This is a genomic window from Paracoccus hibiscisoli (assembly GCF_005048265.1).
GTDB lineage: Bacteria > Pseudomonadota > Alphaproteobacteria > Rhodobacterales > Rhodobacteraceae > Paracoccus > Paracoccus hibiscisoli.
On sequence record NZ_SUNH01000022.1, the window covers coordinates 1 to 56,758 of the forward strand.

The following is a 56,758-nucleotide window of genomic DNA, read 5'->3' on the forward strand; positions in this document are numbered from 1 at the left end:
ATCCATATCCGCGTCGCGCTCATGAACCGCTTCAACGCCCTCGGCACCGCCGAGATCGTCCGCGTGGCCTGACGATGAAGGGGGAAGGGGCAGTCACGCATCAGGCCGCCTTTCTGCAACAACGCCCCGCATCTTCCAAATCAGTCTGGGGGGACGCAAGGGGGGATAAAATACTGCTCTCAAGGAAAGATAAATGAAATCAGCGCCATACAAGGATGCGTGGCGGAGAGGGTGGGATTCGAACCCACGGAACCCTTGCAGGCTCAACGGTTTTCGAGACCGCCCCGTTCGACCACTCCGGCACCTCTCCGCGCTTTTCTGGTGTGGTGTCGCGGAATTAGAGGGGCAGGGGTTGAAGCGCAAGGGGGTTTCAACGAAAAAATCGGAAGCCGACGAATTTTCCATGAGAGGGACGGGACATGCTGACCATTCTGGGCCTGATGGCCGCCTGCGCCATGCCCCCGACGCCGCTGCCCGCGCAGGCTCCTGCGACGCCTGTCCAGATGGTCGCGCCCGTGCCCGACCGTGCGGATCGGCTGTGGGAGGTGCTGCAGCTGGCCGATCTCATGCCGCTTCTGCAGCAGGAGGCGGTCAGCGAGGCCGCGCGGATGGAGGCCGAGGGGCTGATCGCGGGGGGCGGGCTGCCTTGGGCGCGCGTCGTCGAACGCATCCACCAGCCCGACCGCATGGAGGCGCTGTTCCGGGAGGGGCTTGGCGAGGCCATGGCGCGGGCCGAACCTGCGACCATCGACCGGGGGCTGGCCTTTCACGCTTCGGGTGTGGGGCGGCGGGTGGTTGGGCTGGAGATATCGGCCCGCCGCGCGCTGCAGGAGGACGGGGTCGAGGATCAGGCCCGCGCGGCCTTTGCCCAAGGCTACGCGGCGGATCAGCCGCGCGCCGAGGCGATCGCGCGGATGATCGACGAGGCCGACATGGTCGCGCCCAACGTGGCGGGCGGGCTGAATGCTGCCATCGCCTTTTCGCGCGGCTATGCGGCGGCGGGCGGCTTTGACATGCCCCCCGATGACCGCCAGATGATGAGCGATGCCTGGGCGCAGCGCGATCAGATCGAGGCCGAGGCGACTGCCTGGCTGCAGGGGTTCCTGATGCTGGCCTATGGCCCGCTGGAGGATGCGGCGCTGTCGGACTATGCGCGCCATGTCGCCTCACCCGAGGGGCAGGCGCTGTCGCAGCTGTTGTTCGCGGGGTTCGACCGGGTCTTTGCCCAGACCTCGTATGACATGGGGGTCGCGGCGGCCCTGCGCGGGCAGGGGCAGCAATTGTGATCGTGCTGCTGGGCGTGCTGGCACAGCCGCCGATGCTGGAGGTGCTGTCGCTGGACGGGACGCCGGTGACGATCGGCGGCGCGCTGCGGGGCGGGACAGGCGCCGGCATCACGCGCGACGGCTGGCCCGCGCTGGTCGCCTCCGCGGGCGCGGTCACGGGGGTCGCGGTGACGATGAATGATGCGCTGGCCCGCTATGCGGCGGTGATGGGGCTGACCGCGCGGGATTGGCACGGGCAGGCGGTTCTGGGCGTCGCCGCGGAGGGCACCGGGCAGGACGGCGCGGCGCCGCCCGACCACGTCGCGCTGGCCGCCGAGATCGCGCGCCAGATCCTTGCGGCTGGCCCCGATGTCGACCCGGCGCTGCTGGCCTGGCGGCTGCCCATGACGGGCATCTGGGCCTCCAGCCGCATCCGGGCGCAGGCCATGGCGCCGTCGGGGCAGGGGGTCGTGCCCCTCCGCCCGGCGCAGGCCATCCGCACCCTGGCGCGCAGCCAGCCCTTTACCGGCTATTTCGGCGTCGAGCGGCGCGATCTGACCCATGAGCTGCATCTGGGCGGCCAGACCGCAAGCATGACCCGCGAGGCGTTCCTGATGGGCGATGCGGCGGTTCTGCTGCCTTGGGACCCGGTGCGCGACCGGGTTCTGGTCATCGAACAGTTCCGCTTTGCCCCGGCGCTGCGCGGCGATCCGCAGCCCTGGCTGCTGGAGCCGGTCGCCGGTCGCATCGACGCCGGAGAGACCCCCGAGGCCGCGATCCTGCGCGAGGCGCAGGAGGAGGCCGACATCACGGTCACGCGGCTGTTCCCGGCCTTTCACGCCTATCCCAGCCCCGGCGCGGTCTGCGAGTTCCTGTATCAATACGTGGGCATCGCCGATCTGCCGGACGGGTCCGCGGGCATCCACGGCCTGGACGGCGAGGCCGAGGATATCCGCGGCCACCTGATGGACCGCGCGCGGCTGTCCCAGTTGGTGGACGCGGGCCAGATCAGCAACGGGCCGCTTGCCACGCTGTCGCTGTGGCTGGACGCGCGGGTGGACCGGCTGCGGGGGCAGCTGGGGTTGCCCCTCCAAGCCGGGGGCGTATAGGTAAACGGAACGTTGAACCCATCCGGAAAGAAGGTCGATCGCCATGCGAATCTGTTCTGATCTGGCCGACGCGATCGGCAACACCCCGCTGATCCGCCTCAAGCGCGCCAGCGAGGAGACCGGCTGCGAGATCCTGGGCAAGGCCGAGTTCATGAACCCCGGCCAGTCCGTCAAGGACCGCGCGGCGCTGTACATCATCAAGGACGCGGTGGCGCGCGGCGCCCTGCGCCCCGGTGGCACCATCGTCGAGGGCACGGCCGGCAATACCGGCATCGGTCTGGCGCTGGTGGGCGCGTCCATGGGCTTCAAGTCGGTGATCGTGATCCCCGAGACCCAGAGCCAGGAGAAAAAGGACATGCTGCGCCTGGCCGGTGCGACACTGGTCGAGGTGCCCGCCGCGCCCTATCGCAACCCCAACAACTATGTCCGTTATTCCGGCCGCCTGGCCGAGGCGCTGGCCCGGACCGAACCCAATGGCGCGATCTGGGCCAACCAGTTCGACAACGTCGCCAACCGCCGCGCGCATGTCGAGACGACCGGCCCCGAGATCTGGGAACAGACCGGCGGCAAGGTCGACGGCTTCATCTGCGCGGTGGGGTCGGGGGGCACGCTGGCGGGCGTGGCCGACGCGCTGCAGCACAAGGGCGTCAGGATCGGCTTGGCCGACCCCGAGGGCGCCGCGCTGCATTCTTTTTACACCACCGGCGAATTCGACAGCCCCGGCAGTTCCATCACCGAAGGCATCGGGCAGGGGCGCATCACCGCGAACCTGGAGGGATTCACCCCCGATCACAGCTGGCGCATCTCTGATGCCGAGGCGCTGCCCATCGTCTTTGACCTGCTGAAGGACGAGGGGCTGTGCCTGGGCGGATCGTCCGGCATCAACATCGCGGGCGCCATCCGCATGGCGCGCGAAATGGGGTCGGGCCATACCATCGTCACCATCCTGTGCGATTACGGAACCCGCTATCAGACAAAGCTGTTCAACCCCGACTTCCTGCGGGCCAAGGGGTTGCCGGTGCCCGACTGGCTGACCCGCCCCACGCCCGATCTTCCGCAGGTCTACGAAGACTGAAAGGTTTCATGCGACATCTGATTGCACCATTGCTTGTGGCGCTGCTGACCCTGACGGCGGCGCCCGCTTTCGCCCAGAGCCCGAATTACCAGATCTGGGAGCAGGTCGCCGAACGCGCCGAGGCGCTGACCGCAAACCCCCAGGCCACGAACGAGGAACTGGCCCGCACCCGAACCCGGATCATCGACTGGCGCGACCAGTTGCAGGCCGGGCAGACCGTCAACGGCGACCGCATCGCCACCCTGCGCAATCAGATCGACGCGCTTGGCCCCGCCCCCGCAGAGGGCGAGACCGAGGATGAGGAGCTGGCCAACCGCCGGGCTGAGCTGAACCGCCAGCTGTCGACCGCGCAGGCCCCCCGCCTGGCCGCGACCGAGGCGACCAGCCGCGCCAATTCCATCATCAGCCAGATCGACGAGATCGCCCGCCAACGCCAGGCGCTGGAGCTGTCCAAGCAGACGGCCTCACCCCTGCTGCCGCAATCCTGGGGGGCCGCGGCCGGTGACGGCCTGGCCCTGGCGCAGGGCATCGGCGCAGAGGTGACGGGCCGCGATGCCACGCCTCAGGCCTGGGCCGATCTGCGCCCCCGCCTGCCGCAGGTGGCGGCCTATCTGATCGCGGCGCTGGTGATCCTGACCTGGGGACGGGCCTGGATCGTGGCGCTGCCGTCGCGTCTGTCATCGCGCGCCACGGAACATTCGCGGGCCGTGCTGGCCTTTGTCGTCTCTCTGGGCCAGATCGCCATTCCCATGGCGGGCGTCTATCTGGGCATCAGCGCGATCCAGGCCACGGGCCTGCCCGGTCCCTGGACCACGCCGATCCTGAACGCGCTGCCGGTTGCGGCGGTGATCCTGTTCGGCGGCATCTGGATGGCGCGCGCGCTGTTTCCGCGCACCGCCATCGCCTATACCTCCCTGCAGATGAGCGAGGGGGCGCGCGTCTCCGCAGGCCGGGTCGTGACGCTTCTGGCGCTGCTGATGGCGATCCATCACATCCTGTCGCGGGCGGTGCTGCCGCTGTCGGGCCTTTATGAGCAGGGCGAGGCGCAGGTCGGGCGCGTCCCCGTGCAGTTCTCCGAAGCCGCAGCCGGGGTCTGGCATCTGGCGCTGATCGTGCTGGCCGCGCTGGCGATGTTCCGGCTTGGCAACATCCTGCGCCGCCTGACGCGCGAGGCCGTGACCCAGGATCTGTCCTATCGCCACTGGATCGTGGCCTGGGCCGGGCAGCTGACGCGCATTCTGGCGCCTATCGCGGTGGTCGTGACGGCGGCGGGCTATATCAACATGGGCAACCTGATGGTCTGGCCCTGGCTGTTTTCGCTGGCATTGGTCGGTCTGCTGATCCTGCTGCAGGATTTCGTGGCCGATCTGTTCAACATGCTGCAGCGCGGGGCCGAGGGCGCGCGCGAGGGGCTGGCGCCGCTGCTGTCCGGGTTCGCCTTGGTGCTGGCCTCGGTGCCGCTGTTCCTGGTCATCTGGGGCGCCACCCCACAAGAGCTGTCGGAATATTGGATCCGCTTTCGCCAGGGGTTCAGCCTGGGCGGCGTGACCCTGTCGCCGGGCGCGATCCTGACCTTCCTGATCATCTTCGCCGTGGGCTATGCCCTGACGCGCGGGGTGCAGGGGATGCTGCGCAACTCGATCCTGCCCAAGACGCGCCTGGATGCGGGCGGTCAGAACGCGCTGGTGGCGGGCCTGGGCTATGTCGGGATCTTTCTGGCCGCGCTGATGGCGATCACCTCGGCCGGGATTGACCTGTCGTCCTTTGCCATCGTCGCGGGTGCGCTGTCGGTCGGCATCGGCTTCGGCCTGCAGAACATCGTGTCGAACTTTGTCAGCGGCATCATCCTGCTGATCGAACGTCCCGTCAGCGTGGGCGATTGGGTCAGCGCAGGCGGTCAGCAGGGCATCGTCAAGAAGATCTCGGTCCGCTCGACCATGGTCGAGACCTTCGACAAGACCGAGGTGATCGTCCCCAACAGCGACTTCATCAGCCAGCCGGTCACCAACTGGACGCGCCACAACAAGATCGGGCGGATCATCATCCCGATCGGTGTCGGCTATCGCAGCGACACCCGCCAGGTCGAGCGTATCCTTCGCGAGATCACCGAGGATCACCCGCTGGTCGCCATCGACCCGGCCCCGGCAATCCTGTTCCGGGGCCTGGGCGCGGATTCGCTGAACTTCGAGATCCGGGCGATCCTGGCGGATGTGGGGACGGGTCTGGGCGTGACCTCCGACCTGCTGCACAGCGTCGTTGCGCGCTTTGCCGAAGAAGGGATCGAGATCCCCTTCGCCCAACGCGACATCTGGCTGCGCAACCCCGAGGCGCTGCCCGGTCACGCCCCGCGGATCGAGCCCGCAACACCGGCGGCTGCACCCGCCCCGGCCGCGCTGAACCAGCCCGACCCGATGCTGATCCGTGACGATATCGCAGACGCCGAGGGCATGCCCGATGATGGGGGCCCTGACGGGCGCTGACGGCCTCCGGGTTCAGGGCGCGGGTTCAGGCGGCAGCGCGGTCCTGCGCGCTGTCGCCTGCGCCGTCATCGGGCAGCCCTTCGCGCGACAGCATCACCGCGACGCCCCGCAGCCAGGGAATATGGGCGCAGATGATCATCAGCGCCACCATGATCGGCACCGCCAGGAACATTCCCGGCACGCCCCAGATCGCCCCCCAGAAGGCCAGCGACAGGATGATGCCAAAGCTGGACAGGCGCAGCGTCTGACCCAGCAGCATCGGGTCAATCACGTTGCCGATCAGGAACTGGGTGCTGCTGCACAACAGGCCCACGATCAGCGTGACGGTCGTGTCGCCCGACAGCACGAAGGCCAGCAGCGCCGCGATGATCGTCGCCACGATCGACCCGACCGACGGAATGAAGTTCAGGATGAAGGTCAGGAGCGCCATCGCCGTCGCTAGCTCCAGCTCCATCACGGTGAAGATGCCCCAGACGATGGCGGCGGTGACTGCGCTGACGCCGGTCTTGACCACCAGATACCGGTTCACCCGGTGCATGATCGACGCGATGATCTGGCGGATCTGGCGTGCCTGTTCGGGGTCGTCGGCCAGACGCTCGATCTTGACCGGGAACCAGACCTGCTCGGCGAACATGAAGCCCACGAACAGGATCACCAGCACGCTGCCCGACAGGATGCCGGAGGCCTGGCCCGCCAGCGACCGGATCCAGCCGGTGATGTTGAAATTGGTCAGCGCAGTGATGATCCGCTCCTGCGCCTCGGGACCAAGGCGTTCGGTCAGGGCGGGCAGGGCGGCCTGCGCCCGTTCGGCATAGGTGATGGCCAGGAACACGATCTCGTTTACCTGCGCCACGATGGTGGTCGAGATCCACAAAAGCCCCAGGGCGATGCCGATCAGCGCCAGTGTCGTCGCCAGCCAGTTCGGCACCCTGAGCCGGGTCGAGATCGCGTGGATCGCGTCCGAGGTCAGCGAGAACAGGATGATCGCGATGGCAAGCGAAATCAGGATGAACTTGGCCTGCACCAGCATGAACATCAGCAGCGAAAAGGCGATCACGCCCAGAAACCCCGTCTGAAGCCGTTCGCGCAGCACCGTTTCGTTCGATTGATCCACCATCACCCCCGCGCGTCGAAAAAACCCGACCCCACCTGTGCGGGATCGGGTCGCCTGTTATCAGTCCTGTCCGCCATCGGGGGCGTCGGGGTCGATGTCTTCGGCCTCGCCCTGTTCGGCGATGCGGGCGACCGACACCACGACCTCTCCGGGGGCGGTGTTGAACACCTTGACGCCCCCCGCGCTGCGCGAGCGGAAGCTGATCCCCTCGACCGGCACGCGGATCGACTGCCCGGTCGAGGTCGCCAGCATGATCTGGTCAAAGCTGTCGACCGGGAAGCTGGCGACCAGCGCGCCGCCGCGCATCGCGCGGTCCATCGCCATCACGCCCTGACCCCCGCGTCCGCGCACCGGATAGTCGTGGCTGCTGCTGATCTTGCCCGCGCCCTTGGCGGTGATGGTCAGGATCAGATCCTCGGCCGCCGACATCTCGATATAGCGTTCCTGGGTAACGGTGCCCTCGGGGGTGTCGTCATCCTCGTCGGCCTCGGCCCCGTCATCCAGCGCGCCGGCCACCGCGCGGCGCATCTTGAGATAGGCGACGCGTTCGGACGGATCGGCCTCGAAATGGCGGATGACGGACATGCTGACGACCGTGTCGCCCTCGGCCAGACGAATGCCGCGCACCCCGGTCGAATCGCGGCCCTTGAAGACCCGCACCGCAGTCGTCGGAAAGCGGATCGCGCGGCCTTGGGCGGTGACCAGCATCACGTCGTCCTGCTCCGTCGCCAGGCGCACACCGATCAGGCTGACGCCGTCGGGCATCTTCATGGCGATCTTGCCGTTGGCGCGGACATTGGTGAAATCCGACAGCGCGTTGCGGCGCACATCGCCCTCATCGGTGGCGAAGATGACCTGATAGCTCTCCCATTCCGTCTCGGGCGCGTCCATCGGCAGCAGGGCCGCGATGCTGACGCCCGGCTCGATCGGCAGGATGTTGACCATCGCCTTGCCGCGCGAGGTCCGGCCCGCCAGCGGCAGGCGCCAGGTCTTGAGACGATAGACCATGCCGTCGGTCGTGAAGAACAGCAGCTCGGTATGCGTGTTGGCGACGAACAGCGTGGTGACCACGTCGTCTTCCTTGGTGGCCATGCTGGACAGGCCCTTGCCGCCGCGCCGCTGCGCGCGGAACTCGGCCAGCGCGGTCCGCTTGATGTACCCGCCCGAGGTGATGGTGACGACCATGTCCTCGCGCTCGATCAGGTCCTCGTCCATCATGTCGCCGGACCAGTCGACGATCTCGGTGCGGCGCGGGACGGCGAACAGGTCGCGGACCTCGCGCAGCTCGTCCGCGATGATCTGCATGATCCGCTCACGCGAGGCCAGGATCGCCAGATAGTCGCGGATGCTGTCGGCCAGCACCTGCAGCTCGTCGGTGACCTCCTTGACGCCCAGCTGGGTCAGGCGCTGCAGGCGCAGCTCCAGGATGGCGCGGGCCTGGACCTCGGACAGGTTGTAGGTGCCGTCCTCGTTCACCGGGTGCAGCGGATCGTCGATCAGGCGCAGATATTCGACGATATCATGGGCGGGCCAGCGACGCTCCATCAGACGGGTCCGGGCCTCGGCGGCGTCGGCGCTGCTGCGGATGGTGGCCACGACCTCGTCGACATTGCTGACCGCGACGGCCAGACCGCACAGCACGTGGCTGCGCTCGCGCGCCTTGCGCAGCTCGAACGCGGTGCGGCGGGCGACGACCTCCTCGCGGAAGCTGATGAAGTAGGTCAGGAAATCGCGCAGCGCCAGCTGTTCAGGCTTGCCGCCGTTCAGCGCCAGCATGTTGCATCCGAATGTCGTCTGCAGCTGCGTGAACCGGAACAGCTGGTTCAGCACCACGTCGGGGGTCGCGTCACGCTTCAGCTCGACCACGACGCGCACGCCTTGGCGGTCGGATTCGTCCTGGACGGTGGCGATGCCCTCGACCTTCTTTTCCTTGGCCAGTTCGGCGATGCGCTCGATCAGGGTGGACTTGTTCACCTGATAGGGAATCTCGTCTATGACGATGGCAAAGCGGTCCTTGCGCGGTTCCTCGATATGGGTCTTGGCGCGGATGATGACGCTGCCGCGCCCCTCCAGATAGGCCTTACGCGCCCCGGACCGGCCCAGGATGGTCGCGCCGGTCGGAAAGTCGGGGCCGGGAATGATCTCCAGCAGACGCTCGGTCGGCAGGTCGGGGTCGGCGATCAGCTCCAGCGTGGCGTCGATCACCTCACCCAGGTTGTGGGGCGGAATGTTCGTGGCCATGCCGACGGCGATGCCGCCCGCGCCGTTGACCAGCATGTTAGGGAAACGGGCCGGCAGGACGGTCGGTTCGCGATCCTTGCCGTCATAGTTGTCCTGGAAATCGACGGTGTCCTTGTCGATGTCCATCAGCAGATAGTTGGCGGCCTTGTCCATGCGCACTTCGGTATAGCGCATCGCGGCCGCCGGATCGCCGTCCATCGAGCCGAAGTTGCCCTGGCCGTCCAGCAAAGGGAGCGACATGGAGAACGTCTGCGCCATCCGCACCAGCGCGTCATAGATCGCGCTGTCGCCGTGGGGGTGATACTTGCCCATCACGTCGCCGACCGAGCGAGCCGATTTGCGATAGGATTTGTCGGCGGTATTGCCGGATTCGTCCATCGCATAGAGGATGCGGCGGTGAACCGGCTTCAGCCCGTCGCGCAGATCGGGGATCGCGCGGCTGACGATCACCGACATCGCATAGTCCAGATACGAGGTCCGCATCTCGGTCGAGATATCGATCACCGGGCCGTCGTGATGCATCACGACGCGGGGTTCGACGGCCTCTTCGGGGGTTTCGGGCAGATCGTCTTCTGGGGTGTCGGCCACGGGTATTCCTCAACATCTAGTTGGGGTTCGGTATAGCCGAGGCCGCTGCGGGGGGCAATCGCGCCCCGCAGTCCGGGTCAGGAAAACATGCCCCCTGGCGCCCTCAGGCGCCGCGCCGCGCCCCGATTGCCCAAAGCCCCGCCAGACCCGCCGACAGAAGGGCGTTCCAGGCGGCCATCGACAGGCCCAGAAAGCTCCAGGCGATCTCGTCGCAGCGCACGACCGGGGCCGATTGCAGGCGGGTCATCAGCTCGGCCGTGGACAGGCGCGTCAGATCGCCGACCCCGCCCGAACAATGCGCGGGCCCCGCCCACCAGGTCATCTCGACGCCGACATGATACAGCGCAAAGCCCATCGCGGCCCCTGCGGCGATCATGCCCAGCACGGCCAGCGCCCGGACCCGGCCGGTCAGCCAGACCAGCGCCGCGACGACCACCGCCGCGACATGGGGCCAGCGCTGCAGGATGCACAGCTCGCACGGCGCATAGCCCGCGGCCTGAAAGCCAAGCGCCGCGATCAGCAGAAAGGCCGACCCGGCCCCCGCCAGATAACAGATCTGTCTGCCGGTCACAGGTACCTCACTGCGGCAAAGCCGCCGATCAGTGCCGCCATGAACAGCACGAAGACCAGCCCAAGCCGACGCTCGATGAAATCACGGATCGGCGGGCCGAACCGCCACAGCAGCGCCGCCACGACAAAAAACCGCGCCGCACGCCCGATGATCGCGGTCACGATGAACAGCGGCAGCGACAGGCCCACCGCCCCGGAAAAGATGGTGATGACCTTGAACGGAAACGGCGTCAGCGCCGCGATCAGCACCGCCCAGCCCCCGTATTCCGCAAAGCGCAGTGCCAGGTCGTCGAACGCGCCCTGCTTGCCATAGGCGGTCAGCACCCATTGGCCGACCGAGCCCATCAGCACCGCGCCGATCCAATAGCCCAGCAGCGCGCCCAGGACCGAACCCGCGGTCGCGATGGCGGCAATCGCCCAGGCCCGCGCCCGCCGCGCCAGGATCATCGGGATCATCATGACATCCGGCGGGATCGGAAAGACCGAGCTTTCGATAAAGCTGACCGCGAACAGGGACGGCTCTGCATGGCGATGCGCCGCCAGCCCCATCGTCCAATCGTACAATCTGCGCAGCATCGCCATCCCTTCACGCTTTTGTCCGTCCATCCCTCTCCTGACCGCCCGCGTCAAGCGGCTTGCAGGCCCGTCGCGCCCCTGTGATAGGCCCGGGAACCGCGCCGCATGCCGCGCGTTCGGCGCGACAGCAGGCGAGGACATGTCATGCAATGGCGCGGAAGACGGGGCAGCCGGAACGTACAGGACCGGCGCGGCATGGGCACGGCAGGGGGATTGGGCATCGCGGGAACGCTGGTTGTGCTGGCCGTCGGCTATTTCTTCGGCATCGACGTCAGCCCGATCGTGCAGAACCAGGGCGGGGGATCCGGCGAACTGTCGCAGCGCGACGAGGACTGGGGCGAATTCGTCAGCGTCGTGCTGGCCGATACCGAGGAGATCTGGCAGCCGGTCCTGCGCGACCAGGCGGGCATCGCCTATCAGGACCCGACGTTGGTCCTGTTCCGCGGCGTGGTGCAATCGGCCTGCGGCGGGGCGTCCTCCGCGATGGGGCCGTTCTATTGCCCCGGCGATCAGCGCGTGTATCTGGACACCGATTTCTTTGACATGATGGCCGACCGGATGGGGGCAGGGGGCGATTTTGCCGCAGCCTATGTCATCGCGCATGAGGTCGGCCACCATGTCCAGAACCTGACCGGCACGCTTGGCGCCGCGCAGCAGCGGGGACTGTCCGAGACCGAGGCCAACCGCCTGTCGGTCGCGACCGAGCTGCAGGCCGACTGCTATGCCGGGATCTGGGCGCGTCACGCGCAGGAACGTTTCGGCACGCTGGACGTTGGCGACATGGACGAGGCGCTGCGCGCCGCCGAGGCGGTGGGTGATGACGTGATCCAAGAAAGCGCCGGACGCACGCCAATGCCCGACAGCTTTACCCACGGATCGGCGGCGCAGCGCCAGGAATGGCTGATGCGCGGCTTTGAGTCGGGCGACATGAGGCAATGTGACACGTTCGGTTCACGCGATCTGTGATTAGATCCTGACCGACAAGACCGGAGGATACCATGACCCTGATCCTGACCTTTGCTGGCCTGCTGACAGCCTTTGTCATCACCCTCAAGCTGGGCGCCCCCAAGGCGCGTCCCGTGCCGGTCACCGTCCACAAGGACTAGCGCGGGACACGGGGTGGGCGCGGGTCCAGCGTGGCCCAATCCGGCCACAGCCCCAGCTTTTCCAGCGCGACCAGGGCCAGCCCGGCGGCGATGATGCCAAGGACCAGCTTGACCGTGCTGGCACTGGGCGGCCGGCGCGCCCATTTCGCCGCACGCAGCAGCCAGATCATGTTCATAGCGGGCTCCGCCTGTTAAATCCTGTCGCGAATCGAACCAGATGCCGCGACGAACCACAAGAGCGATCCCGTGCCGAACCACCGCGACAGCCGCACCCTGCCTTACTCGGCCCGCCAGATGTACGATCTGGTGGCCGATGTCGAAAGCTATCCGCAGTTTCTGCCGTGGAACAGCGCCGCCCGCATCCGCGCGCGCGAGACGCGGGCCGACGGGTCGGAGGAGATCGCCGCCGATCTGGTGATCAGCTTCAAGGTGTTCCGCGAACGCTTTGGCAGCCGGGTCGTGCTGTGGCCTGCCGGTGAGGACGGCGTCTGGAAGATCGACACGGAATATCTGGACGGCCCGTTCAAGTACATGCGCAGCGGCTGGTCCTTCACCGACCGTCCCGAAGGCGGCTGCACGGTCGAGTTCTTTGTCGATTTCGAGTTCAAGAACGCGATCCTGCAGCGGCTGATCGGCGTCGTGTTCCACGAGGCCATGTCGCGCATTGTCCGCGCCTTCGAGGATCGGGCCAGAAAGCTTTACGGCTGAACGAAAATGGCCGCCCCGAGGGGCGGCCTTTCTGTTACGTCAGCGCGGCCTTCAGCGCCTCGGCCCGGTCGGTGCGCTCCCAGCTGAAGGCCGTCGCCCCGGCCAGGGCATAGGGCTCACGGCCGAAATGGCCATAGCTGGCGGTCGGCCGATAGATCGGGTGCAGCAGGTCCAGCTCGCGGATGATCGCGAAGGGGCGCAGGTCGAACACCGCACGCACCGCGGCCACGATGCGGTCCACCGGCACCGTCTCCGTCCCAAAGCAGTTCAGGCTGATCGAGGTCGGCTCGGCCACGCCGATGGCATAGCTGACCTGGATCTCGCAGCGTTTCGCCAGACCCGCCGCCACGATGTTCTTGGCGACCCAACGGCCCGCATAGGCGGCCGAACGGTCCACCTTGGACGGGTCCTTGCCCGAAAACGCGCCGCCGCCGTGACGCGCCATGCCGCCATAGCTGTCGACGATGATCTTGCGCCCGGTCAGGCCGCAATCGCCGACGGGGCCGCCGATGACGAACTTGCCCGTCGGGTTGATGAAGAACTTGGTGTCCGCGGACAGCCATTCGGCGGGCAGGACCGGCTTGATGATCTCCTCGATCACTGCTTCGCGCAGGTCCGACAGGGCGATCTCGGGGTTGTGCTGGGTGGACAGCACGACCGCATCGATCGCCTCGGGACGGCCATCCGCGCCATAGCGCATGGTCAGTTGCGACTTGGCATCCGGGCGCAGCCAGGACAGCGTGCCGTCGCGGCGGACCTTGGACTGACGCTCGACCAGGCGATGCGCATAGGTGATGGGCGCGGGCATCAGCACGTCGGTCTCGTCCGAGGCATAGCCGAACATCAGGCCCTGATCACCGGCCCCCTGCTCTTCGAGGCTTGCGCGGTCAACGCCCTGATTGATCTCGGGGGACTGCTTGCCGATGATGTTGATCACCGAACAGGTCGCCCCGTCGAACCCGACATCGGAGGAGTTGTATCCGATATCGGTGATCACGCCGCGCACGATGGATTCCAGATCCACCCATGCGCTGGTCGTGATCTCGCCCGAGATGATTGCCACGCCGGTCTTGACCATCGTCTCGCAGGCGACGCGGGCGCGCGGGTCCTCGGCCAGGATGGCGTCCAGGATCGCGTCGCTGATCTGGTCGGCGATCTTGTCGGGATGGCCCTCGGACACGGATTCCGAGGTGAAGGTCGTGTATTCGGTCATGCGTTCAATACCGGTAATGATCTGATTTGAAGGGGCCTTCGGGCGTAACGCCGATATAGGCCGCCTGTTCCGGCGACAGGCTGGACAGCTTGGCGCCGACCTTCTCCAGATGCAGGCGCGCGACCTTCTCGTCCAGATGCTTGGGCAGGATATAGACGCCGGGCTTGTACTCGTCGGCCTTGGTCCACAGCTCGATCTGGGCAAGAACCTGGTTGGTGAAGCTGGCCGACATCACGAAGGACGGATGCCCCGTGGCGTTCCCCAGGTTCAGCAGGCGGCCCTGGCTCAGCAGGATGATCCGGTTGCCCGAGGGCATCTCGATCATGTCCACCTGGTCCTTGATGTTGGTCCATTTGTGGTTGCGCAGCGACGCCACCTGAATCTCGTTGTCGAAATGGCCGATATTGCCGACGATGGCCATGTCCTTCATGGCGCGCATATGCTCCAGCCGGATCACGTCGCGGTTGCCGGTGGTGGTGATGAAGATGTCGGCGCTGTCGGCCACATCCTCCAGCGTCACGACCTCGAACCCGTCCATCGCGGCCTGCAGCGCGCAGATCGGATCGACCTCGGTCACCTTGACGCGGGCGCCGGCGCCCTGCAGCGACGCGGCAGAACCCTTGCCCACATCGCCATAGCCGCAGACGACGGCGACCTTGCCGGCCATCATCACGTCGGTGGCGCGGCGGATGCCGTCGACCAGCGATTCCTTGCAGCCGTACTTGTTGTCGAATTTCGACTTGGTCACGCTGTCGTTGACGTTGATCGCGGGGAAGGGCAGCTGGCCGTTCTTCATCAGATCATACAGGCGATGCACGCCGGTGGTCGTCTCCTCGGACACGCCGACGATCTGGTCGCGCATCCTGGTGAACCAGCCGGGCGACTGCTCCATCCGCTTGCGGATCTGCGCCTTGATGACGGTTTCCTCATCCGATTGCGGGACGGCGATGACATCCTCGCCCGCCTCGGCACGGGCGCCCAGCAGGACGTACAGCGTCGCGTCGCCGCCATCATCCAGGATCAGGTTCGGACCCTCGGGGAACTGGAAGGACCGGTCCAGGTAATCCCAATGCTCTTCCAGGCTCTGGCCCTTGATCGCAAAGACGGGAACGCCCGCCTTGGCGATGGCGGCGGCGGCGTGGTCCTGGGTCGAATAGATGTTGCACGAGGCCCACCGGACATCCGCGCCCAAATCGACCAGCGTCTCGATCAAGACGGCGGTCTGGATGGTCATGTGCAGGCTGCCGACGATGCGGGCGCCGGCCAGCGGTTTGGCCGCGCCGTATTCGGCACGCAGCGCCATCAGGCCAGGCATCTCAGTTTCGGCGATGTCCAGTTCCTTGCGGCCATACTCGGCCAAGGCGATGTCCTTGATGATGTAATCGGTCACGGCTGCTCTTTCGGATCATTCACGGGTTGCAACCGGGATACCGCATGCCCCTGCGGTCCGAAAGAGGCTAATCCGTCACATCCTCCGCAGTATCAGGCCGCCTCTGGCTGGGCGCTGCGGGCCATGCGGCGGATGAAATCGCGGGTCAGGCTCTTGGCCACGGTCAGCGGGTCTCCGCCGGGCGCCCATTCCTGCAGCCGCCCATCGACCATCATGCGCGCCACCCCGTTGGCATAGCAGCGCGACGACAGGACCAGCATGGCGATGTCCTCGCGTGGGTGAAGGCGTCCCGCATCACGGGCGCGGGTCAGCATCCGCACCATCAGCTCCGACAGGGACTCGGTATAGCGGCGCAGGATCGGCACCGTCAGCGCATCCACCAGACGACAATCCATCATCAGGCGGAACTGGTCGGGATTGCTGTGGGCCCAGTCCAGATAGGCGTCGCCCAGGCTGCCGAACTGCGCCACCGGGTCGTCGGGATCGACCTTGACCACTGCGCGGGTGCAGGTGTCGATCAGCAGGATCATGGCCTGTTCCAGGCTGGCGATCAGCACGCTGCGGTCATCGGGGAACAGGGTCCGCAACCGGCCCACGGGCTCGTCCAGCATCACGGCGATCTGGTCGACGGTGGGCGGGCAGGGGTCGCTGTCCTCCAGCAGTTGCATCGCGGCGCTGATAGCCCGTTCGTTCAGGCCGCGGTGGTCGGTGGAGGGGCGCAGGTGTTTCATGGCAGTGCTATCCGATCCGTTGCGGAGGAGGCAGAACGAAAAAGATTACGATGAAAAACGCCTATGGCCTGATCTGGCCCGGATAACGCAGCTGTATCAATAAGTTCTTCGGAATATTCCGGTACAAGTTTATCGAACTGGTCCGTTTGATTACGATACCACGAAATGTCGCTTAGGCGACATGCCAAAAAAGACAGGTCCGCCCACCCCGAAAAGGGTGGACGGACCTTCAGTCATGGCGATTCGGCCTCAGGCTTCGGCGCGGGAGGCGCGCTTGCGCTCGTGCGGGTCCAGGTGACGCTTGCGCAGACGGATGTTCTTGGGCGTGACCTCGACCAGTTCGTCGTCGTTGATATAGGCGATGGCCTCTTCCAGCGACTGGCGGACGGGGGGCGTCAGGCGGACGGCCTCGTCCGTGCCCGAGGCGCGGACGTTGGTCAGCTGCTTGCCCTTGAGCGGGTTCACCTCCAGGTCGTTGTCCCGGCTGTGCTCGCCGATGATCATGCCCTGGTACAGCTGCTCCTGCGCGCCGATGAAGAACTTGCCGCGATCCTCCAGCTTCCACAGGGCATAGGACACGGACACGCCGTTCTCCATGCTGATCAGGACGCCCTGGCGGCGGCCCTGGATGGCGCCCTTGTGCGGCGCCCAGCCGTGGAAGATGCGGTTCAGCACGCCGTTGCCGCGCGTGTCGGTCATGAACTCGCCCTGATAGCCGATCAGGCCGCGCGACGGCACATGGGCCAGGATCCGCGTCTTGCCGACACCGGCGGGGCGCATGTCGACCAACTCGCCCTTGCGCTCTCCGGTCAGCTTTTCGATGACCACGCCGGTATATTCGTCGTCGACGTCGATGATGACCTCTTCGATCGGCTCCAGGCGCTGGCCGTCCTCTTCCTTGTAGATCACGCGCGGACGGCTGATCGACAGCTCGAAGCCCTCGCGGCGCATGTTCTCGATCAGAACGCCCATCTGCAATTCGCCGCGTCCCGACACGACAAAGGCGTCGCCGCCCGGCGTGTCCTCGACCTTGATCGCGACGTTGATCTCGGCTTCCTTCATCAGACGCTCGCGGATCACGCGCGACTGGACCTTCTTGCCTTCCTGACCTGCCAGCGGGCTGTCATTGATGCCAAAGGTCACGCTGATGGTCGGCGGATCGATCGGCTGCGAGGGCAGGGCCTCCATCACTTCCGGATGGCACAGCGTGTCGGCCACGGTGGCCTTGGCCATGCCCGCGATGGTCACGATGTCGCCGGCCTCGGCCATCTCGATCGGGGTCTGGGTCAGGCCCCGGAAGGCCATGATCTTGCTGATGCGGAACTGTTCGATCCGCTCGCCGTCGCGGGTCATCGCCTTGAGCGTGTCGCCGGCGCGGGCGGTGCCGGCCTCGACGCGACCGGTCAGCAGGCGGCCCAGGAACGCGTCGGCGCCCAGGGTGGTCGCCAGCATCTGGAACGGCTCGTTGTTGCGGTTGATCTGCTTGGGCGGCTGGACGTGCTTGAGGATCAGGTCGAACAGCGCGTCCATGTTCTTGCGCTCGCCATCCAGCGTCGCGTCGGCCCATCCGCCGATGCCCGAGGCATAGACATGCGGAAAGTCCAGCTGCTCGTCGCTGGCGCCCAGGTTGGCGAACAGGTCGAACACGTCGTTCAGCGTCTCGTCGGGTTCGGCGGCGGGCTTGTCGACCTTGTTCAGCACGACGATGGGGCGCAGGCCCAGGGCCAGCGCCTTGGAGGTGACGAACTTGGTCTGCGGCATCGGGCCTTCGGCCGCGTCGACCAGCAGGCAGACGCCGTCGACCATCGACAGGATGCGCTCGACCTCGCCGCCGAAATCGGCGTGACCGGGCGTGTCGACGATGTTGATGCGCGTGCCCTTCCACTCGACCGAGGTGGCTTTCGCCAGAATGGTGATGCCCCGTTCGCGTTCGATGTCGTTGCTGTCCATCGCCCGTTCGGCGACGGCCTGATTGTCGCGGAACGACCCCGACTGACGCAGCAGCTGATCCACCAGGGTGGTCTTGCCGTGGTCGACGTGGGCGATGATGGCGATATTGCGGATATCCATGACGGCCTTAATCTTTAGGTTTCGCGGTTGCCCTAGCCGATCAGGCCCAAGAAAGCCAGCCCGCAATTGCGAAGGGCCCCCGGCATCGCTGCCGGGGGCCCCCGCTGTCATGGTTCCGTCACGTCGCGCGGGTCAGGCGCGGCGACGGGTCAGACCGGTCCAGACGCGACCTGCGTCGCGGTCGGTGCCGCCCCGGATGGCGCCCAGCCAAGCGGCCACACCGGCCACCAGCGACGACACCGCCAGGAACAGGGCCGACCAGACGGCGGCGCGACGGGCCGATTCCGCGGCCTCGATGGCGGCGTCTTGCGCCTCCTGCAGGCGCAGCTCGGCCTCGGCCTGCAGCTCCTGGGCGCGCTGTTCGGCGGTGGCCAGGGCCTCATCGGCCTGGGCACGGGCCTCTTCCAGACGGGCCTCGGCCTCGGCGCGCAGCTCCTGGGCCTGGGTCACGGCCTGCTCGACACGGGTGTCGATCTGGGCCGGGGTCAACTCCGTCCGCGCAGCCAGTGCGGCGCGCAGATAGTCCAGGTCATCCTCGGGGACCTCGCCGGTGCGCAGCACGGTGCCCAGGATGCCCAAGACCTCGCTGCGGATCGCCTCGTCCGAGAATTGCTGCGGGGCCGCAGCGTCGCTGCGCAGCAGACGGTCGGTGACATAGTCCAGCGGATTGCCGCCCATGTCGCCGCCCGCAGCCTCTCCCGCGCCGGTGATCGCACCGCCGGCCAGTTGGCCCACGCCGCTGATCGCGCCGCCCGCCAGCTGACCTGCGCCGCCGACGATGCCGCCGGCCAGCTGGCCGGTACCCTGCAGGGCGCCGCCGACAGCCGCGCCGGTCGCCTCGACCGCAGTGCTGGCCGCGTTGCCCGCCGCACGCACGCCGGTGGACAGCGCGCCTGCCGCCAGGATGCCGGTCAGGATCATGCCGATGGCCCAGACAGTCAGGCCATGGACGCCGTCACGGGCCTCGGTCTCGTCCTCGGTGGCCATGCCGCGACGACGCATGCGTCCCGCCACATACCCGCCCAGACCATAGACCGCGACCATCGACACAAAGGCGAACAACCCGACCAGGATCAGGGCGAATGTGCCCAGACCCTGACCGGGTTCCGCCGAAACCGACCCCAGCCCGATGGCTGCGGTAAAGCCGGTGAACACGACCGAGGCGCCCGCCGCAATCGCGGCTCCGGCCAGGATCGAGGCCCAGTCCACATGCCCGCGCGGGGCGGAACCGGCTGTTTCGAGGGGTTCGTTCATCACCGTAAGCTCAGCGCAGGCCGAGGAACGACAGGACGAACAGGACGACGACGATCAGGCCGACAATGTAGATGATCGAGTTCATGGCAATTTTCCCTTTGCTTTGGACGTCCGTCACCGCGTTTGTCGCGGCGAGGTGACGCATCTGCCAGCAAACGGGCCAATGCGCGCCCAAGTTCCCTTGGCGGCTGGAAAATTTCGGGCCGTTCAGGCGGGACGGGTGGCGGTCGCCCGCGCGCGGGCCAGCCAGCCAAGGCCGCCCTGCGTCGTGCGGGCCGGTGCATATTCAGCCGAAACCCAGCCGCGATAGCCCCAGTCGTCCAGCGCCTCGAACAAGGCCGGGTGGTCCAGATCGCCGTGGTCGGGCTCGTGCCGACCGGGGCTGCCCGCGATCTGGATGTGGCGCACCAGCGGCGCCACTTTGCGCCAGCAGGCCAGCATGTCGCCGGTGATCGCCTGCGCGTGATAGGTGTCCAGTTGCAACCCCAGATTGGGCGCGGCGATACGGTCGATGATGTCGATGGCCAGGTCGTAATCGGCCAGGAAATAGCCCGGCACGTCGGTGCGGTTGATCGGCTCGATCGTCAGGCTGGCATGGGGCGCGCGTTCGGTGGCCCAGGCCAGGTTCGCGACAAAGGTCGCATGCGCCTCGGCGCCCTCGGCGCGTCCGGCCATGATGTGGATGTGGCGCGCGCGCAGCACCTGCGCCACACGCAGACTGCGTTCGAAATCGCGGCGAAAGCGCTCCTCCAGGCCCGGCACGGCGGCGAAACCGCGCGGGCCCCCCGCCCAATTCGGCGGCGGCGCGTTGATCAGCACGATCTCCATCCCCGACGCGACCGAGGCGCGATACAGCTCGGGGGCGGCGATGTCATAGGGAAACAGGATCTCGACCCCCTCGAAGCCCGCCTCGGCAGCGGCGGCAAAGCGGTCCAGCATCGGCATCTCGGTGAAAAGCGTCGTCAGGTTGGCGGCAAATCGCGGCATCACGGCTCCAGCGCAAAGACCTGCCCGCCCGAACGGATGCCCGCCCGGCCATCCGGCCCGATTTCAGCGGCCGCGGCCAGCCGGTAGAACGTCTTGCGGTCGATCAGCGCCTCCAGGCCCCGGCGGATGTGGACATAGGGGCGCGGCGCATCGACCGTGCCGCGCACCGTGATCGCATGATCCGGCCCCGCCGTCACCCGGTCGCCGACCGTCGTGGTGAACGTGATGGCATCGGGCGCGATATCGGCATCGGTCGCCAGAAAGGGCGCGTCCTCGACCCGGATGCCGATCTTTTCCACCGGAGAGACCAGGAAGAACCGATCCCCCTCGCGTTTCAGGATGCCCGCGAACAGGCGGACCATCGCCGGGCGCCCGATGGGCGTGCCGTCATGGACCCAGGTCCCGTCGGCGCGGATCACCAGGTCCATCTCTCCGCAATAGGGCGGGTTCCACAGGTGGACCGGGGCCGGTCCGCCCTTGGCGGCACTGGCCGCGGCCTGGGCCAGACCTTCGGGGCTCACGCTTTTGTCACCGTTTTCCGCCATTCGATCTGGTCGCCTCTGGTTGGACTGCCTATGGTTGCCCTTAAACCAGCGCGGGGGCAATGTCATGACGTCGGACGAAATTCTGGTGCAAGAGGTTCAGGCCCTGGCCGCCCGCCTGTCGGATGCCCGCGCCAGCACCGAGCGCCGTTTCGTGGGCCAGCACGATGTCGTGGAACAGGTTCTGGCCGCCATCCTGGCTGGCGGGCATGCCCTGCTGATCGGCCAGCCGGGCCTGGGCAAGACGATGCTGGTCGACACGCTGTCGACCGTGCTGGGCCTGGACAGCGCTCGCATCCAGTTCACCCCCGACCTGATGCCCGCCGACATCCTGGGCTCGGAGGTGCTGGACGCGCTGCCCGATGGCAGCCGGGCGTTCCGCTTTATCGAGGGGCCGGTCTTCACCCAGCTGCTGATGGCCGATGAGATCAACCGCGCCAGCCCCCGCACCCAGTCCGCCCTGCTGCAGGCCATGCAGGAGCGCGAAGTCACCATCAGCGGTCAGCACCGCCCCCTGGGCCGCCCCTTTCACGTCCTAGCCACCCAGAACCCGATCGAGCAGGAGGGCACCTATCCGCTGCCCGAGGCGCAGCTGGACCGGTTCCTGCTGCAGATCGACGTCGATTACCCGGACCGCGACACCGAACGCCAGATCCTGATGGCGACGACGGGCCTTGAGGATGACACGCCCCACGCGGCCTTTACCCCCGACCAGCTGATCGCGGCGCAGCGCCTGATCCGCCAGATGCCGGTCGGAGAGGCCGTGGTCGAGACGATCCTGGACCTGGTCCGCGCCGCCCGCCCCGGCGCGCCCGAGGCCGCGCCTTACGTCACCGACGCGCTGACCTGGGGGCCGGGACCCCGCGCCGCGCAGGCGCTGATGCTGGTCACCCGCGCGCGCGCCGTGCTGAACGGGCGCTATGCGCCGACGCTGGACGATGTGGCCGCGATGGCCGCGCCCGTGCTGCGCCACCGGATGGCGCTGTCCTTTGCCGCACGCGCCCGCGGAGAGACGGTCGATGCCGTGATCGCCCGGTTGCTGGACGACCGCATCGGGACGCGTCGCGCCGCATGAGCGTCTCGCCCACCGATCTGCGGGGCCCCTCCGACCTTCGGGCGCGCGCTGAGGCCGCTGCCGGGCATCTGCCCGGCCTGATCCTGTCCGCGGAACGGCTGGCGGCGCTGGTCGCGCCCGGCGCGCACGGTTTACGCCGCGCCGGTCCCGGAGAGGATTTCTGGCAATACCGCCCGGCGGGCGTGGGCGACGGGGCGCGCAGCATCGACTGGCGCCGCTCGGGCCGGTCCGACACGCAATTCGTGCGCGACCGCGAAGCGCAGACGGCGCAATCCGCCGCGATCTGGCTGTCGCGGGGCGCGGGGATGGATTTCACCGGCGGGCCGGATCGCCCGACCAAGGCCGCGCGCGGTCAGGTCCTGGCGCTGGCCTTGGGCATGCTGATGCTGCGCGGGGGCGAAAAGGTGGGCCTTCTGGGTCAGCCCGCCCGCGCGGGCCGCATCCAGGCCGACCGCCTGGCCGAGGCGCTGGCAACGCCCGCGCCGGATGCGGGCGACGCGCCCGCGCCTGCGCTGCGTCCGAACCTGCGGGTGGTGATTCTCAGCGATTTCCTGACCGATCCGGCCTGGGTCGCCGCGCTGCTGGCGCAGGCGGCGGGGCTGGGTGTCACCGGGCTGATGATCCAGATCCTGGACCCGGACGAGGCGCATTTTCCCTATGACGGCGCGGTCGAGTTCCGCTCGGGCAGCCTGCGCCATGACAGCCGCGATGCGGGCGGGCTACGCGCCGCCTATCTGGCGCGGCTGGCCGAGCGGCAGGCCTGGCTGTCCGAACAGGCACAGCGGGCGGGCTGGGGCTTTGGCACGCACCTGACCGATGCGGACCCGGCGCAGGCGCTCAGCTGGGCGTGGCAGGCCCTGGGGCAGGGGGCGCGCTGATGCTGGTCCTGGGACCTCTGGGGTTCGCGGCGCCCTGGCTGCTGGCGGCGCTGATCGCGCTGCCGGTGCTGTGGGTGATCCTGCGGGCAATGCCGCCCGCGCCGCGGCGCATCGTCTTTCCTGGGGTCGCGCTGCTGGCCGGGCTGGCAGACCGCGCGCCGGTCGCCACGCGCACGCCCTGGTGGCTGCTGCTGATCCGGCTGGCGGCGGTGGCGGCGCTGATCCTGGCCTTTGCCGGGCCGGTCTGGCGCCCGGTGGTGCAGGCCCCAGCCGACGGCCCGCTGCTGGTGGTGATGGATGCGGGCTTTGCCGCCGCCCCCGATTGGGCCGCCCGCCAGAGCCGGGCCGAGGCCGCGCTGACCCAGGCCGCTGCGGCCGGGCGCCCCGCCGCGTTGCTGTTGGCCGATGGCCGTGACGGGCAGGGGGCGCTGGCCTTCCGCCCGGGCGATGCTTGGCTGTCGGGCCTGCGCGGGGCTCAGCCACAGCCCTGGGCCACGCGCCTGCCCGGTGATCCCGCCACCGCGCTGGCCGATGCGCCGCAGGGCGCGCTGTCCACGCTGTGGCTGACGGACGGGACCGATCATGCGAACCGCGCGGCCTGGCTTGCTGCGCTGAATGATCGTGGCCCGGTCACCGTGGTGCCGCCCGCGCGGCCCCTGCGCACGCTGAGCCTGGCGGGGGGCGAGACGCCGTCGCTGACGCTGCACGCGACCGATGACGCGGCGCCCGCGGTGCAGGCCATCGGCCCCGACCCGCAGGGCATCGAACGCGCGCTGGCCAGCCTGACGCCCGGCGATGCCGTGACCCGCGACGGGCTGCGCCTGCGCCCCGTGGCCATCGACCTGCCGCCCGAATTGCGCAACCGCATCACCCGCTTCCAGGTCGAGGCCGAGGCCCATGCCGGGGCGGTCGTGCTGGCCGATGACCGCGTGCGCCGCCGCAAGGTCGCCCTGGTCGGCGACCCCCTGGCCGAGGGGCAGCAGCTGTTGGCCCAGACCCACTACCTGCGCCAGGCCCTGGCCCCCACGACCGATCTGGTCGAGGGCACGCTTGGCGATGTGCTGGACACCGCGCCCGACGTGATCGTGCTGGCCGATCAGGTCCAGCTGGCCGAGACGGCCGAGCTGACCAATTGGGTGGCCCAAGGCGGCCTGCTGATCCGCTTTGCCGGGCCGCGCATGGCGGGATACGACCGCCTGTCCGACGAGCCACTGCTGCCCGTGGCGCTGCGCCAGGGCGGGCGCGACATCGGCGGCGCGCTGTCCTGGGGCGACCCGCGCGGGCTGGCGCCCTTCCCCGAGGACGGGCCCTTTGCCGGGCTGGCGATCCCCGACGACGTGACTGTGCGCGCCCAGCTGATGGCCCAGCCCGCCCCCGATCTGGCGGGCAAGACGCTGGCGGCGCTGTCGGACAACACGCCGCTGGTGACCCGCGACAGGCTGGGCCAGGGGCAGGTCGTGCTGATCCATGTGACCGCCAATGCGGAATGGTCCAGCCTGCCGCTGTCGGGCCTGTTCCTGCAGATGATGGAGCGGCTGGTCGCCACCGCCCGCCTGTCGCCCACCGATGCCGCGCCACAGGACCGCGCCCAGCCCTTCTGGACGCCCGAGATCGTGCTGGACGGCTTTGGCCGCCCGTCCGAGGCGCAGGGCCTGTCCCCCGTGCCCGCCGCCGATCTGGCGCAGGGCCCCGGCCCCGACCGCCCCGCCGGGATCTATGCCGCGGGCGAGCGGCGGCAGGCACTGAACGCGGGCGGGCCCTTTGTGCTGGCCGACTGGCCCGGTGCCACGGTCGAGGCCGCAAGCACGGCGCCCGGCCGCGACCTGCGCGGCGCGCTGCTGGCGGCGGCGGTGCTGCTGATGGCGCTGGATGCGGTGGGCTCGGCCTGGCTGGGCCGGGGCCGCGCGCGCGGGGCCGCGGCGGCGACGCTGATGGCGCTGATGCTGCTGCCCGGCCCCCGGGCGCAGGCGCAGGAGCTGGACCCGCAGCTGATGCAGGCGGCATCCGAGGTGGCGCTGGCCTATGTCGTGACGGGCGATGCGCGCATCGACAGCGCCTCCCAGCAGGGGCTGGCGGGGCTGTCGCAGGCCCTGCGCAGCCGCACCTCGGTCGAGCCGGGGGCGCCCATCGGCGTCGATCTGGACCGCGATGACCTGTCGCTGCTGACCTTTCTGTACTGGCCGATCACCGAGGCGCAACCCGCGCCCGGTCCGCGCGCCTATCTGCGGCTAAACGCCTTCCTGCGCTCGGGGGGGATGATCCTGTTCGACACCCGCGACGGCGATATCGCGGGCGTGGGCGGGCCGGACATGTCGCAGGCGCTGCGCCGTCTGGCCGCCCCCCTGGACATCCCGCCGCTGGCCCCGGTGCCCGACGATCACGTCCTGACCCGCACCTTCTATCTGCTGGAGGATTTCCCGGGCCGCTGGCAGGGCAACCCGGTCTGGGTCGAGGCCCCCACCACCACCGCCCAGGCCGAGGCGGGCGTTCCCTTTCGCCAGCTGAACGACGGGGTCAGCCCGGTCGTCATCGGCGGCAACAGCTGGTCCGAGGCCTGGGCGCTGGACGAAAACGGCTATGCCGCCTATCCCATCGGCCAGGGCTGGGAGGGTGACCGCCAGCGCGAGATGGCCGTCCGCTTTGGCGTGAACCTGATCATGTATGTGCTGACCGGGAACTACAAATCCGACCAGGTGCATGTGCCCGCCCTGCTGGACCGCCTGGCGACCGAAGAGAGGCTGGCCCCATGACGCAGATCCGTTTCGACCCGGCCCTGCCCTGGTGGGCCATCGCGGTGCTGGCGGGGCTGGCCGCGCTGGTCGCGGGCTTTGCGCTGTGGCGCGGGCTGCGGGGCTGGGCGTGGCGGGGGCTGGCGGCGCTGGCCGCCTGCGCGGCGCTGGCGGGGCCTGCGCTGGAACGCGGCACCCGTGCGGCGCTGTCCGATATCGTGGTGCTGCTGGACGACCGCTCCTCCAGCCAGCAATTGCCGGGCCGTCCCGCGCAGGTCGATCAGGCCGTGGCCGAGCTGTCGTCCCAAATCGCGGCCCTGCCGGGGACCGATCTGCGCCGCGTGACCCTGGGCGACGGAGAGGACGGCACCGCGCTGGCCACCGCCCTGTCGCGCGCCATCGCGGCCGAGCCCGAGGCGCGGCTGGCCGGGGTGATCGCGCTAACCGACGGCCGGCTGCATGATGCGCCCCAGCTGCCGCAGGGCCTGCCCGCGCCGCTGCATGTGCTGCTGACCGGCCAGCCCGATGACTGGGACCGCCGTCTGGTGATCGAGGAGGCCCCCGCCTTTGGCCTGATCGACCAGGAGGTCACCATCCGCCTGCGCGTCGAGGATCAGGGCACCGTCCCGGAGGCCAGCCGCACCGGCAGCGTGGCCCTGCGCCTGTCCGTCGATGGCGAGGACGAACAGACCTTTGCCGTGCCGATGAACACCAGCCTGACTTTGCCGGTGATCCTGGGCCATGCGGGCCAGAATGTCGTGCAGATCGCCCTGGACACCGCGCCCGGAGAGCTGACCGACCGCAACAACGCCGCCGCCGTCAGCATCAATGGCGTGCGCGACCGCCTGCGCGTGCTGCTGGTCTCCGGAGAGCCGCATGCGGGGGAACGCACCTGGCGCAACCTGCTGAAATCGGATGCGGCGGTCGATCTGATCCATTTCACCATTCTGCGCCCGCCCGACAAGTTCGACGGCGTCCCGGTCAGCGAGCTGTCGCTGATCGCCTTTCCCACGCGCGAGCTGTTCCTGGAGCGGATCGACGATTTCGACCTGATCATCTTTGACCGCTACAGCGTGCGGGGCATCCTGCCGCCTGAATACTACATGAACATCGCCCGATACGTGGAGGAGGGCGGCGCGATCCTGGTGTCAGCGGGCCCCGAGATGGCCTCGGTCGAGAGCCTGCATCTGTCGCCTTTGGGCCGCATTCTGCCCGCACGCCCCACCGGCCGCGTGATCGAGGAGGCGTTCCTGCCGCGCCTTACCGATGAGGGCCGCCGCCACCCGGTCACCGCGGGCCTGGGCGGGCCGGACCCCGACGCGCCCGATTGGGGCCGCTGGCTGCGCCTGTCGCAGGTGACCCCCACCGGCGACGCGCAGGTCGCGATGACCGGGGCCGAGGACGCGCCCCTGCTGGTGCTGGACCGCGTGGGCGAGGGGCGTGTGGCGCTGCTGACCTCCGACCAGGTCTGGTTGTGGGGTCGCGGCTTCGAGGGGGGCGGCCCGCAGCTGGAGCTGCTGCGCCGCATCGCGCATTGGTCCATGAAGGAGCCCGAGCTGGAGGAGGAGGCCCTGCTGGCCGATATCCGCGACGGGCTGGCGGTGACCTTTACCCGCCGCACGATGCAGGACGCCGCAGGCCCGCTGCAGGTCACCGCGCCCGACGGAACGGTCACGCCCGTGCCGCTGGTGCCCGACGGGCCGGGGCGGTTCGTGGCCGACTGGACCGCGCCCGAGCCGGGGCTGTATCGGCTGGCCGATGGCGACATGCGCCGCGTCCTGGCGCTTGGCCCCGCGGCCCCGCGCGAATTCGAGGAGACGGTGGCCGACGCCCCGCTGCTGGCCCCGCTGATCGAGGCCAGCGGCGGCAGCGTCCAGCGCCTGTCGGACGGCATCCCCGACCTGCGCCAGGTCCGCGCGGGCCGGGCCGCCAGCGGCAGCGGCCTGGGCGGCCCGTGGATCGGCGTCACGCCCCGCGACGCGGCCACCGTGACCGGACTGGAGCGGCGGCCCCTGTTGCCCGCATGGGTCTGGCTGGCGCTGGTCGCGGGTCTGATCCTGACCGGCTGGCTGGCCGAGGGCCGCCGCCGCGCGGCCTGACGCTTGCCATCCGACGCCCCGGTTGGTAACCCCGACGAAACCGTCTCAAGGAAAGCAAATGGCTGACGACACGCGCAATCCCGCCCCCTATACCGAGGCTGACCTGTCGCTGATCAAGCGGATCATCCCGCACCGCTATCCCTTCCTGTTCATCGACAAGGTGCGCGAAATCGTGCCGTTCGAAGGCGCCGTGGGCATCAAGAACGTCACCGCCAACGAGCCGCATTTCCAGGGCCATTTCCCCAACCACCCGATCATGCCCGGCGTGACCATCATCGAGGCGATGGCCCAGACCGCCGCCGTCGTGGTGGGCATCAGCATGAACGTCATCGACGAGGAAATGCAGACCTATTTCATGGGCATCGACAACTGCAAGTTCCGCCGCATGGTCGTGCCCGGCGACGTGCTGGAGCTGCATTGCCGCGCGATCCGCGGCGGCGGCAAGATCTGGAAGTTCGAGGGCAAGGCCATGGTCGACGGCCAGCTGTGCGCATCGGCGGAATACACCGCGATGATGGCCCGCAAGGATGGCTGATGCCCTGATCCACCCCTCGGCCGTGATCGAGCCCGGCGCCGAAATCGGCGCGGGCGTCACGATCGGCCCGTTCTGCGTGGTCGGACCCAAGGTCCGGCTGGCGGACGGGGTGGAGCTGAAATCCCATGTCGTCGTCACCGGCGACACCTCGGTGGGCGAGGGGACGGTGATTTTCCCCTTCGCCAGCATCGGAGAGGTCCCCCAGGACCTGAAGTTCAAGGGCGAGGATGTCCGCCTGGAGATCGGCGCCCGCAACCGCATCCGCGAATACGTGACGATGAACCCAGGCACCGCCGGCGGCGGCAGCGTCACCAGGGTGGGCGATGACGGGTTGTTCATGGCCTCCAGCCATGTGGGCCACGATTGCCGCATCGGCGACCGGGTGATCCTGGCCAACAGCGTGGCCATCGCAGGCCATTGCGTGCTGGAGGATGACGTGATCGTGGGCGGGCTGTCGGGCGTGCATCAATGGGTCCGCATCGGTCGCGGCGCGATGATCGGCGCGGTGACGATGGTGACCGCCGACGTGATCCCCTACGGCCTGGTGCAGGGGCCGCGCGGGCATCTGGACGGGCTGAACCTGGTGGGGCTCAAGCGGCGCGGCGCGACCCGCGCCGACATCGCGGCGCTGCGCGCGCTGCTGGCCGATCTGGGCGCCGGATCGTTCCGCGACACCGCCCGCGGGCGTGCCGAGGCGCAGGTGACGGGAATGGAGCGGGACGTGCTGGAGTTCATCCTCGGTCCGTCCGACCGCAGCTTTCTGGCACCGCGCCCGGAATGAGCCGCATCGCCCTTATCGCGGGACAGGGCCTGCTGGCCCCCGCCGTCGCCGCCTGCCTGGACGACCCGCTGATCTATGCGCTGGAGGGGTTCGCCCCCGAGGGCTTGGCCGCGACCCCGTTCCGGTTGGAGCGGCTGGTGCCGTTCCTCGATGATCTGCATGACCGTGGCGTCACCCGCGTGGTCTTTGCCGGGGCGATCCGCCGCCCGCGCCTGGACCCCGAGGCCTTTGACCCGCGCACTGCCCAGTTGGTGCCCCGGATCCTGACGGCGATGCAGTCTGGCGACGACGCGGCCCTGCGCACGGTCCTCGACATCTTCGAGGAAAACGATCTGACCATCTGTTCCATAAGAGAAATCGCGCCTGACCTTATTCCCGCTGCGGGGGTTCTGACCGGCCAGCCCACTGATGCCGACAAACGCGACATGCACCGCGCGTCGCAGATCCTGGCGCAGACCGGGCCGCTGGATCTGGGGCAAGGCGCGGTCGTGGCGCAGGGCCTGTGCCTGGCGCTGGAGACGCTGCCCGGCACAGCCGCCATGCTGGATTTCGCGGCGCGCCATGCCGATTTGCGCCCCAACCCGACGGGCGCGCGGGGCGTGCTGTTCAAGGCGCCCAAGCCGGGTCAGGACCTGCGCATCGACCTGCCGACGCTTGGTCCCGACAGCGTCGATCAGGCGGCGGCGGCCGGTCTGGCGGGGCTGACCTGGGCGGCGGGGCAGGTGATCCTGCTGGACCGGGCCGAGATGGTGCGGCGCGCAGAGGCAGCCGGGCTGTTCCTCTGGGCGGTCGACGCGTCCGAGGTCGCCCAGGGCTGAAAAACGCTGGCCCTTTGCGCGCGTCCCCCCTACCCATGACCAGACAGCAAGAAGGCGGCACGGCATGCGTTACTTCCTGATCGCGGGCGAGGCTTCGGGCGACCAGCTGGGCGCCGCCCTGATGGAGGGGCTGCGCCATCTGGACCCCGAGGCCGCGTTCCTGGGCGTCGGCGGGCCCGCCATGACGCCCTTGGGCCTGTCCAGCCTGTTCCCGATGGATGAGCTGTCCATCATGGGCATCTGGGAGGTTCTGCCGAAATACCGCCACCTGAAACGCCGCATCGCCCAGACCGCGCAGGCGGTGATCGACGCCGCGCCGGACGTGCTGATCACCATCGACAGCCCCGATTTCGGCCTGCGCGTCGCGCGCCTGGTCCGCGCGCAGCGGCCCGATCTGCGCACGGTGCACTATGTCGCGCCGTCGGTCTGGGCCTGGCGGCCGGGGCGGGCGCTGAAGATGGCGCAGGTGATCGACCACGTCTTGGCCATCCTGCCCTTCGAGCCGCCGCTGATGCGGGCCGCTGGCATGACCTGCGATTTCGTGGGCCATCCGGTGGCCACCGCCGATGTGGCCGGTCCCGATCAGGCGCAGCTGTTCCGCAACGCGCATGGTATCGCGCCCGACGCGCCGGTGGTCCTGTGCCTGCCCGGATCGCGGCGCGGAGAGGTCACGCGCCTTGGCCCCCGCTTTGACGAAGCGCTGATCCGCCTGCGCGACCGCGTGCCCGAAATTCGCGTTGTGCTGCCCACGGTGCCGGGCGTGTCGGGGCTGATCCGCGACATGACCCGCCGCTGGCCCACCGCCCCCATCGTGATCGAGGAGCCGGATGAGAAACGCGCGGCCTTTGCCGCAGCCGACCTGGCGCTGGCGGCATCAGGCACGGTCAGCCTGGAGCTCGCTGCCAGCCGCATCCCGATGGTCATCGGCTATGACATGGCGCCCCTGTCGCGGCTGATCGTGGGGGCGCTGTTGCGGACCGATACGGTCACGCTGGTCAATCTGGTCAGCGACACGCGCGCCGTGCCGGAATTCCTGGGGTCGCGCTGTCAGCCCGGGCCCCTGGCCCTGGCGCTGCAGGACGCGCTGGAGGACCCGCGCCTGCGCGGTGCGCAGCTGGACGCGATGGACCTGACCATGGACCGTCTTGGCAAGGGGGGTGAGGCGCCGGGCGTTCGCGCGGCGCGCTCGGTTCTTCAGGCGATCACAGCACCGCGGTGACGATGATCTCGACCTTGTAGTCAGGGGTCGCCAGCGCCGATTCGCCGGTCGCGCGCGCGGGGGCGTGGCCCTGGGGCACCCAGGCATCCCAGACGGCGTTCATCTCGGCGAATTCGGCCATGTCGGCCATCCAGATCTGGGCCGAGACGATGCGCGTCTTGTCGGTCCCGGCCTGCGCCAGCAGCGCGTCGATCTGGGACAGGATCGCGGTCGTCTGATCGGTGACCGAGGTGCCGGGCTCTCCGACCTGGCCCGCCAGAAAGACGAAACCGTTGGCGATGACCGCCTGGCTCATCCGGGTGCCGGTTTCCAGGCGCTTGATGTCGGTCATGAAACTCTCCTTATGGGCTGATTGCGCGCGGACGCTATACGGGGGCGACAGGGGCGGCAAGCCGGGTTGCGGGCGTTCCGGTTGCGTTCTATCCTGTGGCCATGTCCGACCTGTCCCCCTTGCCCGCCATGCCCGGCCAGCGCCTTGCGCGTGGAACGGGCCGCCTGCTGCGCAGCCTGGATCACGCGGTGCTGACCGAATTCAGCCCCGTCCGGGGCCTGCGCGTGGACCTGATCAGCCTGGGCCCCAAGGGAGAGCTGTGGGTGATCGAATGCAAAAGCGGCCGCGCCGATTTCCGCGCCGACCGCAAATGGCAGGGCTATCTGGATTGGTGCGACCGCTATTTCTGGGCGGTGGACAGCGATTTTCCCGTCGATCTGCTGCCCGAGGATACGGGCCTGATCCATGCCGATGCCTTCGGCGCCGAGATCACCCGCATGGCCCCCGAACACCGCCTGTCCGCGCCGCGCCGCACCAAGGTGCAGCGCGATTTCGCCCGCGCGGCGGCGCTGCGTCTGCAGGTGCTGTGCGACCCCGAGGCGCTTATCGCCGGGGCTTCTTAGGCTTGCCGCCCTGACCCACGGCGCGGGCGGCCTCGGCGGCGGCCATCAGCTCCTCGGCGATCTCGGTCGCCTCCTCGGGGTCGAAATCCATCGGCAGGTCCACGCCCTCGCCCTGCACATAGATCCGCACCATGCCCAGGTCGGTCGGCCCGATCTGAATGTTCGCGGTGATGTCGCTTTCGCTGTTGATGCCCATGGCCTGTCCTTTCGCGTTGAAACTTTCTGTATCCCGGACACGATTTCGCGGCAAGCGGGGCTTGCATGCCGCGTCCGACGGGGCTAAAGAACCGCCCTGTGCCGCCTTAGCTCAGTTGGTTAGAGCGCTAGATTGTGGATCTAGAGGTCACCCGTTCGAGACGGGTAGGCGGTACCACCTCCCTCCCCGATTTTCTGCAGCGCAGCATCTTGCATCCCGTGCACGGTCCTGAAACCATGCCCCCCAGTCATGGGAGGACATGCGATGGGCCTGCTGGGAATTTTCCTGTCCCTGATCTTGCTGATGTATCTGGCCTATCGGGGCATCAACGTGCTGATCCTGGCGCCCGCGCTGTCGCTGCTGGCGGTGGTGATGTCGGGGGGGCTGCCGATCCTGGCGACCTATACGCAGGTCTTCATGGGGTCGCTTGGCGGTTATGTCATCACCTATTTCCCGCTGTTCCTGCTGGGTGCGATCTTCGGCAAGGTCATGGCCGACAGCGGGGCCGCGCGCGCCATTGCGGAATGGATCGTGGACCGGCTTGGCGCCGACCGCGCCGTCCTGGCGGTGGTGCTGTCCTGCGGGGTGCTGACCTATGGCGGCGTGTCGCTGTTCGTGGTGGCCTTCGCGGTCTATCCCATCGCCAACGCGCTGTTCCGCCGCGCGGATATTCCCAAACGCCTGCTGCCGGCGGCCATCGCGCTTGGGTCCTTCACCTTCACCATGACCGCGTTCCCGGGCACGCCCGCGATCCAGAACGCGATCCCGATGCCGTTCTTTGGCACCAATGTCTTTGCCGCGCCGCTGTTCGGCCTGCTGGCCGGGGTGATGATGCTGGCGGGCGGCACGATGTGGCTGAACCGCCGCGCCCGCAGCGCCGGGGCCGAGGGCTATGGCGACCACTCTTCCACCGCCGCCGACGCGACCCTGCCCGAGGATGCCGACCTGCCGCCCTTTGCGCTGGCGGTCCTGCCGGTGGTGTCGGTGATCGTGCTGAACGCGGTGCTGACCTGGTTCGTCTTTCCCACCATGACCGCAGATTACTTGGCCCAGCCCGAATACGGAGAGACGGACCTGTCCGCCGTGGCGGGCATCTGGGCGATCATCGTATCGCTGGTGGTGTCGATCCTGCTGGCCATCGGGCTGAACTGGCGGCGTTTCACCGACCTGCGCGAAAGCGTGAATGCCGGGACGATGGGCTCTCTGCTGCCGATCTTCAACACCGCGTCCGAGGTGGGGTACGGCGCGGTCATCGCCTCGCTGCCGGCCTTTGCGCTGATCCGGGATGTGGTTCTGGGTCTCTTTCCGGGCAACCCGGTCGCGTCGCTGGCGGTGGCGGTGAATGTGCTGGCGGGCATCACCGGCTCGGCCTCGGGGGGGATGTCCATCGCGCTGAACACGCTTGGCGAACAGTTCGCCGCGATGGGGCAGGCCCAGGGCATCAGCATGGAGCTGATGCACCGCGTCACGGCCCTGTCCTCGGGCGGGTTCGACGCGCTGCCCCATAACGGCGCGGTCATCACCCTGCTGGCGATCACCGGACTGACCCACAAGAAAAGCTATGCCGACATCTTCGTCGTCGCGGTGGCGATCCCGCTGCTGGCGTTGATCACCGTGATTGTGCTGGGCACGATCTTCTAGCGATAGCCCTGGGCTTGCAGCTCGAACAGCTCCTTGTAGCGGCCGGGCCGGGCGACCAACTCGGCATGACTGCCCTGGTCCTGAACGCGCCCGCCCTCCAGCACGATGATCCGGTCGGCCATCCGCACCGATGAGAAGCGGTGAGAGATCAGCAGCGCCGTCCGCCCCGCCGTCAGGTCGCGGAACCGCAGGAACACCTCGTATTCCGCCCGCGCGTCCAGCGCGGCGGTGGGCTCGTCCAGCACCAAGAGCTGCGCGTCGCGCATATAGGCCCGCGCGATGGCCAGCTTTTGCCATTCCCCGCCCGACAGGTCCAAGCCGCGGGCAAAGCGCTTGCCAACCATCTGGTCATACCCCTTGGGCAGCTTGGCGATGACCTGATCGGCCAGCGAGCGTTCGGCGGCGGCCACGATGCGGGGGCGGTCATCGCGGGCGTCGATCCGGCCGATGGCGATGTTCTCTGCCGCCGTCACGGCATAGCGCACGAAATCCTGAAAGATCACGCCCACGGTGCCGCGCAGCTGGTCCAGATCGTACTCGCGTAGGTCGCGCCCATCCAGTGTGATGCGCCCCTCATCTGGGTCATAGAGGCGCGCCAGCAGCTTGACGATGGTGGTCTTGCCCGCGCCGTTTTCGCCAACCAGCGCAACCGTTTCGCCCGCCCGCAGGTCCAGCGTCATGCCGCGGATCGCCCAATCGTCGCGCCCCGGATAGCGAAAACCGACATTCTCGAACCGGAACCCCTGCGCGATGGGCTGCGGCACCGGCAGGGGGTTCGTCGGGCTGGCGATGGCGGGGATGGCGGTGAAGAAGTCGAACAGGTCGTCCAGATACATCGCCTGTCCCGCCATGCTGGAGAACCCGGCCAGCAGCCCTTCCAGCAGCCCCCGCAGGCGCAGGAAGCTGCCCGACAGGAATGTCAGATCGCCGATGGACAGCTGCCCCGTCAGGGTGCGCGCGATGATCCACAGAAAGGCCGTGTAATAGGCCAGCGTGCCAAGGGCCGTCAGCACCGCCATGACCGACAGCTGACGACGCTGGATCACCCGGTTCTCCAGATAGAACCGCCGGGCCAGCGTCAGATATCTGTCGCGCAGCCAGGGGCTTAGGCCGAATATCTTGACCTCTTTCGCGGTCTCGGCCGTGGCCGCGATCATACGCAGGTAATCACGTTCGCGCCGGTCGGCGGCGCGGGCATGGTTCAGCGCATAGGTTCGGGCGTTGAAATGCATCTCTCCCATCAGGGACGGGATCAGCGCCAGCGCCAGCAGCACCACCAGCCAGGGGTTATAGACGACCAGACCCACGCCAAAGCTGAGGACTGTGACCGTGTCCTGCATCTGCTGCATCAGTTGATTGAGCAGGGGGATGCGCCCCATTGTCTGGCGCCGCGCCCGGTCCAGGCGGTCCTGAAAGCTGGCATCCTCGAACGAGGCCAGATCCAGACCCGCCGCATGGTCCATCAGCCGGATCGAGATGTCGATCACCAGCTTTTCCTGCAGCAGCGCATCGACATAGGCGACCAGACGGCCCAGCACGTCCTGCGCGACCGCCAGGCCCAGCTCTAGCGCGACCAGCACCATCAGCGTGTCGGCCAGCCCGCTGGACCACCAGCCCGACAGCGTGTCGGGGCCGCCCGAGGCCGACAGGGCCACGACCTGGTCGATGATCAGCTTGCCGACCCACAGCATCGCCACCGGCATCAGCGCCCGGATCAGGCGCAGCGCGATCATCGCCATGGTCAGCGCGGGGCTGGCCCGCCAGACCATGACCAGAAACGGCGGGATGTTCTTCAGCGCCGCCCAACGCGCCGCATAGTCAGGCGTGGCGGGGGCGTCGGGCGGCATCTCAGGCGGCCTCGGTGCGGCGGGCGTGGGCGATCTCGGCCTCGGTCAGGGGGCCGGGGAAATGGCAGGCGACCTGATGATCGCCCACCGTCAGCACCGGCACCGATGCCGCGCATTCCGCCCGCGCGCGGGGACAGCGCGTGCGGAACACGCAGCCCGAGGGCGGGTTCATGGGCGAGGGCAGGTCCCCCGCCAGCGGCACGATGGTCTTGGCGGTCTCGATCGTGGGGTCGGGGACCGGCACGGCGGACAGCAGGGCCTGCGTATAGGGGTGCTGGGGGTTGGAATACAGCGCCTGGACCGGCCCCGTCTCCATCACCTTGCCCAGATACAGGACCATCACCCGGTCGCTGATATGCTTTACCACCGACAGGTCGTGGGCGATGAAGATCAGCGCCAGCCCCAGCTCTTTCTGCAGGCGGATCAGCAGGTTGATCACCTGCGCCTGGATCGACACGTCCAGCGCCGAGACCGGTTCGTCGCAGATGATCAGCTTGGGCTCCACGATCAGGGCGCGGGCGATGCCGATGCGTTGGCACTGACCGCCGCTGAATTCATGGGAATAGCGGTTGATCTGGTTGGGCAACAGGCCGACCTTGTCCATCATCGCCTTGACGCGGTCGCGCACCTGGGCGCGGGGCAGGTCGGGACGGTGGGTGGTCAGGGGTTCAGCGATGATCTGGCCCACGGTCATGCGCGGGTTCAGGCTGGCCAGCGGGTCCTGGAACACCATCTGGATGTCCTGGCGATAGGCCATCATCTGCCGCGGCGTCAGCGCCAGCAGGTCCTTGCCGTCGATCCATTCCGCCTGCCCGGTGGCCGGGACCAGCCCGATCAGCGCGCGCGCCAGGGTCGATTTTCCGCAACCGGATTCGCCCACCACGCCCAGGGTTTCCCCCGGCGCCAGGGCGAAATCAACACCGTTGACGGCCCGCAGGGGCTGGGGCGCGGCCCAGGGCATCGCGCCCTCGCGCCGGATCTGAAAGGTCACGCGCAGGTCGCGCACATTCAGAAGATCACTCATGGCTTGGCCTCCGATCCGGGGGTCTGGGTGGCGCCGGCGGCACCGGCTCCGGCGACGGCGCCTGCGGGCAGGGTGTCATCGGCGGGCAGCGCGTCGCCCGCGGCCACCAGGTCGGGCTGCGGGTCGGCGCGCATGTGGCGGGCCGCGACCTCGGCCACGGGGGCGTGACAGGCGCGCGCGCGGCCGGGGGCGAATGCCTCCAGCGGGGGGTCGATGCTGGCGCAGCCCTCGCGGCGATAGGGGCAGCGCGGCTCGAACGCGCAGCCCGAGGGCGGGCGGCTCATGTTCGGGGGCTGGCCGGGGATGGCGCGCAGCTCCTCATCGTCCTGATCGACGCGCGGAATCGCGTCCAGCAGCCCTTGGGTATAGGGATGCGTGGGGTCGGCAAAGATCGGGCGCACCGGGCCAGTTTCCCGAATACGGCCGCCATACATCACCGCGACGCGTTCGCAGGACCCCGCGACGACGCCCAAGTCATGGGTGATCAGGATCATCGCCATGCCGAAATCGCGCTGCAGGTCGGACAGCAGCGCCATGATCTGCGCCTGGACCGTCACGTCCAGCGCGGTCGTCGGCTCATCCGCGATCAGCAGCTTGGGGCGGCACAGCAGCGCCATGGCGATCATCACCCGCTGCCGCATCCCGCCCGAAAATTCATGCGGGAACAGGCGGATGCGGCCCTTGGCATCGGGGATGCGGACGGCATCCAGCATGCGCACCGACTCCGCCACCGCGTCACGTTTGGACAGGCCCTTGTGCAGGGTCAGCACCTCGGCCATCTGGTCGGCCACCCGCATATAGGGGTTCAGCGAGGTCATCGGGTCCTGAAAGATCATCGCGATCTGTTCGGCCCGGATGCGGTTCAGCAGCTTGACGGGGGCGTTCAGGATCTCTTGCCCGTCGAACATCACGCTGCCACTGGCGCGACCGTTGCGCGCCAGCAGGCCCATGATGGCGAAGGACAGCTGAGACTTGCCGCTGCCGGATTCGCCGACGATCCCCAGGGTTTCGCCCGCGGCGACGGACAGGTTGACGTCGTTGACGGCGCGCACCTCGGCGTCGTTGGTCTGAAAGCGGACCGACAGGTCGGTCAGGGTCAGAAGGGTCATCCTACCGCTCCTTGGGGTCGAGGGCGTCGCGCAGGCCGTCGCCCACGAAGAAGAAGCCGAACAGCGTGATCACGAAGAAGAACAGCGGAAAGGCCAGCTGCCACAGCGTGCCATAGTTCATCGTGCCTGCCCCTTCGGAGATCAGCGCGCCCCAGGAGGTCAGGGGTTCCTGCACGCCCAGGCCCAGAAAGCTGATGAAGCTTTCGGTCAGGATCATCAGCGGCACCAGCAGCGTCGCATAGACCGCGACCACGCCCAGCAGGTTCGGGACGATGTGGCGGATGATGATGCGGAAGGACGACACGCCGGTGGCGCGCGCGGCCTCGATGAATTCTCGGTTCTTGAGGCTAAGCGTCTGACCGCGCACAATTCGGCTCATGTCCAGCCAGGAGATCAGGCCGATTCCCAGAAACAGCATCGACATGGACCGCCCGAACATCACCAGCAGCAGGATCAGCACGAACATGTAGGGGATCGACATCAGGATATCGACGGTGCGCATCATGATCTGGTCGGTGCGCCCGCCGACATAGCCCGCGGTGGCACCGTACAGCGTGCCGACGATGACCGCGATGGCCGCGCCCACGATGCCCACCATCAGGCTGATCTGGGTGCCCTGCACGACGCGCGCATAGAGGTCGCGGCCCAGATTGTCGGTGCCGAAATAATGGCCGTTTTCCAGCGAGGGCTGGCCCATCTGGGCGACCTGGCCCATGACGCTGAAATCCAGCTCCTCATTGGACCATTGCGCAAACTGGCCGCCGATCACCGCGAATAGCGACACCAGGACCAGGATCGTCAGGCCCAGCATCGCGGCCCGGTTGCGCAGGAACCGCCGCCGGGCGTCGGCCCATGGGCTGCGGCCCTTGACCTCGGCCTCGACAAAGCGGTCGGCCAGCGACTGCATCTTGGATTGATCGATGACCATGACCTAGTACCTGATCTTGGGGTCGATCCATGCGTAAAGCACGTCGACGATGAGGTTGAAGAGGATGGTCAGCGCGCCCACCAGAATGGTGACGCCCATCATCACGGCATAGTCGCGGTTCAGCGCACTGTCCACGAAGGCCTTGCCGATGCCCCCGGTCGAGAAATAGATGTCGATCACCACCGATCCGGTGATCATCGACACGAAGACCGGCCCCAGATAGCTGATCACCGGCAGCATCGCGGGTTTCAGCGCGTGGCGGATGATCACCCGGTGTTCTGGCATCCCCTTGGCCCGCGCGGTGCGGATGTGGTTCGAACCCAGCACCTCCAGCATCGACGACCGGGTGATGCGCGCGATCGACGCCATGTAGCTGGTCGACAGCGCGATCACCGGCATCACCCAGAAGCTTGGATCGTTGAACGACCATCCGCCGCCCGGCAGCCAGCGATACCACAGCGTGAAGACCAGCACCAATAGCGGCGCCATCACGAAATTGGGCAGGACCTGCGCGCCGATCGAGATGCCCACGGCCAGGTAATCGACCCAGCTGTTGTGCCAGATCGCCGCCACCACGCCCAGGGACACCCCCAGGATCACCGCCGCCAGAAAGGACAGCCCGCCATAGGTCAGCGTCACCGGAAAGCCGTTGGCAATCAGCTGGTTCACCGTCCGGTCGGGATAGACGAAGCTGGGCCCGAAATCGAAATGGATGACGACGCTGACCAGATAGTTCCAGATCTGCAGCCACAGCGGGTCGTTCAGCCCGTATTGCGCCTCCAGGTTGGCCAACACCTGCGGGGGCAGGGCGCGTTCGCCGGTGAAGGGGCCGCCCGGTGCCAGATGCATCAGGACGAAGGAAAAGACGATCAGCAGCAGCAGCGTGGGTATCGCCACCGCCAGCCGTCGCAGGATGAATGCGAACATCGCGAGGAGCCTTCCCTGCGGGATGGGTGAAACAGGCAGGGCCGGGGCGGCCTTCGCCACCCCGGCCCCCGGTCATGATCGCAGCTTATTCAGCGACGCGATACAGGTCCTTGGCATACCAGGTGTTCAACAGGTTCTCGCGGGGCAGGCCCTTGATCGCCGGGTTGATCATGTCGACCTTGGCATAGTGATAGACGAAGACCGCGGGAACCTCCTCGGCCAGGATCTCCTCGGCGCGCTGGTACAGGGGCGCGGTGTCCTCGGCGGTGCGGGCATCGGCCAGCAGCTGGTCGTATTCGGCATTCGACCACTTGCCGCTGTTGTATCCGTCGGTGCGGAACCAGTCCAGGAAGGTCGACGCCTCGTTATAGTCGGCGCACCAGGCATAGCGCGCGACCTCGAAGTTGCCCGACTGCAGGCGGTCGGTGTGGACGGCCCATTCGACGTTGTTCAGCTCGACCTGGATGCCCAGGGGGCGCCAGAACTGCTGGGCCGCGATGGCCAGCAGGCGGTGGCTTTCGTCGGTGTTGTACTGCAGCTGCAGGCGGACCGGGTTGTCGGGGCCGTATCCGGCCTCGGCCAGCAATTCGCGGGCGCGCTCCAGGCGCTGGTCCATCGGCATGTCCTGCATGCCGTCCTCAGGCGCTGCAAAGCCGTCGATGGCCCAGTGGGTCCAGCTATAGGCCGGACGCTGGCCGCCCTGCAGAACCTGGTCCACGATCACCTCGCGGTTCAGCGACAGGGCCATGGCCTCGCGGACGCGCTGATCCTTGAGCGCCTCGGGGCCGGTCTCGCCCAGGTTCAGCACATAGGCATAGCTGCAGCCTTGCGGCACCGAGACGGCCTGGTCGGGGAACTGTTCGGACAGGCGCGGGAACTGGCCCGCGGGGATCTGCACGCGGTCCAGCTCTCCGGCCTGATAGCGGGTCAGGGCCACGTTGGTGTCGTTCACGGTGACGCCGCGGACGGTCTCCATCACCACGTTCTCGGCGTCCCAATAGGCGGGGTTCTTCTGGAACACGATCTCGACGCCCAGATTGTGGCTGGCCAGGGTATAGGCGCCGTTGCCGACGATGTTGGCGGGCTGGGTCCAGGCCTGGCCGTGCTCTTCGACCACCGCGCGGGGCACGGGATAGGTCGTGGCATGCGACAGGGTGTTCAGGAAATAGGGCGTGGGCGCGGACAGCGTCACCTGCAGCGTCCGGTCGTCCAGCGCCGCGACGCCCAGCTGGTCGGGCGTCATCTCGCCCGCGATGATCGCGGTGGCGTTGTCGACGTTCATCAGCTCGATGTACCAGGCGTATTCGGACGCGGTCTCGGGCGTGACGACGCGCTGCCAGGCAAAGACGAAATCATCCGCGGTGACCGGATCGCCGTTGGACCAGGTCGCCTCGCGCAGGGTGAAGGTATAGGTCAGGCCGTCGTCGCTGACCTCATGGCTCTCGGCCATGCCGGGGATCATCTCGCCGGTGGCGCTCTCGGTCATCAGGCCCTCGAACAGCGACCGCAGCGCGTCCGAACCCTCGACATCGGTGTTCAGCGCCGGGTCCAGCGACTTGATCGCGTCCAGCAGCCAATAGGTATAGGTCTGGTTCTCGGCCAGGGTCTCGCCCTCGGCGGGCTGGACGGCGAATGCGGGCATCGCCAGGGCGGTCAGCAGGGCAGTGGTTGCGAAAAGCTTGGTCATCCCAACTCCTCCAAGTTGTGTGTCGGTGTCTTCGGGCACCGGAATGGGGTGACGTTTATTGAAAGTGCAGACATGGGCAAGCGGCGTTTGCGGCTTTCCAAGCCGCGCGGGCTGTGGAAAACAGGCGCGCATGACGGAACGCGGACAGATCACCCTGGTCACCGGCGGCGCACGGTCGGGCAAGTCGGCCCTGGCCGAGCGGCTGGTGCTGCGCCATGCCATGCCCCGGATCTATATCGCCACGGCCGAGGCCCGCGATGGCGAGATGGGTGAAAGAATCGCACAACATCAGCAGGATCGCGGCCCCGGCTGGCGCACCATAGAGGAGCCTGTGGACCTGTGCGGCGCGCTGCGCGCCAGCGACGGGCAGGGGGTTCGGCTTGTCGATTGCCTGACGCTGTGGATGTCGAATTGCATGGGTTCGGCGGATATTGGCGCATTGGTCGTGACGTTACGTCAGCAATCCTGTCCTGTTGTGCTGGTCACGAATGAACTGGGCCAGGGCATCGTGCCCGACAATGCCCTGGCGCGGCGGTTCCGCGACGATCACGGACGCATGAACCAGGCCGTGGCGCAGGCCGCGGACCAGGTCTGGATGGCCGTCAGCGGGATGCCGCTGCGGCTGAAACCCTTTGGCGAGAATCCTGATGACCCGATTTGACCAGACCGCCGCCGATGCCGCCGCCGCGCGTCAGGCCCAGCTGACCAAGCCGCCCGGATCGCTTGGCCGGTTGGAGGATCTGGCCGTGTTCATGGCGGGCTGGCAGGGCACCGAACGCCCCCGGCTGGACCGCGCGCAGGCGCTGGTCTTTGCGGGCAATCATGGCGTCACGGCGCAGGGCATCACGCCCTTTCCGCCCGCGGTGACGGCGGGAATGGTCGCGAATTTCGACGCGGGCGGCGCGGCGATCAACCAGCTGTGTCGCGTGGCGGGCGCCGATCTGGGCGTCGTCGCGCTGGATCTGGACCGGCCCACCGCCGATTTCACCCAAGGCCCCGCGATGACCATGGCCGAGGTGGCGGACGCGATGGCGCGTGGCGCCGACGCCGTGGACCCTCAGGCGCAGGTCCTGCTGCTGGGAGAGATGGGGATCGGCAATTCCACCGTCTCGGCGGCGCTGGCGGCGGCGTGCTTTGGCGGTCGGGCCGAGGATTGGGTCGGCCCCGGCACCGGCGCGCATGGCGACATGCTGGCCGCCAAGGTCCGCGTCGTGACCGAGGGGCTGGCCCGCCATGCCGTGACCGGCACACGCGACACGCTGGCGGCGTTCGGCGGGCGCGAACAGGCGGCGATCTGCGGGGCCATCCTGCGGGCGCGCGAGTTGCGCATTCCGGTGATCCTGGACGGCTTCATCTGCACGGCGGCGGCGGGTGTCCTGACCCGCGACGACCCCGACGCGCTGGCCCATTGCCTGATCGGCCATGAAAGCGCCGAGCCGGGCCACCGCCGCCTGATCGCGGCGCTTGGCATGCCGCCGGTCCTGTCGCTGGACATGCGCTTGGGCGAGGGGTCGGGGGCTGCCGTGGCGCTTCTGGTGCTGCGCGCCGCGCTGGAGTGCCATAACGGCATGGCGACCTTCGCCGAGGCCGGGCTTGTCTAGACCGCAGCAGCTGATCCTGGCGCTGGTGTTCCTGACGCGGCTGCCGCTTGGGCGGTTCCTGCCCGCGCGGGTCGTGCCTCTGTCGCAGGCGGCCTGGGCCTTTCCGCTGGCGGGGCTGGTCGTGGGCGCGCTGGCGGGGCTGCCGCTGTGGATCATGGGGCCGGGGCTGCTGCCAGCCGCGCTGGCGGTCGCGGGCGCGATCTGGCTGACCGGCGCGCTGCACGAGGACGCGCTGGCCGATTTCGCCGATGCGGGCGGCGGGCGCGACCGGGCCGACCGGCTGCGCATCATGCGCGATTCGGCCATCGGCAGCTATGGCGCGGCGGCGCTGCTGGCCGTGAGTCTGGTGCGGGTCGCGGCGCTGGCGGGCCTGGGGCCGCCGGCGCTGATCGGCGTGATGGCAGCGGGGCGGGTGGCGCCCGTGATGCTGATGCGCGCCCTGCCTGCGGCGCGGGACGACGGGCTGGGGCAGGGCGCGGGGCGGCCGTCGCGCCGCGCCGTCGCGGTCGCGGCGCTGACCGGGGCTGTGGCGCTGCTGGTCTGCGCGCCGGGGCCGTGGGGGGCGGTGCTGGCCATGGCGCTGGCCAGGCTGTCGGTCGTCGCGGTGTCGCGCCGGGCCTGCCGGTTGCTGGGCGGGCAGACGGGCGATGTGCTGGGCGCATCGGTCCTTCTGGCGGAAACGGCGGCGCTGGTGGGCATGGCCGCCTTGACCTAGGGTCAGCGTCGGGAAAAACTTGACCGCCGCGGGGCGCTTGCAGCATATCCTGCCAACCAGAACACCCGGGTCAACCGGAACGCCGCCCATGAACGGGCGGGCCTTGAGGGAGGAACACATCATGGGCGGCCTGTTGGCCCTGTCGCGCGGCATCGACCGCGTCACCACCGTCATCGGACGCAGCGTCGCTTGGCTGATCCTGCTGGCCATCCTGGTCAGCGCGATCAACGCCATCTCGCGCAAGCTGTTCAGCCTGTCGTCGAACGCCTGGCTGGAGGCGCAGTGGTATCTGTTCGGCGGCGCCTTCATGCTGGCCTCGGCCTGGACGCTGCTGGAGAACGAGCACATCCGCATCGACGTCATCTATGGCCGCTGGTCGCGCCGCGCCCAGCACTGGATCGACGTGATCGGCACGGTGTTCTTCCTGCTGCCCTTCACCGCGATCATGCTGTGGCTGACCTGGCCCGCCTTCACCCGCAGCTGGTTCAACGGAGAGGTCTCGATGAACGCGGGCGGGCTGGCGCTGTGGCCCGCGCGGGGCATCCTGGTGCTGGGCTTTGGCCTGCTGTTCGCGCAGGGCATCTCTGAACTGATCAAGAAGATCGCCGTCATGCGCGGCATCATCCCCGACCCCCATCACCACGAGGGCCCGCATGAGGCGGGCCTCAAGGAGGCCGGCCTGATGACCGCGGGCCTGACGCAGGACCAAGAGGCCGCCGCCCGGTCCGCAGACCCGGAGAACCGCGCGTGATCGACCTCATCGCCCATAACCTGGCCCCCATCATGTTCTTCTCGATGGTGGCGTTTCTGCTGTTCGGCTATCCGATCGCTTTTGCGCTGGCGGCCAACGGGCTACTGTTCTTTTTCTTCGGGGTGTTCCTGACGCCGCTGTCGGACCAGGTGAACCTGGGCTGGAACCTGCTGGGCGCGCTTGGCGACCGGGTGTTCGGGGTCATGCGCAACGACACGCTGCTGGCCATCCCGTTCTTCACGCTGATGGGCATCGTCCTGGAACGCTCGCGCATGGCCGAGGAGCTGTTGGAGACCATCGGCCAGCTGTTCGGACCGGTGCGCGGGGGCCTGGCCTATGCGGTCATCCTGGTCGGCGCGCTGCTGGCGGCGACGACGGGGGTGGTGGCGGCCTCGGTCATCTCGATGGGGCTGATCTCGCTGCCGATCATGATGCGCTATGGCTATGACAAAAGCCTGTCGACCGGCGTCATCGCGGCCTCGGGGACGCTGGCGCAGATCATCCCGCCCTCGCTGGTGCTGATCGTGCTGGCCGACCAGCTGGGCCGGTCGGTGGGCGACATGTACCGCGCCGCGATGGTGCCCGCGCTGGCGCTGGTGGCGGTCTATATCGCCTATGTGCTGATCCTGTCGGTCCTGCGCCCCAAGGCGATGCCCGCCCTGCCGCTGGAGGCCCGAAGCCTGGGGTCGGGCGGCTGGTCGCTGGTCGCGGTGGCCGTGATCGCGGTCGTGACCTATTTCCTGGGCAGCCGCATGATGGAGGCCGGCGGCGTCGCCAACGCCTCCATCTGGGCGGCGACGCTGGCGGTCGTGGTGCTGCTGCTGCTGGCGCTGGTGGACCGGGCCCTGGGTCTGAACCTGCTGTCGCTGATGACGCGGCAGGTGATCATCGTGATGATCCCGCCGCTGGCACTGGTGTTCCTGGTGCTGGGCACGATCTTTCTGGGCATCGCCACACCCACCGAAGGCGGCGCGATGGGCGCGGTCGGCGCGCTGGTCCTGTCGGCCATCAAGGGGCGGCTGTCCTTCGAGGTGCTGAACCAGGCGCTGCTGTCGACGGTCAAGCTGTCGGCCTTCGTCATGTTCATCCTGATCGGCGCGACGGTGTTCTCGCTGACCTACTATTCGGTGAACGGCCATGTCTGGGTGCGCGACCTGCTGACCGCACTGCCGGGCGGGGCGCTTGGGTTCCTGGTGGTGTCCTGCACGATCATCTTCGTGCTGGGCTTTTTCCTGGACTTCTTCGAGTTGGCCTTTGTCATCGTACCGCTGCTGATCCCGGCGGCGAATGTGCTGGGGATCGACCTGGTCTGGTTCGGTATCATCCTGGCGGTGACGATGCAGACCTCGTTCCTGACGCCGCCCGTGGGGTTCGCGCTGTTCTATCTGCGGTCGGTTGCGCCACGGCGGTCCTATCGCGACATGATCACCGGGCTGATGATGGACCCGATCACCACGATGAACATCTATCGCGGCGCGGTGCCCTTTGTCGGGCTGCAGATGCTGATGATCGCAGCTGTGATCACGTTCCCCGGAATGGTGATGCATTACAAGGGGCCGACGGTCGATACCTCGAACATCCGGATCGAGATCCCGATGGGGGGTGGCGGTCTGGGCGGGGGCTTGGGCGGAGGACTGGGTGGCGGTCTGGGCGGCGGCCTTGGCGGGGGGACGACCGCCCCCGCACCGGGCGGCTCGGGCTTCGGGACGCTCGGCGGTCTGGGCGGATCGCCCTTCGGGCAACAGCCTGCGGCCGGGGCGGATGCGCCTGCCACCCCGGAACCGGCCACGCCTGTACCGGACGCCCCGGCACCGCAAACATCGGCACCGGAAACACCAGCCCCGTCGGGTGGGCTGGGCCTGGGCTTTGGCGGGCCGCCTCCGGGTCTGTCGGGCAACTGACGGCCCCGAAACCGAACCGGCATGGAAAAGCCGCCGCGCAGGATCTGCGCGGCGGCTGTTTTCAGTCGCAGGCCGTGATCAGCCGTTCTGCGCCAGGGCGCCGTTGCGCTGCTGGATCATCATGAACGTGTCAAAGGTGTATTCGGCGGTCTGCTGATACAGATACCAGTCGTCGCGGAACTGCAGCATCGCCTCGTATTGCGTCTTGAACGCCTCGTTCTCGGCCGAAACCTCGGCATAGACCTCGTTGGCGGCGGCAAAGGACGCGGTCAGGATCTCCTCGCTGAACGAGCGCAGCTGCGCGCCGGTGCCAACCAGCTCCTTGAGGGCGGTGGGGTTCAGATAGTCATATTTCGCCAGCATGTTCTGGTCCACGGCCTGTGCGCAGGTGCGGAACAGCGACTTGTAGCTGTCGGGCAGCGCATCCCACTGGCCCTTGTTCACGAAGAAGCTGACCGTCGGGCCACCCTCCCAGAAACCGGGATAGTAGTAATAGGGCGCGACCTTCTGGAAGCCCAGCTTGCTGTCGTCATAGGGGCCGACCCATTCGGCCGCGTCGATCGTCCCACGCTCCAGCGAGGGATAGATGTCGCCGCCCGCGATCTGCTGCGGCACGACGCCCAGCTTTTCGACGACCCGGCCCGCCAGGCCGGAAATGCGCATCTTGAGGCCCTGCAGGTCGGCCAGGGTGTTGATCTCCTTGCGGTACCAGCCGCCGAACTGCACACCGGTATTGCCGCCTGGAAAGCTGACCAGGTCATACTGTTCCAGGAAGGTGTTGTAGTTGTCGATGCCGCCGCCCTGATAGTTGTAGGCCGATTTGGCGCGCGCCGAGAAGGTGAAGGGCAGGTCGGCCCCGCAGGCGAAGGCCGGGTCCTTGCCCCAGTTGTAATAGCCCACCGAATGCGAACATTCGACGGTGCCGTCGGTCGTGGCGTTGATCGCGTCCAGGCCCGGCACGATCTCTCCGGCCGAAAAGACCTGGATCTGGAAGCGGCCATCGGTCGCCTCGGACAGGCGCTGCGCGATCTCCTCGCCGCCGCCATAGATGGTGTCCAGCGACTTGGGGAAGCTGGAGGCGAGGCGCCAGTTGATCTGGGGGGCCTCCTGCGCGATGGCGGGTGCCGCCAGCACGCTGCCCGCCGCCGCCGCCGCGCCGCCGATGGATGCACGCGTGATAAAGGACCGCCGGTCCAGGCCTGTTGTCTTGGTCATTCTGTCTCCCTCCGCTTGGGGCGGCGGGCCCCCTCGGCCCGTTCCGTCCCGCCCCTGCATGCGTGATACTTTAGCCCCGCTTTCCCGCCTGTCGAGAGGCCAGAGACCTTGGGCGGCAGTTATTTTCAGCCCTGCCGCCCGGTCGCGGCGCGGAACCGCACGGCAGCGATTGTGCCCGCAAAGACGGCGGATTAACAGGAACGGGCGGCCCGGTCACAAGGAGGTCCAGATGCGGATCGAGGAATGGCAGCCAGACCTGTCCGGACAGCCCGGCCCCAAGTTCCGGGCGCTGGCCAATGCGCTGCGCGAGGCCGCGCGATCGGGGCTGCTGGCGCCGGGCACGCGCCTGCCGCCGATGCGCGACATGGCCTGGCGCCTTAAGGTGACGACCGGCACCGTCGCGCGCGCCTATCAGGTCGCCGCCGCCGAGGGCGTGATCGAGAGCCATGTCGGGCGCGGCAGCTTTGTCGCGGCCCCGCCAGCCCGCAGGCCCGTGCCGCAGCCGCTGCTGTACGAGAGCCTGGATCACCCGATGTCCCAGCAGGGCCCCGCCGATCTGCGCATCCCGCAGCTGCCCGATTGCGGGCAGGCGCGGGTCCTGGCGCGGCATCTGACGGCGCTGGCGGATGATCTGGACGCCGATGTGCTGGATTACACCCCGCTCAGCCGCGATCAGGACTGTCGGGCGGCGGCGCTGGACTGGATGGCGGTGCGGCGCGTGGGACCGGCATCAACCGGCGACATGGTGCTGACCCATGGCGGCCAGCACGCGATCACGCTGGTCATGGCGCTGTGCCTGGCCGATCAGCCCGCGCAGGTCATGGTCGAGGCGCTGACCTATCCCGGCATCGTCCATGCCGCACGGCTGATGCGCGCGCAGACCCTGCCGGTGGCGCTGGACGATCAGGGGATGCGCCCCGAGGATCTGGACCGCGTGGCGCGGGCATCGGGGGCGCGGCTGGTCTGCCTGACGCCCTCGGCGCAGAACCCGACGCTGGCCTCGATGGGGGCGGAACGGCGCGCGGCGATCATCGCGGTCGCACGCCGCCACGACATCCAGATCATCGAAGACGAATGCTATGCCCCCAGCCCCGATCCCCAAGGCCCGCCCAGCCTGCGCGCACTGGCGCCCGAGCGGGTCTGGCATGTCAGCAGCCTGTCCAAGATCATCGCCGCCGGGCTGCGTTTCGGCATCCTGATCTGCCCCGAGGGGATGGGTCAGGCGGGCCGCGTCGCCGCCCAGCACAGCCATATGGGCCTGTCGCAACCCATCACCGGGCTGGTCACGCGGCTGATCCGGTCCGGCGATGCCGCGCGGATCGCGCGCGAGGTCAAGGAGCTGGTCGATGACCGCCTGGCCCTGGCGCACGAGGCGCTGGACGGTCTGGGGATGCGCGGCCAGCCAGGCGTGCCGATGGTGTGGCTGCCGCTGCCCGCGCCGTGGAACGCGGTCGATTTCGTGGCGCGCGCGGCGGTTGCGGGCGTGATCGTGCGCCCGTCATCGGATTTCTGCGGCCCCGATCAGGTGCCGGTCCAGGGCGTGCGCATCGCGCTGAACTGTCGGATGCCGCGGGCGCGGCTGGCGGCGGCGGTGGACGGGTTGGGCCGGATGGCCCGGTCCGGCCCCTTGGCGGGGCCGGACTGAGACCTCAGCGCAAGATGCTGCGACCCGCGTATTCGGCGGTGGCGCCCAGCATTTCCTCGATGCGGATCAGCTGGTTGTATTTCGCCAACCGGTCGGACCGCGCCAGCGATCCGGTCTTGATCTGACCGCAATTGGTCGCGACGGCCAGGTCGGCGATGGTCGCATCCTCGGTCTCGCCCGAGCGGTGCGACATCACCGACGTGAAACCCGCGCGGTCGGCCATGCGCACCGCGTCCAGCGTTTCCGACAGCGTGCCGATCTGGTTGACCTTGACCAGCAGGCTGTTGGCGCAGCCGCGTTCGATCCCTTGGGCCAGGCGGACCGGGTTCGTCACGAACAGATCGTCGCCGACCAGCTGGATGCGGTCGCCAAGGCGGTCGGTCAGCATCTTCCAGCCGTCCCAGTCATCCTCGCCGCAGCCGTCCTCGATCGACAGGATCGGATAGGCGTCGCACAGCGCGGCCAGATAGTCGACGTTCTCGGCCGGGGTCAGGGACTTGCCCTCGCCCTTCATCTCGTACTTGCCGTTCTTGAAATATTCGGTGGAGGCGCAATCCAGCGCCAGCATGATGTCGTCGCCGGGCTTGTATCCGGCCTTTTCGATGGCCTTCAGGATGAAATCCAGCGCGTCGCGGGTCGACGATAGGTTGGGGGCAAAGCCGCCCTCATCGCCGATGCCGGTGTTCAGGCCCGCCGCCGACAGCTCCTTCTTCAGCGTATGGAAGATCTCCGAGCCCATGCGCACGGCCTCGCGGATGTTCTCCGCGGCGACCGGCATGATCATGAATTCCTGGATGTCGATGGGGTTGTCGGCATGTTCGCCGCCATTGATGATGTTCATCATCGGCACCGGCAGGATGCGCGCCGAGGTGCCGCCGACATAGCGATACAGCGGCTGGTTCGTGGCCTCGGCCGCGGCCTTGGCGATGGCCATCGACACACCCAGGATCGCGTTCGCGCCAAGACGGCCCTTGTTGGGGGTGCCGTCCAGCTCGATCATCATCATGTCCAGCATGCGCTGTTCGGTCGAATCCTCGCCCACCAGATTCTCGGCGATCTCGCCGTTGACGGCGGCCACGGCCTCCAGGACGCCCTTGCCCATATAGCGGGTCATGTCGCCGTCGCGCTTTTCCACCGCCTCATGCGCGCCGGTCGACGCCCCCGAGGGAACGGCGGCGCGGCCCAGGGTGCCGTCCTCCAGCGTGACGTCGACCTCGACGGTCGGGTTGCCGCGGCTGTCCAGAATTTCACGGGCGAAGATGTCGATGATGGCGGTCATGAAGGCACTCCGTTGATGCTTGGCGCCTTGTTAGCGCCCGAAGGGCCGTTCCGCAACGCTCACGGCATCCTGATGCGCGCCCAGATCGGCAGATGGTCCGACGCCTCGCGCGCGCCCGCCTGGTTGAAGACGCCGGTGTCCAGCACATCCAGATTGCGCGACAGCGCCATGCGGTCCAGCCGCAGCTGGGGCAGGGGGGCGGGATAGGACGGGCCCGGCGCGATGATCCGGAACCCGGCCAGCGATTCCAGCCCCCGGTCGTCGCGCCATTCATTGAAATCGCCCATCAGCACGATGTGATCCTCGGCGATGCGCGACGCCTGCGCGCTGATCCGTGCCAGCTGCGCGCGCCGCGACGACCGCGCCAGACCCAGATGCACGCCGATCACCGTCAGGCCCGGAAGGCGCAGGGCGACCGCGCCGCGCGGCTCCAGCCCCGGCAGTGGCAGGCGGCGCAGCACCGCCTGTTCGGCCAGGTGCGGGCGCATCAGGATGGTCTGGCCGTGCCAGCCCAGGCTGCTGTCGGTGGTGCCATAGATATCGGCGGGGACCAGCCCCGTCTCGGCCTGGATCAGCTTGCGCGGCAGGGCCTCGGGGCGGACGCCATAGCGGAAATCGACCTCCTGCAGGGCAATGATGTCGGGGTCCAGCGCACGGATGACGGCCAGGTTGCGCAGGGGGGCATGCGGGCCGGTCATGCCCCGGCATTTGTGCAGGTTGTAGCTGGCAAGTTTCAGCATCACGGCTCCGGGAGGTCTGCGGATGATTGTGACGGCGAACGCGCGGGCCGCAAGGGGCGGGCGCGCAAAAACCCGTCAGGTGCCGCAGAAGGTCTGATGCACCAGCTGCGCGGTGGTGGGCGCGTGCGCCAGGTCGGCCCAATCGTCGCGCGCCTCGCGCGGGTGGGTCACGGCCTCCAGAAGGCGCCGGAACGGCCCCATGTCATCGGCCACGGCCGAGGCGATGGCCTGTTCCACCCGGTGATTGCGCGGGATGCGGCGCGGATTGGCCTGCGCCATCGCGGCGGCGTCCGGGGACAGCGCCTGCCAGTCGCGCGCCCAGGCATCGAAGGCCGCGCGGTCGGTGAACTCATCGCGCGCGGTGTCGTTGGACAGCCCTGCGAAAACGCGCGTGAAATCGGCACGTTGCGTGGCCATCATCGACAGCAGCCGCTCGATCAGCGGCTGATGCTGCGCGCCGTCGATGCCCAGCTTGGCCCCGAACCGGCGCAGCCAGGCCGCCTGATAGAGGGGCGCAAAGCGGTGGACGGATGCGGTGGCGGCCTCGACCGCCGCCTCCTCGGGGCCCATCAGCGGGATCAGGCAGGTCGCGAATTGCGCCAGGTTCCAGACCGCGATGTTGGGCTGGTTCGCCCAGGCATAGCGCCCCTGCCGGTCGATCGAAGAAAACACCGTATCGGGATGGTAGATATCCATGAAGGCGCAGGGACCATAGTCGATCGTCTCGCCCGAGATCGCCATGTTGTCGGTGTTCATCACCCCGTGGATGAACCCAAGCGCCATCCAATGCGCGATGGTTTCGGCCTGGGCGGCCACCACGCGGTCCAGCAGCGCCAGCGGGCCGTCCGCGCCGGGATAGTGGCGGGCGATGACGTGATCGGTCAGCGCCTGCAGGCGGGCGCGGTCGTCGCGCACGGCAAAGAACTGGAATGTGCCGACGCGGATATGGCTGGAGGCCACGCGGGTCAGCACCGCGCCGGGCAGTCCGCCCTGTTCGCGCCAGACCTGGTCGCCGGTCGCCACCGCGGCCAGGGCGCGCGTGGTCGGCACGCCCATCGCGGCCATGAATTCGCTGACCAGATATTCGCGCAGCACCGGCCCCATCCAGGCGCGCCCGTCACCCCGGCGCGAAAACGGCGTCGGCCCCGAGCCCTTCAGCTGGATGTCGAACCGCGCGCCGTCGGGGGCCACGACCTCGCCCAGCAGGACGGCGCGGCCGTCGCCCAGCTGCGGGACAAAGCCGCCGAACTGGTGGCCCGCATAGGCCTGGGCCAGGGGGGCCGCCCCGTCGGGGATCGCATTGCCCGCCAGCATCTCGACCGTCAGCGCGTCGCGGCCCATCCCCAGCCTGTCGGCCAGCGGCCCGTTCAGCGCCAGCAGGCGGGGGGCGGTCACCGGGGTGGGGTCCACGCGGGCAAAGAACCCCTGCGGCATCCGGGCATAGCTGTTGTCGAAACGGATCATCGCGGTCTCCTTTTGACCCATACATAGGCGCGGATGACGGCTTTGCCAGCCCGCGACCCTTGCACCGCAGGCGTCAAGGGCGTATCCGCATCCGGCAAAAGGAGCCTTTCTCATGAAATTTCTCGACCTCGCCAAAGTCTATATCCGCTCGGGCGGGGGTGGCGCGGGCTGCGTGTCGTTCCGCCGCGAGAAGTTCATCGAATATGGCGGCCCCGATGGCGGCGACGGCGGCAAGGGCGGCGATGTCTGGGCCGAGGCGGTCGAGGGTCTGAACACCCTGATCGATTTCCGCTATCAGCAGCATTTCTTTGCCAAATCCGGCCAGCACGGCATGGGCAGCCAGATGACCGGCAAATCCGCCGATGACGTGGTCCTGCGCATCCCCGTCGGCACCGAGATCCTGGACGAGGACGAGGAGACCGTCATCGCCGACCTGACCGAGGTCGGCCAGCGCGTGTTGCTGGCCAAGGGCGGCAACGGGGGCTGGGGCAACCTGCATTTCAAGTCCTCGACCAACCGCAGCCCGCGCACCGCCAATCCGGGGCTGGAGGGGGTCGAGCGCACCATCTGGCTGCGGCTGAAGCTGATCGCGGATGCCGGGCTGGTCGGCCTGCCCAATGCGGGCAAATCGACCTTTCTGGCGGCCGTGTCGAATGCGCGCCCCAAGATCGCCGATTATCCCTTCACCACGCTGCACCCGAACCTGGGCGTCGTGGGCGTGGACACCTACGAATTCGTGATGGCCGACATTCCGGGCCTGATCGAGGGGGCCAGCGAGGGGCGCGGCCTGGGCGATCAGTTCCTGGGTCATGTCGAGCGCTCGAACGTGCTGCTGCATCTGGTGGACGGCACGTCCCAGACCGTGGCCGAGGATGCGCGCACCATCCTGACCGAGCTTGAGGCCTATTCGCCGGTGCTGATGAAAAAGCCCCGCGTGACCGCGCTGAACAAGATCGACGCGCTGGACGACGACGAGATCGCCGAGCGCCGCGCCGAACTGGAGGCCGAGCTGGGCCACCCCGTCATGCTGATGTCGGGTGTGGCCCGGACCGGCGTCACGGATGTCCTGCGCGCGCTGTGGACCCAGATCGAGCCGTCGCGCGCCCCCGCGCCCGCCGATACGCCTGACGGGACATGGCGTCCGTGACCGCGCCGCAGCTTGGCGCGGCCCGCAGGCTGGTCGTCAAGATCGGCTCGGCCCTGCTGGTCGGGCCCGAGGGGCTGCGCGGCGATTGGCTGCGCGGGCTGTGCGATGATGTGGCGGATTGGCGCGCGCGCGGATGCGACGTCGTGCTGGTCAGTTCGGGGTCCATCGCGCTTGGGCGCCGGGTGCTGGGTCTGCCCGCCGGGGCGTTGCCGCTGGAGCAGGCGCAGGCCGCCGCCGCCGTGGGCCAGATCCGCCTGGCCCGCGCCTATGAGGAGGCGCTGGCGCCCCATGGCGTCATCACCGCGCAGGTTCTGCTGACGCTGGAGGACAGCGCCGACCGCCGCCGCTATCTGAACAGCCGTGCGACCATGCAGACGCTGCTGTCCCTGGGCGTGGTGCCCATCGTGAACGAGAACGACACCGTCGCCACGGATGAGATCCGCTTCGGTGACAACGACCGCCTGGCCGCGCAGATCGCCGTGACCTGCGGCGCGGATCAGCTGCTGCTGCTGTCGGATGTGGACGGGCTGTATACCGCGAACCCCAAGACCGACCCCACGGCCCGCCACCTGCCGGTGATCGAGGCGATCACCCCCGAGATCGAGGCGATGGGTGGCGATCCGGTCTCGGGCCTGTCCAAGGGCGGGATGAAGACCAAGCTGATGGCCGCGCGCACCGCGGTGGCGGGCGGGTGCGCGATGGCGATTGCCGAGGGGTCGGTCTTCCGCCCGCTGTCGGCCGTTGCACAGGGCGCGCGCAGCAGCTGGTTCCTGCCCGAGGCCGATCCGCAACTGGCGCGCAAACGCTGGATCGGTGCGATGAAGCCCAAGGGCAGCGTGATGGTGGACGAAGGGGCGGCGCTGGCCTTGGGGCGCGGGAAATCGCTGCTGCCCGCGGGGGTGACTGCGGTCGAGGGCGCCTTCGGACGGGGCGATCCGGTGGCGATCACCGGTCCTTTGGGGCAGCGGCTGGCAACGGGGTTGATCCGCTATACCGCAGCAGAGGCGCGCCAGATCGCGGGCCACCATTCCGCTCAGATCGAGGCCATTCTGGGCTATCCGGGGCGGGCTGCGATGATCCATCGCGACGACATGGTCCTCTAGCCCAGCGGGGCTTGGCACGGCCGGGGGGTCCGGGGGGCTGGCCCCCCGGCCGTCGCGGGACGCAGATCAACCGCCCACCGGCCGTCGCGCCCCCACGGCCCGCGTGACCCCGCGCGGACGGGCCAGCCGCGGCGCATCCCGGCCCGGCGCCGGCAGGGTCAGCACCGCCTCGCGCAGCGCCAGGATGGCCTCGTCCGAACTGCGGGGCAGGTCCGAGGGCAGAATCGGCGCGCCGATCGTCACGCGATAGGGGTGACGGGTCTTGTTCAGCACCTCGTTGAACAGGGTCACGTCGCGCAGGGTCGGATGGATCTTGTCGAACAGATAGAACAGCGCGGAGTTGCGGGCCCGGATGCGCAAGGGAATGACCGGCAGGTCGAACTTGCGCGCGATCATCGCGGCACTGGCCATCCAGGGGCGCTCGTTCAGCGTCACGCCGGTCCGCTTGGCCAGCCGCCCCGACGGAAAGATCAGGCCGATCCGTCCGGCCTCGATGGCGTCGCGGGTGTAATCCATCGTCGCGCGGGTCTTGGCATGGCTGCGCTTTTCGACGCGCCATTCCACCGGGGCGATCATGCCGATCATCTGCGGCAACACCCGGATCATGTCGTGATTGGCATAGATGAACAGATCGTCGCGCAATTGCGAGACGATGGCGTTCAGAAAGATCCCGTCCGCGATCCCGGTCGGGTGGTTCGCCACGATCAGCGCCGGGCCGGAGGCGGGGATATGCTCCAGCCCCTCGACCTGCAGATCGTGGACGATCAGCTCGCTCATCCTGCGGAAGATCTCGGTGGGGGGCAGGTCGCGGAACTGCGCCCCCAGATCGACCGTGGCCGGATAGCGCAACACCTGCATCATCGCCCATTTCGCGGCCCGGTGGTGCAGGCGCCCGGAAAACAGCCAAGGCGCCCGTTCGGCGATCAGGGGGTCAAGCCGCGCCTGCATCTCGGCGCGTGCCTCGTCGATCTTGCCCATCTTGTGACCCCCCTCACCGGCCGGCAGCGATCATACGCGAGATCATTTCACGCGTGTTCCGGCTCAAACCCTCAAGGATGCCGATCTGTTCCAAGGCGGCCTGCGCATGGCCGCGCCGTGTGGCATCATAGCGGGGCCAGGTCTCGAAGGCGGTGGACATGCGCGCGGCGATCTGGGGGTTGGCCGCGTCCATCCGCATCAGCCAATCGGCGGTGAAGGCATAGCCCGACCCGTCCGCCGCATGGAACCCCGCATGATTGGCCGCCAGCCCGCCCAGCAGCGCGCGAAAGCGGTTGGGGTTCTTCCAGTCGAAATCCTTGCGCCCGGCCAGCCGCCGCGCCACCGCGACCGCCTGATCGGGGGGCGCGGCCATCACCTGGACCGAGAACCACTTGTCCATGACCAGCCGGTTGTCGCCGAATTCGTCATGCAGGATGCGCAGGGCCGCCTCTCCGCGCCCCAGGCGCAGCAGGACGGCCAGCGCGGCCATGCGTTCGGTCATGTTGCCGGCGATGCCGAACAGGACCTCGGCCCGGTCACCGCCATCGATGCGCCCCAAAAGGCCAAGCGCCGCGATGCGCAGAGACCGGCCCGCCGCCGCCTGCGCGTCGGGCGAATAGGGACCGGTGACGGCCATGTCGTCGAACAGCCGCGCCAGCAGATCCTGATGCGCGACCGCGATGCGTCGCGCCAGATCGTCGCGCGCCGCATGGATTGCGTCCGGGTCCGGCGTCACGCCCAGCGAGGCCAGGCGCGTGGCGATCTCCTCCTCCCCGGGCAGGGTCAGGCACAGCGCGCGGAAGGCCGGATCGG

The 56,758-nt window shown here is 68.4% G+C and carries 51 protein-coding genes and 2 tRNA genes (1 of these 53 cut by a window edge); 25 read left to right on the top strand and 28 right to left on the bottom strand.

What is annotated here, in order from left to right; translation table 11 throughout:
• Positions 1-220: 220 nt before the first annotated feature.
• Positions 221-310, bottom strand: a tRNA-Ser gene (locus FA740_RS14805).
• Positions 311-419: 109 nt separating this feature from the next.
• Here FA740_RS14805 and FA740_RS14810 point away from each other — a divergent pair.
• Genes FA740_RS14810 through FA740_RS14825 form a run of 4 tightly spaced genes read left to right on the top strand, consistent with a single transcriptional unit; the run spans position 420 to position 5,929 of the window.
• Positions 420-1,286, top strand: a complete 867-nt coding sequence (locus FA740_RS14810; protein WP_136857548.1) for a hypothetical protein — start codon at positions 420-422, stop codon at positions 1,284-1,286.
• Positions 1,283-2,374: an NUDIX domain-containing protein gene (locus tag FA740_RS14815; protein ID WP_136857549.1), complete on the top strand. Its 1,092-nt coding sequence runs from the start codon at positions 1,283-1,285 to the stop codon at positions 2,372-2,374. The genes FA740_RS14810 and FA740_RS14815 overlap by 4 nt, the downstream gene beginning before the upstream one ends.
• Positions 2,375-2,417: 43 nt before the next feature.
• Positions 2,418-3,449, top strand: a complete 1,032-nt coding sequence (locus tag FA740_RS14820; RefSeq protein WP_136857550.1) for a cysteine synthase A — start codon at positions 2,418-2,420, stop codon at positions 3,447-3,449.
• An 8-nt stretch (positions 3,450-3,457) separates the two neighbouring features.
• Positions 3,458-5,929, top strand: coding sequence for a DUF3772 domain-containing protein (locus tag FA740_RS14825; RefSeq protein WP_136857551.1), 2,472 nt, complete (start codon positions 3,458-3,460; stop codon positions 5,927-5,929).
• Between the two features lie 25 nt (positions 5,930-5,954).
• Here the strand turns inward: FA740_RS14825 and FA740_RS14830 are convergent, their stop codons facing one another.
• From FA740_RS14830 to FA740_RS14845, 4 genes are all read right to left on the bottom strand, one after another.
• Positions 5,955-7,046, bottom strand: a complete 1,092-nt coding sequence (locus tag FA740_RS14830) for an AI-2E family transporter (RefSeq protein WP_136857552.1) — start codon at positions 7,044-7,046, stop codon at positions 5,955-5,957.
• 57 nt (positions 7,047-7,103) lie between these two features.
• Positions 7,104-9,872, bottom strand: a complete 2,769-nt coding sequence (gene gyrA / locus FA740_RS14835; protein WP_409781893.1) for a DNA gyrase subunit A — start codon at positions 9,870-9,872, stop codon at positions 7,104-7,106.
• A gap of 103 nt (positions 9,873-9,975) precedes the next feature.
• Positions 9,976-10,443, bottom strand: a complete 468-nt coding sequence (locus FA740_RS14840) for a disulfide bond formation protein B (RefSeq protein ID WP_136857553.1) — start codon at positions 10,441-10,443, stop codon at positions 9,976-9,978.
• On the bottom strand, positions 10,440-11,018 hold the full coding sequence (locus FA740_RS14845) for a YqaA family protein (RefSeq protein WP_136857554.1): 579 nt from the start codon (positions 11,016-11,018) through the stop codon (positions 10,440-10,442). Before FA740_RS14845 ends, FA740_RS14840 begins: the two co-directional genes overlap by 4 nt.
• 144 nt (positions 11,019-11,162) lie before the next feature.
• Between FA740_RS14845 and ypfJ the strand changes: the two genes are divergently transcribed.
• Positions 11,163-11,984 (top strand): KPN_02809 family neutral zinc metallopeptidase, encoded by an 822-nt coding sequence (ypfJ, locus tag FA740_RS14850; protein ID WP_136857555.1) that lies wholly within the window; start codon positions 11,163-11,165, stop codon positions 11,982-11,984.
• A 136-nt stretch (positions 11,985-12,120) separates the two neighbouring features.
• On the opposite strand, the gene FA740_RS14855 is transcribed toward ypfJ, so the two are convergent.
• Positions 12,121-12,300, bottom strand: a complete 180-nt coding sequence (locus FA740_RS14855; RefSeq protein WP_136857556.1) for a hypothetical protein — start codon at positions 12,298-12,300, stop codon at positions 12,121-12,123.
• A 70-nt stretch (positions 12,301-12,370) separates the two neighbouring features.
• On the opposite strand from FA740_RS14855, the gene FA740_RS14860 reads away from it, so the two are divergent.
• On the top strand, positions 12,371-12,832 hold the full coding sequence (locus tag FA740_RS14860; RefSeq protein WP_136857557.1) for a type II toxin-antitoxin system RatA family toxin: 462 nt from the start codon (positions 12,371-12,373) through the stop codon (positions 12,830-12,832).
• Between the two features lie 34 nt (positions 12,833-12,866).
• On the opposite strand, the gene metK is transcribed toward FA740_RS14860, so the two are convergent.
• The 8 genes from metK to FA740_RS14895 all read right to left on the bottom strand — a co-directional run bounded on the left by metK (position 12,867) and on the right by FA740_RS14895 (position 21,022).
• Entirely contained in the window at positions 12,867-14,045 is a 1,179-nt protein-coding gene (gene metK / locus FA740_RS14865; protein WP_136857558.1) for a methionine adenosyltransferase, read from the bottom strand.
• Between the two features lie 4 nt (positions 14,046-14,049).
• Positions 14,050-15,435, bottom strand: coding sequence for an adenosylhomocysteinase (ahcY, locus tag FA740_RS14870; RefSeq protein ID WP_136857559.1), 1,386 nt, complete (start codon positions 15,433-15,435; stop codon positions 14,050-14,052).
• Positions 15,436-15,527: 92 nt separating this feature from the next.
• Positions 15,528-16,166 (bottom strand): TetR-like C-terminal domain-containing protein, encoded by a 639-nt coding sequence (locus FA740_RS14875; protein ID WP_136857560.1) that lies wholly within the window; start codon positions 16,164-16,166, stop codon positions 15,528-15,530.
• A 249-nt stretch (positions 16,167-16,415) separates the two neighbouring features.
• Positions 16,416-18,236, bottom strand: a complete 1,821-nt coding sequence (typA, locus tag FA740_RS14880) for a translational GTPase TypA (RefSeq protein WP_136857561.1) — start codon at positions 18,234-18,236, stop codon at positions 16,416-16,418.
• 132 nt (positions 18,237-18,368) lie between these two features.
• Entirely contained in the window at positions 18,369-19,490 is a 1,122-nt protein-coding gene (locus FA740_RS14885; RefSeq protein WP_246053663.1) for a hypothetical protein, read from the bottom strand.
• Positions 19,491-19,500: 10 nt separating this feature from the next.
• Positions 19,501-19,665, bottom strand: coding sequence for a hypothetical protein (locus FA740_RS19760; RefSeq protein ID WP_169306319.1), 165 nt, complete (start codon positions 19,663-19,665; stop codon positions 19,501-19,503).
• Between the two features lie 32 nt (positions 19,666-19,697).
• A complete protein-coding gene (locus FA740_RS14890) occupies positions 19,698-20,477 on the bottom strand; it encodes a hydroxypyruvate isomerase family protein (protein WP_136857562.1) in 780 nt (259 codons plus the stop codon).
• Positions 20,477-21,022, bottom strand: coding sequence for a DUF1285 domain-containing protein (locus FA740_RS14895; RefSeq protein ID WP_136857563.1), 546 nt, complete (start codon positions 21,020-21,022; stop codon positions 20,477-20,479). The genes FA740_RS14890 and FA740_RS14895 overlap by 1 nt, the downstream gene beginning before the upstream one ends.
• Before the next feature lie 64 nt (positions 21,023-21,086).
• Between FA740_RS14895 and FA740_RS14900 the strand changes: the two genes are divergently transcribed.
• The 8 genes from FA740_RS14900 to lpxB all read left to right on the top strand — a co-directional run bounded on the left by FA740_RS14900 (position 21,087) and on the right by lpxB (position 31,153).
• Positions 21,087-22,094 carry an AAA family ATPase gene (locus FA740_RS14900; RefSeq protein ID WP_136857564.1) on the top strand — a complete coding sequence of 336 codons (1,008 nt, stop codon included), beginning with the start codon at positions 21,087-21,089 and terminating at the stop codon, positions 22,092-22,094.
• Positions 22,091-22,972, top strand: coding sequence for a DUF58 domain-containing protein (locus tag FA740_RS14905; RefSeq protein ID WP_136857565.1), 882 nt, complete (start codon positions 22,091-22,093; stop codon positions 22,970-22,972). The genes FA740_RS14900 and FA740_RS14905 overlap by 4 nt, the downstream gene beginning before the upstream one ends.
• Positions 22,972-25,722 (top strand): DUF4159 domain-containing protein, encoded by a 2,751-nt coding sequence (locus FA740_RS14910; protein WP_136857566.1) that lies wholly within the window; start codon positions 22,972-22,974, stop codon positions 25,720-25,722. The genes FA740_RS14905 and FA740_RS14910 overlap by 1 nt, the downstream gene beginning before the upstream one ends.
• Complete coding sequence (locus FA740_RS14915) at positions 25,719-27,800, top strand: hypothetical protein (RefSeq protein ID WP_136857567.1); 2,082 nt, start codon at positions 25,719-25,721, stop codon at positions 27,798-27,800. The genes FA740_RS14910 and FA740_RS14915 overlap by 4 nt, the downstream gene beginning before the upstream one ends.
• Positions 27,801-27,858: 58 nt before the next feature.
• The gene (fabZ, locus tag FA740_RS14920) at positions 27,859-28,335 is read left to right on the top strand and encodes a 3-hydroxyacyl-ACP dehydratase FabZ (RefSeq protein WP_136857568.1); all 477 of its coding nucleotides are present in this window, start codon (positions 27,859-27,861) and stop codon (positions 28,333-28,335) included.
• Positions 28,328-29,116 carry an acyl-ACP--UDP-N-acetylglucosamine O-acyltransferase gene (gene lpxA, locus FA740_RS14925; RefSeq protein WP_136857569.1) on the top strand — a complete coding sequence of 263 codons (789 nt, stop codon included), beginning with the start codon at positions 28,328-28,330 and terminating at the stop codon, positions 29,114-29,116. The genes fabZ and lpxA overlap by 8 nt, the downstream gene beginning before the upstream one ends.
• The gene (locus tag FA740_RS14930) at positions 29,113-29,934 is read left to right on the top strand and encodes an LpxI family protein (protein ID WP_136857570.1); all 822 of its coding nucleotides are present in this window, start codon (positions 29,113-29,115) and stop codon (positions 29,932-29,934) included. Before lpxA ends, FA740_RS14930 begins: the two co-directional genes overlap by 4 nt.
• 64 nt (positions 29,935-29,998) lie before the next feature.
• A complete protein-coding gene (lpxB, locus tag FA740_RS14935; RefSeq protein ID WP_136857571.1) occupies positions 29,999-31,153 on the top strand; it encodes a lipid-A-disaccharide synthase in 1,155 nt (384 codons plus the stop codon).
• On the opposite strand, the gene FA740_RS14940 is transcribed toward lpxB, so the two are convergent.
• The gene (locus FA740_RS14940; protein WP_136857572.1) at positions 31,137-31,484 is read right to left on the bottom strand and encodes a RidA family protein; all 348 of its coding nucleotides are present in this window, start codon (positions 31,482-31,484) and stop codon (positions 31,137-31,139) included. The genes lpxB and FA740_RS14940 overlap by 17 nt on opposite strands.
• A 101-nt stretch (positions 31,485-31,585) precedes the next feature.
• Here FA740_RS14940 and FA740_RS14945 point away from each other — a divergent pair, with 101 nt between their 5' ends.
• Complete coding sequence (locus FA740_RS14945) at positions 31,586-32,047, top strand: MmcB family DNA repair protein (RefSeq protein WP_136857573.1); 462 nt, start codon at positions 31,586-31,588, stop codon at positions 32,045-32,047.
• On the opposite strand, the gene FA740_RS14950 is transcribed toward FA740_RS14945, so the two are convergent.
• Positions 32,028-32,243 (bottom strand): DUF6324 family protein, encoded by a 216-nt coding sequence (locus tag FA740_RS14950; RefSeq protein WP_136857574.1) that lies wholly within the window; start codon positions 32,241-32,243, stop codon positions 32,028-32,030. The two genes, FA740_RS14945 and FA740_RS14950, sit on opposite strands and share 20 nt — an antisense overlap.
• A gap of 100 nt (positions 32,244-32,343) precedes the next feature.
• On the opposite strand from FA740_RS14950, the gene FA740_RS14955 reads away from it, so the two are divergent.
• A tRNA-His gene (locus FA740_RS14955) sits at positions 32,344-32,420 on the top strand.
• Between the two features lie 87 nt (positions 32,421-32,507).
• The gene (locus FA740_RS14960) at positions 32,508-33,884 is read left to right on the top strand and encodes a GntP family permease (RefSeq protein WP_136857575.1); all 1,377 of its coding nucleotides are present in this window, start codon (positions 32,508-32,510) and stop codon (positions 33,882-33,884) included.
• On the opposite strand, the gene FA740_RS14965 is transcribed toward FA740_RS14960, so the two are convergent.
• The 6 genes from FA740_RS14965 to FA740_RS14990 all read right to left on the bottom strand — a co-directional run bounded on the left by FA740_RS14965 (position 33,881) and on the right by FA740_RS14990 (position 41,406).
• A complete protein-coding gene (locus FA740_RS14965) occupies positions 33,881-35,731 on the bottom strand; it encodes an ABC transporter ATP-binding protein (protein WP_136857576.1) in 1,851 nt (616 codons plus the stop codon). The genes FA740_RS14960 and FA740_RS14965 overlap by 4 nt on opposite strands.
• A 1-nt stretch (position 35,732) precedes the next feature.
• Positions 35,733-36,755: an oligopeptide/dipeptide ABC transporter ATP-binding protein gene (locus FA740_RS14970; protein ID WP_136857577.1), complete on the bottom strand. Its 1,023-nt coding sequence runs from the start codon at positions 36,753-36,755 to the stop codon at positions 35,733-35,735.
• Positions 36,752-37,864 (bottom strand): oligopeptide/dipeptide ABC transporter ATP-binding protein, encoded by a 1,113-nt coding sequence (locus tag FA740_RS14975; protein ID WP_136857578.1) that lies wholly within the window; start codon positions 37,862-37,864, stop codon positions 36,752-36,754. Before FA740_RS14975 ends, FA740_RS14970 begins: the two co-directional genes overlap by 4 nt.
• A 1-nt stretch (position 37,865) precedes the next feature.
• Positions 37,866-38,792 carry an ABC transporter permease subunit gene (locus FA740_RS14980; RefSeq protein WP_246053664.1) on the bottom strand — a complete coding sequence of 309 codons (927 nt, stop codon included), beginning with the start codon at positions 38,790-38,792 and terminating at the stop codon, positions 37,866-37,868.
• 3 nt (positions 38,793-38,795) lie between these two features.
• On the bottom strand, positions 38,796-39,719 hold the full coding sequence (gene oppB, locus FA740_RS14985; protein WP_136857579.1) for an oligopeptide ABC transporter permease OppB: 924 nt from the start codon (positions 39,717-39,719) through the stop codon (positions 38,796-38,798).
• Positions 39,720-39,804: 85 nt separating this feature from the next.
• The gene (locus FA740_RS14990) at positions 39,805-41,406 is read right to left on the bottom strand and encodes a peptide ABC transporter substrate-binding protein (RefSeq protein ID WP_136857580.1); all 1,602 of its coding nucleotides are present in this window, start codon (positions 41,404-41,406) and stop codon (positions 39,805-39,807) included.
• A gap of 130 nt (positions 41,407-41,536) precedes the next feature.
• Here FA740_RS14990 and cobU point away from each other — a divergent pair, with 130 nt between their 5' ends.
• The 5 genes from cobU to FA740_RS15015 all read left to right on the top strand — a co-directional run bounded on the left by cobU (position 41,537) and on the right by FA740_RS15015 (position 46,374).
• Entirely contained in the window at positions 41,537-42,067 is a 531-nt protein-coding gene (gene cobU, locus FA740_RS14995; protein WP_136857581.1) for a bifunctional adenosylcobinamide kinase/adenosylcobinamide-phosphate guanylyltransferase, read from the top strand.
• The gene (gene cobT, locus FA740_RS15000; RefSeq protein ID WP_136857582.1) at positions 42,054-43,007 is read left to right on the top strand and encodes a nicotinate-nucleotide--dimethylbenzimidazole phosphoribosyltransferase; all 954 of its coding nucleotides are present in this window, start codon (positions 42,054-42,056) and stop codon (positions 43,005-43,007) included. The genes cobU and cobT overlap by 14 nt, the downstream gene beginning before the upstream one ends.
• Positions 43,000-43,722 carry an adenosylcobinamide-GDP ribazoletransferase gene (gene cobS / locus FA740_RS15005; protein ID WP_136857583.1) on the top strand — a complete coding sequence of 241 codons (723 nt, stop codon included), beginning with the start codon at positions 43,000-43,002 and terminating at the stop codon, positions 43,720-43,722. Before cobT ends, cobS begins: the two co-directional genes overlap by 8 nt.
• Positions 43,723-43,843: 121 nt before the next feature.
• Positions 43,844-44,473 carry a TRAP transporter small permease subunit gene (locus FA740_RS15010; protein WP_136857584.1) on the top strand — a complete coding sequence of 210 codons (630 nt, stop codon included), beginning with the start codon at positions 43,844-43,846 and terminating at the stop codon, positions 44,471-44,473.
• Entirely contained in the window at positions 44,470-46,374 is a 1,905-nt protein-coding gene (locus FA740_RS15015; protein WP_136857586.1) for a TRAP transporter large permease, read from the top strand. Before FA740_RS15010 ends, FA740_RS15015 begins: the two co-directional genes overlap by 4 nt.
• Positions 46,375-46,452: 78 nt before the next feature.
• Here the strand turns inward: FA740_RS15015 and FA740_RS15020 are convergent, their stop codons facing one another.
• Positions 46,453-47,571: a TRAP transporter substrate-binding protein gene (locus FA740_RS15020; RefSeq protein WP_136857621.1), complete on the bottom strand. Its 1,119-nt coding sequence runs from the start codon at positions 47,569-47,571 to the stop codon at positions 46,453-46,455.
• Between the two features lie 247 nt (positions 47,572-47,818).
• Here FA740_RS15020 and FA740_RS15025 point away from each other — a divergent pair, with 247 nt between their 5' ends.
• The gene (locus tag FA740_RS15025) at positions 47,819-49,234 is read left to right on the top strand and encodes an aminotransferase-like domain-containing protein (RefSeq protein ID WP_169306320.1); all 1,416 of its coding nucleotides are present in this window, start codon (positions 47,819-47,821) and stop codon (positions 49,232-49,234) included.
• A 4-nt stretch (positions 49,235-49,238) separates the two neighbouring features.
• On the opposite strand, the gene eno is transcribed toward FA740_RS15025, so the two are convergent.
• The 3 genes from eno to FA740_RS15040 all read right to left on the bottom strand — a co-directional run bounded on the left by eno (position 49,239) and on the right by FA740_RS15040 (position 52,717).
• Positions 49,239-50,513, bottom strand: a complete 1,275-nt coding sequence (gene eno, locus FA740_RS15030; protein ID WP_136857588.1) for a phosphopyruvate hydratase — start codon at positions 50,511-50,513, stop codon at positions 49,239-49,241.
• Between the two features lie 59 nt (positions 50,514-50,572).
• Complete coding sequence (locus FA740_RS15035) at positions 50,573-51,253, bottom strand: endonuclease/exonuclease/phosphatase family protein (protein ID WP_136857589.1); 681 nt, start codon at positions 51,251-51,253, stop codon at positions 50,573-50,575.
• 75 nt (positions 51,254-51,328) lie between these two features.
• Entirely contained in the window at positions 51,329-52,717 is a 1,389-nt protein-coding gene (locus FA740_RS15040) for a protein adenylyltransferase SelO (protein ID WP_136857590.1), read from the bottom strand.
• A gap of 112 nt (positions 52,718-52,829) precedes the next feature.
• Here FA740_RS15040 and obgE point away from each other — a divergent pair, with 112 nt between their 5' ends.
• A complete protein-coding gene (gene obgE, locus FA740_RS15045; RefSeq protein WP_136857593.1) occupies positions 52,830-53,864 on the top strand; it encodes a GTPase ObgE in 1,035 nt (344 codons plus the stop codon).
• Complete coding sequence (gene proB, locus FA740_RS15050) at positions 53,852-54,967, top strand: glutamate 5-kinase (protein WP_136857594.1); 1,116 nt, start codon at positions 53,852-53,854, stop codon at positions 54,965-54,967. The genes obgE and proB overlap by 13 nt, the downstream gene beginning before the upstream one ends.
• Before the next feature lie 66 nt (positions 54,968-55,033).
• Here proB and FA740_RS15055 read toward each other — a convergent pair whose 3' ends face one another.
• Positions 55,034-55,945: a 1-acyl-sn-glycerol-3-phosphate acyltransferase gene (locus FA740_RS15055; RefSeq protein ID WP_246053665.1), complete on the bottom strand. Its 912-nt coding sequence runs from the start codon at positions 55,943-55,945 to the stop codon at positions 55,034-55,036.
• A gap of 13 nt (positions 55,946-55,958) precedes the next feature.
• Positions 55,959-56,758 carry the end of an aminopeptidase N gene (pepN, locus tag FA740_RS15060; RefSeq protein WP_136857596.1) on the bottom strand. Its footprint extends 1,774 nt past the window's final position, so only the last 800 of its 2,574 coding nucleotides appear in the window; its start codon lies off the right edge, out of view; the stop codon is at positions 55,959-55,961.

What these genes read in the sequence shown, in the direction of transcription:
- FA740_RS14940 (WP_136857572.1), bottom strand. Translation starts at nt 31,484, where the DNA reads ATGACCGACATCAAGCGCCTGGAAACCGGCACCCGGATGAGCCAGGCG.
- obgE (WP_136857593.1), top strand. Translation starts at nt 52,830, where the DNA reads ATGAAATTTCTCGACCTCGCCAAAGTCTATATCCGCTCGGGCGGGGGT.
- FA740_RS14885 (WP_246053663.1), bottom strand. Translation starts at nt 19,490, where the DNA reads ATGAACGAACCCCTCGAAACAGCCGGTTCCGCCCCGCGCGGGCATGTG.
- FA740_RS15035 (WP_136857589.1), bottom strand. Translation starts at nt 51,253, where the DNA reads ATGCTGAAACTTGCCAGCTACAACCTGCACAAATGCCGGGGCATGACC.
- proB (WP_136857594.1), top strand. Translation starts at nt 53,852, where the DNA reads ATGGCGTCCGTGACCGCGCCGCAGCTTGGCGCGGCCCGCAGGCTGGTC.
- cobU (WP_136857581.1), top strand. Translation starts at nt 41,537, where the DNA reads ATGACGGAACGCGGACAGATCACCCTGGTCACCGGCGGCGCACGGTCG.
- oppB (WP_136857579.1), bottom strand. Translation starts at nt 39,719, where the DNA reads ATGTTCGCATTCATCCTGCGACGGCTGGCGGTGGCGATACCCACGCTG.
- FA740_RS14830 (WP_136857552.1), bottom strand. Translation starts at nt 7,046, where the DNA reads ATGGTGGATCAATCGAACGAAACGGTGCTGCGCGAACGGCTTCAGACG.
- FA740_RS14960 (WP_136857575.1), top strand. Translation starts at nt 32,508, where the DNA reads ATGGGCCTGCTGGGAATTTTCCTGTCCCTGATCTTGCTGATGTATCTG.
- FA740_RS14845 (WP_136857554.1), bottom strand. Translation starts at nt 11,018, where the DNA reads ATGCTGCGCAGATTGTACGATTGGACGATGGGGCTGGCGGCGCATCGC.
- FA740_RS14905 (WP_136857565.1), top strand. Translation starts at nt 22,091, where the DNA reads ATGAGCGTCTCGCCCACCGATCTGCGGGGCCCCTCCGACCTTCGGGCG.
- eno (WP_136857588.1), bottom strand. Translation starts at nt 50,513, where the DNA reads ATGACCGCCATCATCGACATCTTCGCCCGTGAAATTCTGGACAGCCGC.
- cobT (WP_136857582.1), top strand. Translation starts at nt 42,054, where the DNA reads ATGACCCGATTTGACCAGACCGCCGCCGATGCCGCCGCCGCGCGTCAG.
- FA740_RS15040 (WP_136857590.1), bottom strand. Translation starts at nt 52,717, where the DNA reads ATGATCCGTTTCGACAACAGCTATGCCCGGATGCCGCAGGGGTTCTTT.
- lpxB (WP_136857571.1), top strand. Translation starts at nt 29,999, where the DNA reads ATGCGTTACTTCCTGATCGCGGGCGAGGCTTCGGGCGACCAGCTGGGC.
- FA740_RS14930 (WP_136857570.1), top strand. Translation starts at nt 29,113, where the DNA reads ATGAGCCGCATCGCCCTTATCGCGGGACAGGGCCTGCTGGCCCCCGCC.
- FA740_RS15010 (WP_136857584.1), top strand. Translation starts at nt 43,844, where the DNA reads ATGGGCGGCCTGTTGGCCCTGTCGCGCGGCATCGACCGCGTCACCACC.
- FA740_RS14975 (WP_136857578.1), bottom strand. Translation starts at nt 37,864, where the DNA reads ATGACCCTTCTGACCCTGACCGACCTGTCGGTCCGCTTTCAGACCAAC.
- FA740_RS14990 (WP_136857580.1), bottom strand. Translation starts at nt 41,406, where the DNA reads ATGACCAAGCTTTTCGCAACCACTGCCCTGCTGACCGCCCTGGCGATG.
- FA740_RS14820 (WP_136857550.1), top strand. Translation starts at nt 2,418, where the DNA reads ATGCGAATCTGTTCTGATCTGGCCGACGCGATCGGCAACACCCCGCTG.
- lpxA (WP_136857569.1), top strand. Translation starts at nt 28,328, where the DNA reads ATGGCTGATGCCCTGATCCACCCCTCGGCCGTGATCGAGCCCGGCGCC.
- FA740_RS14980 (WP_246053664.1), bottom strand. Translation starts at nt 38,792, where the DNA reads ATGGTCATCGATCAATCCAAGATGCAGTCGCTGGCCGACCGCTTTGTC.
- ypfJ (WP_136857555.1), top strand. Translation starts at nt 11,163, where the DNA reads ATGCAATGGCGCGGAAGACGGGGCAGCCGGAACGTACAGGACCGGCGC.
- FA740_RS14945 (WP_136857573.1), top strand. Translation starts at nt 31,586, where the DNA reads ATGTCCGACCTGTCCCCCTTGCCCGCCATGCCCGGCCAGCGCCTTGCG.
- FA740_RS14825 (WP_136857551.1), top strand. Translation starts at nt 3,458, where the DNA reads ATGCGACATCTGATTGCACCATTGCTTGTGGCGCTGCTGACCCTGACG.
- FA740_RS14900 (WP_136857564.1), top strand. Translation starts at nt 21,087, where the DNA reads ATGACGTCGGACGAAATTCTGGTGCAAGAGGTTCAGGCCCTGGCCGCC.
- typA (WP_136857561.1), bottom strand. Translation starts at nt 18,236, where the DNA reads ATGGATATCCGCAATATCGCCATCATCGCCCACGTCGACCACGGCAAG.
- fabZ (WP_136857568.1), top strand. Translation starts at nt 27,859, where the DNA reads ATGGCTGACGACACGCGCAATCCCGCCCCCTATACCGAGGCTGACCTG.
- FA740_RS14810 (WP_136857548.1), top strand. Translation starts at nt 420, where the DNA reads ATGCTGACCATTCTGGGCCTGATGGCCGCCTGCGCCATGCCCCCGACG.
- FA740_RS14970 (WP_136857577.1), bottom strand. Translation starts at nt 36,755, where the DNA reads ATGAGTGATCTTCTGAATGTGCGCGACCTGCGCGTGACCTTTCAGATC.
- FA740_RS14890 (WP_136857562.1), bottom strand. Translation starts at nt 20,477, where the DNA reads ATGCCGCGATTTGCCGCCAACCTGACGACGCTTTTCACCGAGATGCCG.
- FA740_RS14950 (WP_136857574.1), bottom strand. Translation starts at nt 32,243, where the DNA reads ATGGGCATCAACAGCGAAAGCGACATCACCGCGAACATTCAGATCGGG.
- FA740_RS14895 (WP_136857563.1), bottom strand. Translation starts at nt 21,022, where the DNA reads ATGGCGGAAAACGGTGACAAAAGCGTGAGCCCCGAAGGTCTGGCCCAG.
- FA740_RS14965 (WP_136857576.1), bottom strand. Translation starts at nt 35,731, where the DNA reads ATGCCGCCCGACGCCCCCGCCACGCCTGACTATGCGGCGCGTTGGGCG.
- FA740_RS14915 (WP_136857567.1), top strand. Translation starts at nt 25,719, where the DNA reads ATGACGCAGATCCGTTTCGACCCGGCCCTGCCCTGGTGGGCCATCGCG.
- FA740_RS14910 (WP_136857566.1), top strand. Translation starts at nt 22,972, where the DNA reads ATGCTGGTCCTGGGACCTCTGGGGTTCGCGGCGCCCTGGCTGCTGGCG.
- FA740_RS15025 (WP_169306320.1), top strand. Translation starts at nt 47,819, where the DNA reads ATGCGGATCGAGGAATGGCAGCCAGACCTGTCCGGACAGCCCGGCCCC.
- FA740_RS15055 (WP_246053665.1), bottom strand. Translation starts at nt 55,945, where the DNA reads ATGGGCAAGATCGACGAGGCACGCGCCGAGATGCAGGCGCGGCTTGAC.
- FA740_RS14855 (WP_136857556.1), bottom strand. Translation starts at nt 12,300, where the DNA reads ATGAACATGATCTGGCTGCTGCGTGCGGCGAAATGGGCGCGCCGGCCG.
- FA740_RS14875 (WP_136857560.1), bottom strand. Translation starts at nt 16,166, where the DNA reads ATGAAACACCTGCGCCCCTCCACCGACCACCGCGGCCTGAACGAACGG.
- metK (WP_136857558.1), bottom strand. Translation starts at nt 14,045, where the DNA reads ATGACCGAATACACGACCTTCACCTCGGAATCCGTGTCCGAGGGCCAT.